42 protein-coding genes and 1 riboswitch are annotated in these 45,376 nt (G+C 35.8%); of the genes, 22 read left to right on the top strand and 20 right to left on the bottom strand.

Annotated elements, in window-relative coordinates; genetic code table 11:
- Positions 1-130: 130 nt before the first annotated feature.
- The gene (gene gpmA / locus ACFFIS_RS12475; RefSeq protein ID WP_320378760.1) at positions 131-820 is read right to left on the bottom strand and encodes a 2,3-diphosphoglycerate-dependent phosphoglycerate mutase; all 690 of its coding nucleotides are present in this window, start codon (positions 818-820) and stop codon (positions 131-133) included.
- A gap of 231 nt (positions 821-1,051) precedes the next feature.
- Here gpmA and ACFFIS_RS12470 point away from each other — a divergent pair, with 231 nt between their 5' ends.
- On the top strand, positions 1,052-3,820 hold the full coding sequence (locus tag ACFFIS_RS12470) for a UPF0182 family membrane protein (RefSeq protein WP_390187843.1): 2,769 nt from the start codon (positions 1,052-1,054) through the stop codon (positions 3,818-3,820).
- Between the two features lie 324 nt (positions 3,821-4,144).
- Positions 4,145-5,281 (top strand): MFS transporter, encoded by a 1,137-nt coding sequence (locus ACFFIS_RS12465; RefSeq protein ID WP_320379774.1) that lies wholly within the window; start codon positions 4,145-4,147, stop codon positions 5,279-5,281.
- 156 nt (positions 5,282-5,437) lie between these two features.
- On the opposite strand, the gene ACFFIS_RS12460 is transcribed toward ACFFIS_RS12465, so the two are convergent.
- The 3 genes from ACFFIS_RS12460 to ACFFIS_RS12450 form a co-directional block, all read right to left on the bottom strand.
- A complete protein-coding gene (locus ACFFIS_RS12460; RefSeq protein ID WP_320378761.1) occupies positions 5,438-5,584 on the bottom strand; it encodes a YjcZ family sporulation protein in 147 nt (48 codons plus the stop codon).
- Positions 5,585-5,706: 122 nt separating this feature from the next.
- Entirely contained in the window at positions 5,707-5,841 is a 135-nt protein-coding gene (locus ACFFIS_RS12455; RefSeq protein WP_320378762.1) for a YjcZ family sporulation protein, read from the bottom strand.
- A 39-nt stretch (positions 5,842-5,880) separates the two neighbouring features.
- On the bottom strand, positions 5,881-5,988 hold the full coding sequence (locus ACFFIS_RS12450; RefSeq protein ID WP_320378763.1) for a YjcZ family sporulation protein: 108 nt from the start codon (positions 5,986-5,988) through the stop codon (positions 5,881-5,883).
- Between the two features lie 253 nt (positions 5,989-6,241).
- Between ACFFIS_RS12450 and ACFFIS_RS12445 the strand changes: the two genes are divergently transcribed.
- The 3 genes from ACFFIS_RS12445 (at position 6,242) to ACFFIS_RS12435 (ending at position 7,676) form a co-directional block, all read left to right on the top strand.
- Positions 6,242-6,508, top strand: a complete 267-nt coding sequence (locus ACFFIS_RS12445) for a hypothetical protein (RefSeq protein WP_390187838.1) — start codon at positions 6,242-6,244, stop codon at positions 6,506-6,508.
- Between the two features lie 169 nt (positions 6,509-6,677).
- Positions 6,678-6,935 carry a YppG family protein gene (locus tag ACFFIS_RS12440; RefSeq protein WP_320378764.1) on the top strand — a complete coding sequence of 86 codons (258 nt, stop codon included), beginning with the start codon at positions 6,678-6,680 and terminating at the stop codon, positions 6,933-6,935.
- A gap of 24 nt (positions 6,936-6,959) precedes the next feature.
- Entirely contained in the window at positions 6,960-7,676 is a 717-nt protein-coding gene (locus tag ACFFIS_RS12435; RefSeq protein WP_320378765.1) for a class I SAM-dependent methyltransferase, read from the top strand.
- A gap of 161 nt (positions 7,677-7,837) precedes the next feature.
- Here the strand turns inward: ACFFIS_RS12435 and adhP are convergent, their stop codons facing one another.
- The 4 genes from adhP to ACFFIS_RS12415 all read right to left on the bottom strand — a co-directional run bounded on the left by adhP (position 7,838) and on the right by ACFFIS_RS12415 (position 11,121).
- Positions 7,838-8,863, bottom strand: a complete 1,026-nt coding sequence (gene adhP / locus ACFFIS_RS12430; RefSeq protein ID WP_390187835.1) for an alcohol dehydrogenase AdhP — start codon at positions 8,861-8,863, stop codon at positions 7,838-7,840.
- A 121-nt stretch (positions 8,864-8,984) separates the two neighbouring features.
- Positions 8,985-9,443: an Hsp20/alpha crystallin family protein gene (locus ACFFIS_RS12425; RefSeq protein ID WP_390187833.1), complete on the bottom strand. Its 459-nt coding sequence runs from the start codon at positions 9,441-9,443 to the stop codon at positions 8,985-8,987.
- Between the two features lie 194 nt (positions 9,444-9,637).
- Positions 9,638-10,399 (bottom strand): ABC transporter permease, encoded by a 762-nt coding sequence (locus tag ACFFIS_RS12420; protein WP_320378767.1) that lies wholly within the window; start codon positions 10,397-10,399, stop codon positions 9,638-9,640.
- Positions 10,396-11,121: an ABC transporter ATP-binding protein gene (locus ACFFIS_RS12415; protein WP_320378768.1), complete on the bottom strand. Its 726-nt coding sequence runs from the start codon at positions 11,119-11,121 to the stop codon at positions 10,396-10,398. Before ACFFIS_RS12415 ends, ACFFIS_RS12420 begins: the two co-directional genes overlap by 4 nt.
- A 223-nt stretch (positions 11,122-11,344) precedes the next feature.
- Here ACFFIS_RS12415 and ACFFIS_RS12410 point away from each other — a divergent pair, with 223 nt between their 5' ends.
- Entirely contained in the window at positions 11,345-11,959 is a 615-nt protein-coding gene (locus ACFFIS_RS12410; protein ID WP_390187830.1) for a YitT family protein, read from the top strand.
- Here ACFFIS_RS12410 and ACFFIS_RS12405 read toward each other — a convergent pair.
- Entirely contained in the window at positions 11,956-13,194 is a 1,239-nt protein-coding gene (locus ACFFIS_RS12405) for an MFS transporter (protein ID WP_390187829.1), read from the bottom strand. The genes ACFFIS_RS12410 and ACFFIS_RS12405 overlap by 4 nt on opposite strands.
- A gap of 28 nt (positions 13,195-13,222) precedes the next feature.
- Positions 13,223-13,720 (bottom strand): DUF3231 family protein, encoded by a 498-nt coding sequence (locus ACFFIS_RS12400; RefSeq protein WP_390187826.1) that lies wholly within the window; start codon positions 13,718-13,720, stop codon positions 13,223-13,225.
- A 150-nt stretch (positions 13,721-13,870) separates the two neighbouring features.
- Between ACFFIS_RS12400 and ACFFIS_RS12395 the strand changes: the two genes are divergently transcribed.
- From ACFFIS_RS12395 to ACFFIS_RS12385, 3 genes are read left to right on the top strand one after another with little or no spacing between them, the layout of a single operon-like run.
- On the top strand, positions 13,871-14,830 hold the full coding sequence (locus ACFFIS_RS12395) for a sulfonate ABC transporter substrate-binding protein (RefSeq protein WP_390187824.1): 960 nt from the start codon (positions 13,871-13,873) through the stop codon (positions 14,828-14,830).
- 36 nt (positions 14,831-14,866) lie between these two features.
- Positions 14,867-15,631, top strand: a complete 765-nt coding sequence (gene ssuC / locus ACFFIS_RS12390) for an aliphatic sulfonate ABC transporter permease SsuC (protein WP_320378772.1) — start codon at positions 14,867-14,869, stop codon at positions 15,629-15,631.
- Between the two features lie 11 nt (positions 15,632-15,642).
- Complete coding sequence (locus ACFFIS_RS12385) at positions 15,643-16,425, top strand: ATP-binding cassette domain-containing protein (protein WP_390187822.1); 783 nt, start codon at positions 15,643-15,645, stop codon at positions 16,423-16,425.
- Positions 16,426-16,632: 207 nt separating this feature from the next.
- Here ACFFIS_RS12385 and ACFFIS_RS12380 read toward each other — a convergent pair whose 3' ends face one another.
- Together ACFFIS_RS12380 and ACFFIS_RS12375 are read right to left on the bottom strand one after the other, a co-directional pair.
- Positions 16,633-16,908 (bottom strand): YqhV family protein, encoded by a 276-nt coding sequence (locus ACFFIS_RS12380; protein WP_320378773.1) that lies wholly within the window; start codon positions 16,906-16,908, stop codon positions 16,633-16,635.
- 200 nt (positions 16,909-17,108) lie between these two features.
- The gene (locus tag ACFFIS_RS12375) at positions 17,109-19,070 is read right to left on the bottom strand and encodes an acetate--CoA ligase (RefSeq protein WP_390187821.1); all 1,962 of its coding nucleotides are present in this window, start codon (positions 19,068-19,070) and stop codon (positions 17,109-17,111) included.
- 158 nt (positions 19,071-19,228) lie between these two features.
- On the opposite strand from ACFFIS_RS12375, the gene ACFFIS_RS12370 reads away from it, so the two are divergent.
- Genes ACFFIS_RS12370 through ACFFIS_RS12360 form a run of 3 tightly spaced genes read left to right on the top strand, consistent with a single transcriptional unit; the run spans position 19,229 to position 20,941 of the window.
- Positions 19,229-19,636, top strand: a complete 408-nt coding sequence (locus tag ACFFIS_RS12370) for a helix-turn-helix domain-containing protein (protein ID WP_390187820.1) — start codon at positions 19,229-19,231, stop codon at positions 19,634-19,636.
- Positions 19,596-20,003 (top strand): GyrI-like domain-containing protein, encoded by a 408-nt coding sequence (locus ACFFIS_RS12365; protein WP_390187817.1) that lies wholly within the window; start codon positions 19,596-19,598, stop codon positions 20,001-20,003. The genes ACFFIS_RS12370 and ACFFIS_RS12365 overlap by 41 nt, the downstream gene beginning before the upstream one ends.
- A complete protein-coding gene (locus ACFFIS_RS12360; RefSeq protein WP_320378778.1) occupies positions 19,997-20,941 on the top strand; it encodes a C45 family autoproteolytic acyltransferase/hydrolase in 945 nt (314 codons plus the stop codon). The genes ACFFIS_RS12365 and ACFFIS_RS12360 overlap by 7 nt, the downstream gene beginning before the upstream one ends.
- A gap of 83 nt (positions 20,942-21,024) precedes the next feature.
- Here ACFFIS_RS12360 and floT read toward each other — a convergent pair whose 3' ends face one another.
- Together floT and ACFFIS_RS12350 are read right to left on the bottom strand one after the other, a co-directional pair.
- Positions 21,025-22,581: a flotillin lipid rafts scaffold protein FloT gene (floT, locus tag ACFFIS_RS12355; protein ID WP_390187816.1), complete on the bottom strand. Its 1,557-nt coding sequence runs from the start codon at positions 22,579-22,581 to the stop codon at positions 21,025-21,027.
- Between the two features lie 64 nt (positions 22,582-22,645).
- Positions 22,646-23,194, bottom strand: a complete 549-nt coding sequence (locus ACFFIS_RS12350) for an NfeD family membrane protein (RefSeq protein ID WP_320378779.1) — start codon at positions 23,192-23,194, stop codon at positions 22,646-22,648.
- Positions 23,195-23,482: 288 nt separating this feature from the next.
- On the opposite strand from ACFFIS_RS12350, the gene ACFFIS_RS12345 reads away from it, so the two are divergent.
- The 4 genes from ACFFIS_RS12345 to ACFFIS_RS12330 all read left to right on the top strand — a co-directional run bounded on the left by ACFFIS_RS12345 (position 23,483) and on the right by ACFFIS_RS12330 (position 30,167).
- Positions 23,483-25,192 (top strand): methyl-accepting chemotaxis protein, encoded by a 1,710-nt coding sequence (locus ACFFIS_RS12345; RefSeq protein ID WP_390187814.1) that lies wholly within the window; start codon positions 23,483-23,485, stop codon positions 25,190-25,192.
- A 290-nt stretch (positions 25,193-25,482) separates the two neighbouring features.
- Positions 25,483-26,868 carry a D-alanyl-D-alanine carboxypeptidase/D-alanyl-D-alanine endopeptidase gene (gene dacB, locus ACFFIS_RS12340; RefSeq protein WP_320378782.1) on the top strand — a complete coding sequence of 462 codons (1,386 nt, stop codon included), beginning with the start codon at positions 25,483-25,485 and terminating at the stop codon, positions 26,866-26,868.
- Between the two features lie 106 nt (positions 26,869-26,974).
- The gene (locus ACFFIS_RS12335; RefSeq protein WP_320378783.1) at positions 26,975-27,547 is read left to right on the top strand and encodes a TetR/AcrR family transcriptional regulator; all 573 of its coding nucleotides are present in this window, start codon (positions 26,975-26,977) and stop codon (positions 27,545-27,547) included.
- A 151-nt stretch (positions 27,548-27,698) separates the two neighbouring features.
- Complete coding sequence (locus tag ACFFIS_RS12330; RefSeq protein WP_390187813.1) at positions 27,699-30,167, top strand: YhgE/Pip family protein; 2,469 nt, start codon at positions 27,699-27,701, stop codon at positions 30,165-30,167.
- A gap of 226 nt (positions 30,168-30,393) precedes the next feature.
- Here ACFFIS_RS12330 and uraA read toward each other — a convergent pair whose 3' ends face one another.
- A complete protein-coding gene (gene uraA / locus ACFFIS_RS12325) occupies positions 30,394-31,707 on the bottom strand; it encodes a uracil permease (protein WP_390187812.1) in 1,314 nt (437 codons plus the stop codon).
- A gap of 527 nt (positions 31,708-32,234) precedes the next feature.
- Between uraA and ACFFIS_RS12320 the strand changes: the two genes are divergently transcribed.
- The 6 genes from ACFFIS_RS12320 (at position 32,235) to ACFFIS_RS12295 (ending at position 39,604) form a co-directional block, all read left to right on the top strand.
- The gene (locus tag ACFFIS_RS12320; protein WP_390187810.1) at positions 32,235-33,443 is read left to right on the top strand and encodes an NAD(P)/FAD-dependent oxidoreductase; all 1,209 of its coding nucleotides are present in this window, start codon (positions 32,235-32,237) and stop codon (positions 33,441-33,443) included.
- A gap of 371 nt (positions 33,444-33,814) precedes the next feature.
- The gene (locus tag ACFFIS_RS12315) at positions 33,815-34,681 is read left to right on the top strand and encodes a VanW family protein (RefSeq protein ID WP_390187809.1); all 867 of its coding nucleotides are present in this window, start codon (positions 33,815-33,817) and stop codon (positions 34,679-34,681) included.
- Positions 34,682-34,746: 65 nt separating this feature from the next.
- Positions 34,747-35,862: a tetratricopeptide repeat protein gene (locus tag ACFFIS_RS12310; protein ID WP_390187808.1), complete on the top strand. Its 1,116-nt coding sequence runs from the start codon at positions 34,747-34,749 to the stop codon at positions 35,860-35,862.
- Between the two features lie 160 nt (positions 35,863-36,022).
- Positions 36,023-36,123, top strand: a riboswitch (TPP riboswitch).
- A 107-nt stretch (positions 36,124-36,230) separates the two neighbouring features.
- On the top strand, positions 36,231-36,806 hold the full coding sequence (gene thiT, locus ACFFIS_RS12305) for an energy-coupled thiamine transporter ThiT (RefSeq protein WP_390187806.1): 576 nt from the start codon (positions 36,231-36,233) through the stop codon (positions 36,804-36,806).
- Between the two features lie 178 nt (positions 36,807-36,984).
- Positions 36,985-38,403 carry a hypothetical protein gene (locus tag ACFFIS_RS12300; protein ID WP_390187805.1) on the top strand — a complete coding sequence of 473 codons (1,419 nt, stop codon included), beginning with the start codon at positions 36,985-36,987 and terminating at the stop codon, positions 38,401-38,403.
- 223 nt (positions 38,404-38,626) lie between these two features.
- Positions 38,627-39,604 (top strand): zinc-binding dehydrogenase, encoded by a 978-nt coding sequence (locus tag ACFFIS_RS12295; RefSeq protein WP_320378792.1) that lies wholly within the window; start codon positions 38,627-38,629, stop codon positions 39,602-39,604.
- A 92-nt stretch (positions 39,605-39,696) separates the two neighbouring features.
- On the opposite strand, the gene ACFFIS_RS12290 is transcribed toward ACFFIS_RS12295, so the two are convergent.
- From ACFFIS_RS12290 to ACFFIS_RS12270, 5 genes are all read right to left on the bottom strand, one after another.
- Complete coding sequence (locus ACFFIS_RS12290) at positions 39,697-39,855, bottom strand: hypothetical protein (protein WP_320378793.1); 159 nt, start codon at positions 39,853-39,855, stop codon at positions 39,697-39,699.
- A gap of 9 nt (positions 39,856-39,864) precedes the next feature.
- Entirely contained in the window at positions 39,865-41,112 is a 1,248-nt protein-coding gene (locus tag ACFFIS_RS12285; RefSeq protein WP_390187804.1) for a Ger(x)C family spore germination C-terminal domain-containing protein, read from the bottom strand.
- Positions 41,090-42,196 (bottom strand): GerAB/ArcD/ProY family transporter, encoded by a 1,107-nt coding sequence (locus ACFFIS_RS12280; RefSeq protein ID WP_390187802.1) that lies wholly within the window; start codon positions 42,194-42,196, stop codon positions 41,090-41,092. Before ACFFIS_RS12280 ends, ACFFIS_RS12285 begins: the two co-directional genes overlap by 23 nt.
- Before the next feature lie 3 nt (positions 42,197-42,199).
- Positions 42,200-43,735 carry a spore germination protein gene (locus ACFFIS_RS12275; RefSeq protein WP_390187800.1) on the bottom strand — a complete coding sequence of 512 codons (1,536 nt, stop codon included), beginning with the start codon at positions 43,733-43,735 and terminating at the stop codon, positions 42,200-42,202.
- A 269-nt stretch (positions 43,736-44,004) separates the two neighbouring features.
- On the bottom strand, positions 44,005-45,234 hold the full coding sequence (locus ACFFIS_RS12270) for a dicarboxylate/amino acid:cation symporter (RefSeq protein ID WP_390187799.1): 1,230 nt from the start codon (positions 45,232-45,234) through the stop codon (positions 44,005-44,007).
- Positions 45,235-45,376: the final 142 nt, after the last annotated feature.

Genomic DNA, 45,376 nt, shown 5'->3' with positions numbered 1-45,376 from the left:
CCTAATGAAAATATAAACTCGTGGAACAAGAGGGTTAGCTTGGTCCATTTCGCCAGCTACTAAAAGTGTCGATTACCCAAGAAGCCCCCACTTCAAGCGATCCGTAAGGGTGGTAAGTGGTGGGAGTAGTTCACTCTAAATAATAACTTCTTAGAGGGATTAAGTTTTCATCTAATTCATAAACGAATGGAACTGTGTTTGGTATATTAAAATTAGCAATTTCGTCATCCGTTTTTTTATCTAAATATTGAACAAGTGCTCGAATTGTGTTGCCGTGTGCCGCAACAATGATATGTTTGTTATGATTTAACTGTGGCACAATTTCGTGATGCCAGTACTGCAAAACTCGTTTTTCCGTATCGATTAAATTTTCAGTGTAAGGAAGTAATGTTTTGTCCATATTTTGGTATTTTGGGTCTTGAACAAGAGCTTCAAATGTAGACTCATCTAATTTTGGAGGACGGACATGTGCAGATCGACGCCATTCATGTACTTGTTTCTCCCCATATTTTGTTGTGATGTCGGCTTTACTTTTCCCTTGTAAGTCACCATAATGTCGTTCATTTAACCGCCATGTTTTGTATAGGGGAATCCACATCAAATCCATCTCATGTAAAATAATCCATAATGTACGTATAGCGCGTTTTAGTACTGATGTATAACCAATATCAAAAGTTAACCCGTGCTTACTTAATATTTTCCCAGCTTCCCTTGCTTGATTATAACCTTCATCTGTTAAATCAACGTCCAACCAACCAGTAAAACGGTTTTCGAGATTAAATTTACTTTGACCATGGCGTATAAAAACTATTTTCTTCATGCGGTACCTCCATTTTCAATTCTTACTGATATTATTTGCCTTAAGTGAATCCGCTAAAACATTTTCTATAATAGAATCTCCTATACAGAAGATAAGGAACTTTTACCAAGGTTATATATGGTATTAGGAAGAAACTTATTGCAATTTCTGTTATGATTAAAGATATGTAGAATGGCTCTGTTACACATTCGGTAACTGAACTTTTATTCGGCTATAAGAGGGGGAAAAATCGTGAATTTTGATTACAATCGCAAGACAATCGACATAAACAAACTAAAGCGTTGGAAGAAGATAGGGAATAAAATTGCTATTACATTTGGGATTTTATTCTTTCTACTTGTTGTTGGTTGGCCTGCATTACAATGGGCAACAGAATATATATGGATGGACTCACTAGGCTTTGGCAATGTCTATGTAACAATATTGCAAAGTAAAATCTTATTGGGAGTAATCGGATTTATTTTATTTTCGTTTACTACATACATCATGCTTTTTTGGATTAGACATGCGTATATACGACATTTTGAACCAAAGCAATTACCACCAGTTATTTTGAATAGAAAAATAAGTAACCTTATCATGGTAGCGGTTGCGATATTTTTAGGCTTTGTAGGAAGTATGATTATCCAAGGAATTGGTTGGGAACCCGCTTTAAAGTTGCTTAACTATGCGACGTTTGGAAAAACAGACCCGTATTTTAATATGGATATATCTTTTTATATGTTTATATTGCCATTTTTGCAATTTATTTTATATGTTCTATTGGGATTAAGTATCTTTTTCTTACTATTAGAAATCGGAGCTTATTCTGTGTTTCATATGTATAAAAAGAGCCGAACAGCACAATTGCATATGGGAATTACATTAGGTGTTATTGGACTTTTGTTAGCTGGTATTCATGTTTTAGCTCCATATGGCACATTACTAACAGATCAAGTTAATATTTTTCAAAAGAGTGTTGTTCATGGTCTTAGTTTTACAGATAAATTAATTAATATTCCAAAAGCGTATTTATTAGCTGCAGTTGCACTTATAGGTGCAATATGGATGATTGTTTCTTTGTATAGTGGAAAGCTAGAAGCGATGCTTTTACCTATCATTGCTTATGTTGGCCTCGTTATTCTAGGTCAAGGAGCTTCTGTAGTCGTACAAAACTTTGTCGTATCTCCAAACGAATTTACAAGAGAGAAGCCTTTTCTCGAGCAAAACTTAAAGTTTACAAGAGCTGCGTACAATTTAGATAAAATACAGGAAAAGGAACACCCTGGTAATGAATCACTTACTGGCGAAATGGTAGAAAGAAATAATTTGACCATTGATAATGTGAGATTAAATGATTCGCGACCGTTACTAGACATTTATAATCAAATTCAGACGTTCCGAACTTATTATCGTTTTAACGATATGGACATCGATCGTTACAAAATAAATGGAAATTATGAACAAGTGTTTATCGGTGCAAGGGAATTAAGTACAGATGACCTTCCAGCACAAGCAAAAACATGGGTAAATAAAAACCTGCGCTATACACATGGATACGGCGTTGCGATGAGTCATGTTAACAAAGTAACGAGTCAAGGACAACCAGAGTACATGATGAAAAACATTCCTTCAGAAGGGGAATTTGACATTACGCGTCCACAGATTTACTTTGGGGAAGAACCATATCCAAACGTTATTGTAAATTCAAAGGTAGACGAGTTTGATTATCCAACAGGTGGAGATAATGCAACGCATCGTTTTGAAGCAAAATCAGGCATACCTTTAAAAGGATTAAATAAATTACTCTTTGCAATTGATTCCGGATCTTTTCGTATGCTTGTCTCGGATCAATTAACAACGGATAGTCAATTATTAAAGACGAGAAATATAATGGATCGCGTCAAAAAAATTGCGCCATTCTTTGAATATGATGAGGATCCGTATATTGTGATTCGTGATGACGGAACACTCGTATGGATCATGGATGCTTATGTAAAAGCTGAAAATTATCCATACGCTGAACCATATGAACGTAATGAAAGTTATATCCGAAATTCTGTGAAGGCGGTTGTAGATGCATATACGGGTGAAGTGACTTTCTATGTAGCCGATCCGGATGATCCCTTGTTGCAAACATATGCAAATATATTTCCAGAACTTTTAACGTATGAAATACCTGAAGATATAAAAGATCATTTTAGGTATCCAGAAAAGTTATTTAAAACGCAAGCAAAAATGTATGGTACATACCATATGTCCAATTTAGAAGTGTTTTATAATCGTGAAGATTATTGGCAATTCCCGACTGAAAAATATTTTGATAAAGATATTGAAATGGAACCATATTATATTACGATGAAACTACCGGAATATGATGAAGAGGAATTTGTTTTAATGCTCCCATATACACCAAAGAAGAGACAAAATATGATATCGTGGATTGGTGTAAGAAATGATGGCGAGCATTATGGGGAAATGTTTGTATATCGCTTCCCTAAGCAAAAGAACATTTATGGTCCACAGCAAATTGAAAACCGAATCAACCAAGATAGTGTTATCTCCCAACAATTGAATTTGTGGGCACAAGGTGGTTCGGAAGTGATAAGAGGAAATTTATTGGCAATTCCAATTGAAGATACGGTATTATATGTTGAACCTGTGTATATCGAATCATCAAATGAAACATCATTACCAGAAGTAAAACAGGTCATTATGGCATATGGGGACCATATTGTCATGGAAGAAACATTTGAAAAATCACTAGATAAAATTTTAGAGGTCATTAACCCAGGTAAAAAGACAGAAGACAAGACAGAAAGTGATAAGCCAGATACGGAGGAAAAAGAAGATACTGGTAAAGATAAACCTTCCCAGCCACTATTAGATGCAGATGAATTATTGCAAGAAATTGGTGATAAATTTACTGCATATCGTGAGGCGTTAGCAAACGGAAACTGGGAAAAGGCTGGTAAAATTATGGAAGATATAGAAGCGATTTTAGAAGACACAAAAAAATAATGCATATAAGGGGCTGAACCCTCGTTTTATTACTATAATTAGTAAAATTAATACTAAATATAGTGGTTGGAGGGTCAGCCCTTTTTCTTAGCTTTTTCCTGCAGGTTTAATTTTAAAAGGCTAATTTAAAATAAATATTAATATGCAAACTTTATGAAATATATTGGATTGTGATATGAGTCTTATTTTGAGAAGTATGGTATGTTCATTGTTTTTTCACATATTATCAATTAAGGATGAAAGTTGATATTCACTTCATGTGATTTAAGACATAAAGATGATATAATGAAATGGTGGAAAGAGGGGTATGTAAACGTGACTAGAATGTTATATATTATCATTGTCGTTTCATTCTTAGATACATTTATCCAGTTGCCAATTATAACCCCATACGCAATGGAATTAGGAGCATCTCACGCTTTAACAGGTGCAATTGTTGCGATATATTCATTAACAAATATGATTGGAAACATAATTGGCGGACATTGGATTGACAGATTTGGAAGAAAACGGATGTTGTTAGTTGGTATGCTTTCAGTTGCAATAATTTTGCTGTTTTATCCAATTGCTCAGACTGGAAATCAATTATTAATTATTCGTTTCCTTCATGGGTTGGCAGGCGGCGTATTGATCCCAGCAGCTTTTGCTTATACAGGAGATAAATCGAAAAAAGGTACAAGAGGGAAAGCGATGGCATTCACTGGTGCTTCGATTGGGATTGCGGCAATTGCAGGTCCAGCGATTGGTGGTGCAATGGCAGCGCGTTCAAAAATTGAGTATGTATTTATTTTTGTATCTATTTTATTTCTTATTTCTACCATTTTACTTATAAAGTTTGTGAAGGAATCGTTTTATACAACAGAAAGAGGAAAATTTACACCGCAAGAATTTATTCCTTTATTAAAAAATCCAGCTATCGTTCAGGCATCTCTTGCCGCATTTGCCTTAATGGTAAGTAATGGTACTTTGGCATTTGCGCTACCATTAAAAATTAGCGAAATTGGTCTTACAACAGAATCAACTGGAATGTTATTAAGTACATTTGGAATTATGGCTTTAATTGTATTTTTGACTCCAATAAATAAGATTTATGATAAATATTCACCTATCACACTTGTTGTAACTGGTTTAACCTTAATTGGGCTCGCTATATTTTCATTAACGTTCATTCATACATTATGGATTGGATTTGTTTTAATGGTTATATATGGCTTGGGATTTGCATTTGTTTTTCCATCAATGAACCGGATGGTTGCGGATGTTTCTTCTCAAGAAGATAGAGGTAAAGCATATGGCGTGTTTTATGCATTCTTTTCGTTAGGTGTTGTGGCTGGTTCATCCATTTCAGGGGTTGTTTCACAAACGATTGGTTCACCATTTATCGTAAGTGCAATCATTATGATTAGTTGCGGAGTTGGATTAGTAGCAATATCGAGGAAGTTTCGTGTAGAAACCGAGTAGTTTTTATGTATGAAGAGAGGCCGGAACATTGGGGAAAACCTTTATGTCCCGGCCTCTTTTTATTTTTTAGCTTTTCTCCAAAGGATAAAAAGTGACTAGGCCGAAAAAAATCAGATCTTTTCGACCTAGCCCCAAACATTTATAGCATATCATGTTTTAGCACCATGCGGCGCCAACAATGATGAGTAAAATAAACAATACAACGATTAACGCAAAGCCACGACCAGCTCCATAACCAGCACCGGCTACTTGACCGCCGCCATATCCGTAACTAGGGCAACCGCAACCAAATCCAAATCCCATGAAATCCCTCCTTATTATGTCGCTTTAATGGGGAGAAAAATACACTACGTTCTATTGTCATGTTTGCATGACCATGTTTCGTAGGTTTCACCCACCAGTGAATGAAAAATCAGCGTTTGATATTAACAAAAATATGCTGCACCTACAATGATAAGCAGGATAAAGAGCACTACGATTAACGCAAATCCGCCACCTGAACCATATCCTCCTTGACCTGTTTCATAACCTGAACCATATCCGCAATAATTACCAAACATTTATAAAACCTCCCAATTCAAAATTCAAGAATGTTTGTTTTAATAGCCGTAGCCTACGTAAGCTGATCCTACAATAATTAGTAGGATAAAGAGCACTACAATAAGAGCAAATCCGAAACCGCCACCATATCCTGCTCCTTCACTCATCTAAACAACACCTCCATGCTCCTTTGTTATTACTATATGTGTAAAAGTCTTTATTGCTATGGTTATTTGTCACGGATTTTACGATTTATTAGGAAATCCCCCCTGATTGAATATTTCGATACAACGAAAAGGCTGTTCTTACTTGTCGAGTTAATGGGGTAAATTCCACGAATTACTTGGTGATATTATCCCTTACACCCCATTGTCAGCCATCATAAGATAAACTAGGGATATTTTGATTGGAGGGAAAAAGATGGGAGTCCAACAATATCAGCAAATGTGTATGAGATATAAGGGAAGGGCAGTTGAAATTAGAACAAAGGATGGAAAGGCTCACCGTGGAATTATTCAACATGTTGATCATCGAAGAGTATATATTCAGCCAATGGATAGGCGACGTGGTTTAGGTGGATTTGGTTATGGATTTTGGGGGCCCGGCTGGGGGGTAGCAGGTTTTGGAATAGGAATTGCCTTGGGATCCATTGCTACTTTAGCATTAATACCTTGGGGATTCTGGTAATTTTATTAGATAATAAACAGACGTTTTATGATATTCGTCTGTTTTTACATAACCATCAACGCTTGATTTGCAAAAATACGTCTAAATTGTGTAAATAGGGCAGGTACCTTTTCCATTTTATTATGATATGCATACATTACTATAAGGTAAATGATAAGGAGGTGTTTCTATGTTTCCTATGGGCCCACCTCGTCAACCGCGTCAAGTTCGGCGCGAGCACATGCCAAGCAGACAATCGCTATTTAGGCAAAGACAAATACCAAAGCAAAAAACACAAGGAATAGGAAATGTTGTTTCCATGTTTCAAGCGCCTGATGGGAATATTGATATGGAAAAAGTATCGACTACTATTTCGCATGTAAGTAAATTATACGGTCAAGTGAGTCCGATGATTAGTCCGCTCTTGTCGAGATTCATAAAAAAGTAGGGATATAAAAAGGCGGCGTATATATTGAAAAATAAATATCTTAACAGTCTTGCATATTTGGGAGTTGGTGGCGCACATCCTGGTGGATTTCAACTTACCAAGTATATTTTATCTAAGGAAGAAATTACAAATGAAAAAAAGATTTTAGATGTAGGTTGTGGTACAGGGAAAACAGCTGCATATATTGCAAAAAACTTTCGGTGTAATGTAACAGCGTTAGATGTGCATCCGGAAATGCTTAAGAAGGCACGGAGGCGTTTTACAAATCAAAGTTTACCGATAAACGTTGTAGAAGGCAGTGTAGAAAATGTACCGTTTGAGCAGGAAATGTTCGACATCGTATTAGTGGAATCTGTTATCGTATTTACAGATGTAACGAAGACATTGGCTGAATTAAAACGTATATTAAATCATGATGGTGTTCTTTATGCAATTGAAATGGTACTGGAAAGTAATTCAGAACAATTAAGTCTAAACGCTATAAAAGATTTTTATGGTGTTCCAGAAATTTTTACTGAGCAGGAGTGGGAACAAGCATTTCGAAATGCGGGTTTTACATCTATAAAAATAGAAAAATATGAAATAGATGAAGCTGATTTTAATTTAGAACAAGCACCGGAATTTGAACTATCAAATAATGAAAATATGGATGAATATTATGCGATGCTATTTGATCATCAAGTACTGTCTGAAACATTTAAACACAAACTAGGCTTTCGTATTTTTAAGTGTACTTTATAATGTAAAGAATGGCATGTCACATGATAAGTAAAGGGGCTGGGACAAAACAAAGTGTTAAACCCCTCAACTACTACACTTCGTTTAAACGCTGAACTTTTACTTGTTATAGTAGTTAAACGAGGGATTCAGATGCTTACGTCCCAACCTCTTCATTCCATGTATTACTTATTGTAATGCATGTCCAACACCATGCGGCCTTGAATTTTACCTTCTTCCATCTCTTGGAATATTTGATTAATATCCTCTAGAGGTCGAGTATGGACAACTGGTACAACTTTTCCTTCTGCTCCAAATTGAAAAGCTTCTTCTAAGTCTTTCCTTGTTCCAACGAGTGAACCTACCACTTCTATGCCATCAAGTACTGTTTTGACTATTTCAAGATCCATAGTTTCTGGAGGTAGCCCCACTGCTACTACTTTTGATGCTGCTCGAACGCAGTTTACTGCTTCATTAAAGGCTGTTTTTGATACAGCAGTTACAACTGCAGCATGTGCTCCACCAACCTGTTCTTGTATCCATTTGCCAGAATCACCAACTGTAACAGGATTACATAATAAATCAGCTCCAACCTCTTTTGCTAGTGCTAATTTATCGTCATTAATATCAATTGCAATTACTTTTGCATTAAATACATTTTTGGCGTATTGAATTGCTAAGTTACCTAGTCCGCCACAACCATAAATAGCAATCCATTGACCTGGTTTTATATTTGACACTTTAATAGCTTTGTAACATGTTACACCAGCACATGTAATACTACTTGCTTCCGCTGGATCCAATCCCTCGGGGACTTTCACAGCATAGTCTGCAGCAACAATACATTGCTCTGCCATCGCACCATGAACAGAAAAACCAGCGTTTTTTACTTCACGGCAAAATGTCTCACGACCAGTTACACAATATTCACATGTACCACAACCTTCATAGAACCAAGCTATACTGACACGGTCTCCGACTTTTAAACTTGTTACATCATCGGCAATTTCTCGAACAATACCTATCCCTTCGTGACCAGGTATTCTGCCAGGTACTGCACCGAAGTCTCCTTTTATAACATGTAAATCTGTATGGCATACTCCGCAATATTCTACATCGACAAGTGCTTGTCCATTTTGTAACTTTGGAAGAGTAACATCTTTAATTTCGACTTTTCCTACATGTGTTTCACTGACAACGGCTGCTTTCATCGTTCATTCCTCCTAAAAGAAAGTAATAGATTCATAGTATGTGAAATGTTTCACAATTAAATTATAAACCGGATTTTTAAAAAAAGCTAGCGATATCATAATCATTCGCTAGCTTTTACTTTTACTTTTCGTTGATATTTAAAAAAGTCCCAGATGATTTTGGTTTAGGCACAGTAATAGTGAGTAGTCCTTCATGAAAAGAGGCTTGAGTAGTTTTTTTGGGGATAATAAAAGGTAATGTTACGACTCGTTCAAGTCTTTCTGCTGCATGCTTGTGAAGGGAGTGGTTATTATGAATATCTTGTTGGAGTTCTTGTGTGTTGTTTTTTGCTCGGATAAAAACCTTACTCTCCACGATTTCAATTTCAATTTGCTTAAGACTAAATCCTGGTAATTCTGCTTCAATAATAAAATCAGTTTTCTCTTCCCGAACATGTACCCAAAATGATTTTGTGTTCATGATGTTATGAAAAGGTTTAAATGAATCCTGAAAAAAAGAGTCCATACGCTTCATCATATCATGTAAGGGAGACATATCGACTTGAAAGCCTCTTGGATTTTGATTCCGCTTATCGTCCATGATACTCCTCCTCGCATAATGTATTCATAATGGGGGCATTACTTGAATGATTTTCTATTATATAAAATATGCAGCGTACTTGAAGAGGTAGTGGGCTGTAGTAAAAATGTCTAAAGTTTTTATATATTTATTGTAGGTCAAGAATTTACCTCCCTCCTCATTGGCATATGAAGAGGGGAGGGAAATGAACAATATCATTCATTTTGAAACCGATAAATAAATTGCATCCGTTCATTAAATAAAGCGGGATAGGATAAGAAACCAAGCATGACACTCGTAATGACAGCAGTAGTTAATAGCAAAAAAAGGACGAGTAGTTGAAAAAGTACAGCTTGAATTGGATCGGCACCTGCAATGATTTGTCCACTCATCATACCGGGTAATTGAACGAGGCCAATTGTTTTTTGACTCTCAATTGTAGGTATAGTGCTCGCTTTAATCGATTGGATAAGCTGTCGATGAATAGCCTGTTTTGGTGTACCGCCAAGGGATAATATTAATTCGGATTCTTCTTGATGTGCCTCAATTTCTGCTGTAAAACGATTTAAAAATAAAATAGATAATACCATGGAGTTTCCAATGACCATACCACTTAATGGAATCACATATTGTGCGGTTGCTGGTGTGATGTTTAAGCCGATTAAGATACTCTGTGTTAATATTTCTACAAAGACAAATGTAGCAACAAGTTTCCATGTAATTCCTTTTATAAATGCTCCTTTTTTACGGGCATTTTGTGTTGCAGCAGCAATCATTAGCGTAATCATTAAGAAAATATATAAAAAGTTTTCTGTTGAAAATACAAAGTGTAATATGTATCCTACAGCTAATAATTGGATGATTGAACGAATTGTTGCGATGAATGTGTCTTTTTCTAATCCTAATTTTAGGGACTTCGATAATGTAATTGGGACAAGTACAAATATTAATGCAATAGATAAAGTAATATAATTCATGATTCATCCCCCCGAATAAATTGTTTCACTAGTTCAGATTTTGGATGATCAAGCAATGTGCTATCCCCTTGTTCGACGAGTTCGCCATTCATCATGACCCATGTATAATCTCCAATCGTACGCGCCTGATCTAAGTTATGTGTAATCCAAACAATTGTTGTATACAATTCTTTATTTATTTTTTGAATTAAATTTTCAATATCACGTTTTGACACACGATCTAAAGAAGAAGTAATTTCATCGAGCAATAATGTTTTGGGTTTGTTTACGAGTGTACGTGCGATAGAAAGCTTTTGGCGTTGTCCTCCGGATAAATCCTTTACCTGCCGTGATAAATAGCTCCCATCAAGGCCAACTAATTCAAGTAAGTGTTCTGCTTTTTCTTTAGGTAAACTTTTATTTTGAAGAACCATTGGAAGAGCTATATTCATTTCAACAGTTCCATTAATCATTGTAGCTTGTTGTAAAGCAAGTGCAATATTATGACGTAGTTGGACAGGCTGGTAATCGTTTATATGCTTACCGTCAACATATATATCTCCAGAGATTGGAGAGATAAGTCCATTCATTAGTTTGAAAAGGGTAGTTTTCCCTGCGCCAGAAGGGCCAACTAATGTTGTAATTTTTCCCGAGGGGATTTCACCATTAATATTTTTTAAAATATGTAGATCATTTCGCTTATAGTTTACGTTACTAAAAAAAATTGCAGGTTGCTTTTCCAATCCGAACACCCCTATACTTAAAATTTTAAAACTGCAAAATGTTTAATAGTTGCAAAGGGAAAAGATAAAAGAAAAATGTAAGATGTTTATGGCGCATGAACGTATAATGAAAGTTTTTACTCTTTTATTATCCATGTAATGATTCGTATCGTAAACGAATATGCATAGTTAGGAGGAGTTGTCCAATACAATTTAGTCAACTCCTCAAAATGGGGTGGATATGGTGCAACATGAAATAAAAAAAGGGTTGCTCGTTATATTAGGTGGTAGTTTACAAGGTCTAGGCATGGGGTTGTTTTTATTTCCGCAATCTATTCCTTCCGGTGGTGCTGGAGGAATTACGATTATCATTCATTATTTATTGAATATTCCAGTCGGTATTGCTTTATGGATTGTAAATTTTTCGCTTATTTTTTTGGGGATTACATATTTAGGGAAGCGGTTTGCTTTATGGACATTTATAGGAATAACAATAACTTCAATGACAGTTCACTTTATAGAAAATCTGATTTTATTACCAAATCGGAATTTAATAATCGACATTGTTTTTGGTTCCATTTTTTTAGGTACAGGAATTGGAATACTCATGCGTCAGGGTGTATCTAATGGCGGAATCGGTGTTATTGCAATTTTATTTGCATATCGAAAGGATATTTTACCGGGAAAACCGCTATTCTACATGAATTGTTTCATTTTTTTCGTAACGGCTGTCATTGTTAATTGGAAAATTATCTTTTTTGCCCTTATCAGCCAATGGATCTCGGCATATATGATTGATTACGTGTATACAATGCGAATATATAATAGTTATACGTTTGGCTGGCGGAAAAAGCCTTAAATATATTTATAGCGAAACCGTGTATTTTTATTTTCTTTGCCATCTAAGCCTTTCACTTTAATTAATAACAAAATTAATATGAACACAAGTATAGTCAATGCGCCAATCGATAGAAACATACCTGCTCGAGACCAATCCATTAGCCTTGCAAAAATTGGCGGACCTATTGCAACCCCGATAAAACGTACAGAACCATATAAAGATGTAACAAAACCACGACGTTCTTTTCCAACAGATCCAGTAATCATGCTATTAATACAAGGCAAGGAGAGGCCTGCGCCGACACTACTTAATGCGAGGACAGCTAAAAAAGGAACTAATTTTTCAACTAAAACGAGCGTACAATACGATATGGTCATAAGCGAAAAACCAATTAGCATGATTTTTTTCATACGGACAAGATTTTTGCCAATTTTTCCACCGGTAATGTATGCTGTTGTGACCATAAAGAGTAAAGGTATAGCCAAAACTAAACCCTTTATAAATCCTTCTAAATTGTGTTTTTCCTCAAGAATATCAGATAGGTAAAATAAGATACCAAATAGTGTAAACAAACACGTTCCTCCGGCAAGGTACATGACAAACAACCATCTGCCTTCCAGCTTAAAAACACTTAATAAGCCAAGTGCGTATTTGCGGAATGGTGGAGGTGCTTTGCGGTAACCTTTTTCTCTTATGAAAAACCAAACGAGAAATACGGTTAAAATACTAAGTATTGGAAAAGCAAATAAAACGGCGTACCAAACAATTAAACCAAATAGTGCCCCAAGTATAGGTGAGAGAACTTTTCCTAAACCATTGGACGCCTCCACAATCCCCAATACTCTACTTTGTTCACCGCCTTTAAATAAGTCTCCTGTTAATGCCATTGCAATTGGCGCTGTTCCGGCGGCACCGATTCCCTGTATAGTCCTTCCTATCATAATCCATATATATGGATTCGAAAAAAACGCAGCAGCGATGCCAGAAAAAATCCCACCTAAACTAAATAAAACGAGAGAAGGAATGATAATGATTTTTCTGGAAAATCGATCAGACAAGTAACCTAGGATCGGAATAAAAATTGCAGCAGCAATGGAATAGACTGTAATCGTTAAACTTACTTGCATTTGCGATATTTTCAGTGAAGATTTCATGGCTGGAAGGACTGGAATGAGCATGGAATTTCCCAATGTTGTAATTAAAGGGATTGCTCCAATTGCCATGATGGCCATTGTATTTTTCTTTGCTGCCATTTTTTGAACACTCCTACTTTGACTTTCGTTATTTGATATTAATTGGTGGCGCTGTATACCAGCCCTTTTCTTTTGCAATTTGAATCAGTTTAAATTCAAATTCACTTAATTGCGTCTGGAAATCTTGAAATAACGTACGGATGTCCTGAAATATAGAAATTCCGACCAAATAACTACAGGCTAGTTTACTATTTAATAGTTCTTTGAGAACAAGTTGGACAATTTCAGAGTCATTAAACCTTGCTCCGGCTGGAATATCTTGTACTTCAACATTTGGGCGATCAGGTGGAGAAGGTGGAAGTCGAATACCAGTTTCCTTTAATATCGCCTCGACTTGTTCTTGTTCTTCTTTAAAAAGATTTTCCAACATGTCATTTAAGATTTCATTTAATTGTTGGTCATCTGTGTGATTGATAAACACTTGCAATGTCACCATGTAACATTGGGTGTTATATAAGTACGACCAAAGATGGAATACTTCTCCTGAATGAAAAGGCTCCATTTGTTTTCCATTAAAAACGGCCATAAAAAAACCTCCTAAAAAGATTGTTCATGTTATGTTTTCCTATTTGTTAATAAAATATGTTCTCTATATGTGTTTGGACAGGAACTAACATTTTTTATTTCACATAGGCTAACATGGAGTCATTTCAACGTATAAAGGATGGGGAGGAATATGAGAACGTGGAAGTTCTTACTTTTAAGCATAATAAGTTTTTGTTTGATATTGGTTGGCTGTCAAAACTCGCAGGATTCTGATAAGGCCCGTGCAAAAGATGAAGAAAAGATTGTACGAATAGGCTTTCAGAAAAATTGCCCTTTTGTTATTTTAAAAGGATTAGGAACACTTGAAGAACGTCTTGCATCATTAGGATATAAAGTGGAATGGAAGGAGTTTCAAGCAGGGCCCGCATTAGTTGAGGCCTTAAATGCTGGTAGTATAGATGTTGGCAGAACAGGAAATTCCCCTGTTATTTTTGCACAAGCAGCTGGTACAACATTTGTAACATTGGCGGCGGGGTTACCTAAATTTCATGGTAGTGGTATTTTAGTACCGAAGGATTCGGATATTCAATCGCTACATGATTTGGAAGGAAAAAAGATAGGATTTGCGAAAGGATCAAGCTCACATTATTTACTTGTAAAGGCTTTGGAAAAAGCAGGTGTAGCGTATACAGACATTATACCAGCCTATCTCCAACCAGGTGATGCGCGCGTTGCTTTTGAACAAGGAAATATTGACGCGATGGTCGTTTGGGATCCTTTTACAGCTTCTACACAATTGGATTCAGATGGCATTTTATTAGTAAGTGGGGAGGGTCTATCAACAGATCGGGATTTTTTTATTGCAACTGAATCATTTGCAAATAAACACGCTGACATTGCTTCGATCATTATAGAAGAGGTTGAGAAATCATCCGAATGGGCAAATGAACATCATCATGAACTGGTAGAAATGTTAGTGCCAATTTTAAATTTAGATGAAGCAGCCATTAGTATGGCGGTGGAAAGAAGAATTTACGGTGTTGAAGAAATCAATGATGAGATTATTGCTGAACAACAAGACATTGCTAAGATGTTTTATGAATTGGAGATTATTCCGCATGAAATTGATGTGAAAGAAGTCATGAAATAAGTATCAATTGATAGTAGTAGGGAGAGGGGGCTAATGATGCGACAACTGTTGAAATCTTCGTGGTTTAAAGTAATGCCGTGGATTGTGCCACTAATCATCCTTACGCTGTGGCAAATCTTTTCATGGAGTGGCTTTTTACCTGAAAGAATTTTACCTGCACCTATTGATGTTGTGAAGTCAGCGATTGCGCTATTAGCAACAGGTGAGTTGTATACACATATATCAACGAGTCTTTGGCGAGCCCTAACTGGCTTTTTAATTGGTGGAACCATTGGCTTTTTTCTTGGACTTTTCAATGGAGTTTCAAGATATTCGGAAATATTGTTTGATACTTCCATCCAAATGTTACGAAACATCCCACATTTGGCGCTAATTCCACTCGTTATTTTATGGTTTGGAATTGATGAAACGTCTAAAATATTTTTAGTCGCACTTGGAGTAATGTTTCCTGTTTATATTAATACGTATCATGGTATCAAATCTGTAGATAAATCGCTCATAGAAATGGGAAGGGCTTACGGTTTAAAAGGGAGAACATTATTTTTTACAGTCGTATTACCTGGTGCGATGTCATCTATTCTTGTTGGTATTCGTTTTTCCCTTGGTGTGATGTGGTTAACTCTGATTGTGGCAGAAACGATATCAACTCATGCTGGAATTGGATATATGGCAATGAATGCACGGGAGTTTATGCAAATGGATGTCATTGTGTTAAGTATTGTTTTATATGCATTACTCGGTAAACTTTCTGATGTGATAGCTAAATATTTCGAAGGGAAATTATTGCGTTGGAATCGTTAGGGGGTTAAAAAATGAACCAGCTTCAAAGCATTCAGAATAACCATGTTGTGTTAGAAAACATTGAAAAGCAGTTCTCGAAACGCGAAGTTTTAAAAGGGATTAATTTAAAAGTAAAACAAGGAGAATTTGTTTCTATTGTAGGAAAAAGTGGTTGCGGAAAAAGTACATTACTTCGTCTTATTGCGGGATTAGATAAATTAACAAAAGGGAATATTTTTATTACAGAACAGCAGCTAATAGGTTTGAATAAGGAAGCAAGAATAATGTTTCAAGATGGTCGCTTATTACCTTGGAAACGTGTGATTGACAATGTATGCGTTGGATTAGAAAAAGCCGATAGAAAAAAAGGATTGAGGGCATTACAACAAGTTGGATTGTCGGATCGGGAAAGTGATTGGCCTAACAACTTATCAGGTGGACAAAAACAGCGTGTTGCATTAGCACGTGCATTAGTACACAACCCCAAATTATTATTACTTGATGAGCCATTAGGTGCTTTAGATGCCTTAACAAGAATTGAAATGCAACAATTGATTGAAGGACTATGGAGAGAAAAACGGTTTACGGCTCTTTTAGTCACCCATGATGTGGAAGAGGCAGTGGCCATGAGTGATCGCGTGTTGCTACTTGAAAATGGTATTGTGACATTAAATACACAAATAGACCTACCAAGGCCACGCCAACGGTCAAATCACACTTTCTCCATGTATGTGGAAACCATTGTGAATCAGCTACTTGGTACAAATCCGTATAAGGGAAAACCAAATGATATTGTTCAGTCCATTGGCATCTAATTGTATATCGTAATGTAATTGACTGTAAGACCGCCATTTCAAGGATTCAAGGGGATTTATGAATGAAACGTGGGGGAGTAACAGAAACCCGTTCGGTCCTAAAAGACGTAGGTCACAAAGGCGTTGCAACAGCACGTTGCGATTTTAGCCTTTGTTCCCCTGCAAATCAGTAGGGGGGGCGAAAATCCCACTGATAAAAACTTGACTTTATCTACTTTTAATACCGTAAATGATACAGCCTACTCCTATAACAATCCAAATGAATTTACCGAAAGATACCTTACCAGCAATACCGTAAAGTCCAATTGCGGTCGTAAATATTAAAATCAATGGACCGACTATGGCCAGGGAACTATTAATGATTAATGCCTTTTCAACTTCATTAAATCTGATCATGAGGTAAGCGGCAAATATTTCGATTGTTCCGGATAATAACCGTAATAGGGCCATCCCAATAATCGCTCTCTCTAAAATAGCAAACATGTCTATCCCCCTGTTAAATATTCTTTTATTAGTATATGCATGTCCCCTTATCATAAAGAACGCATATTTAATGTGAATAAGAGGGATGTCCAAAGTTTATAACGAAATATAAAAATGTTCCTACTTTAAATATTGACGGAAAATAAAAGAAGGACCTATCCCGTGTAAAGTGGAGTGGTCCTATTTTTATACACAATAAATTATTTAGCTTTGGTTTGGATGATTTCTTTAATATGTTCAACAATTTCAGGGTTTTCTAAGCCTGTAATATCACCTTTTATGTTGCCACGCAAGACAACTTCTTTTAATAAACGGCGCATGATTTTACCACTTACTGTTTTTGGGAGAGCTTCAACAAATACAATTTCCTTTGGTTGTGCAATCTTGCCGATTTGATGGATAATACTATTTGAAATCATTGCTTTTAATTGTTCTTGATCTTTGTTAGGATTTGTTATGCGAACAAAAATTAAAGGTACCTCTCCTTTAATTTTATCTGGAATACCGATTACTGCTACTTCAGCAACACCGTTTACTTCAAGAACTGCACTTTCCATTTCCATTGTGCTGATGCGATGACCTGCAACATTAAAAGCATCATCAGAGCGGCCAACAACCCAAAAATGTCCATCGTCATCAATTAATGCTAAATCACTTGCATAATAAGCACCATCAACTTGGCTGTAATATGAACTATAAAATCTTTCGGGTTCTTTCCACAATGTACGGCAAAGCATAGGGAAAGGTGTTTTAATAATTAAATTACCTAATGTGCCGGGTGGTACTTCATTTCCGTCATGGTCCACAACGGCGAGATCTACACCTAAAAATTCTATGCCAGCGGAACCGGGTTTCATTGGTGTAAGCCAGGCAGCATGAGCCAGTGGAGTTCCAGCAGTTTCCGTTTGTCCCCACGTATTATTAATATATATCTTTTTCTTACCAAGCACGTCATAAGTCCAATGCCAAGTTTCTGGATCAAAAGGTTCGCCAACAAGTGAAATAACATCGAGACATGTTAAATCATGTTTCTCTAATGAATCTTCCCCTAGGCTCTTTAGCATGCGCAAAGCGGTAGGAGCTGTAAATAATTTATTCACACGATACTTTTCAATAATTTGATAAAATCGATCTTGGTTTGGATAATCAGGTGCCCCTTCATAAAATATTGTTGTTACACCATTTGCAAGTGCTCCAGCAATACCCCAAATGTGCATCGTTAACCAACCGATATCGGCTGAACACCAAAAAACATCATCATCATGATGATCCATATGATATTTAGCATAAATATAGTTTTGAATAACAAATGCCATTCCCGAATGGACAACACCTTTTGGCTTTCCTGTTGTGCCACTTGTATAAAAGACAATCCCTGGTTCATTTGCTTCGATTCTTTCTGGCTTACAATGAATACTAGCATTTTTAGTTAATTCATCCCAGTAATAATCTCTATTATCTTGCATGGTAATCTTTTCCTGGAGGCGATTGACAACAATTACTGCCTGAACAGATAAAACACTATCAATCACCCGATCTACCTTTTCCTTTAAAAAGATAGGACGTCCTCGGCGTTCAGTTGCATCTGCTGTAATAACAATTTTTGGTTTAAATTGAATGAGTCGATCTTTTAATGAGTTCTCTGAGAAACCCGAAAAAATAGCGTTGTATACGGCACCAATCCGAAAACAAGCTAAGACGGCAATCACTGCTTCCGCTAAGTTCGGTAAATAAATTGCTACTCCGTCACCCTTTTTTACACCAAAAGATTTTAATACGTTAGCAAAACGATTCACTTCAGCAAGAAGCATATTGTATGTATAAAAGGATGAATCGCCATTTTCACCTTCCCAAATAAGCGCTGTTCGATTACCTGCACCATTTTCTACATGTCGATCAAGTAAATTTACACAAGGATTACTGATACCATCTACAAAAAAACGAAAGTCTGGTAGGGAACCACGAATTGTTTCAGTCCAAGGCTCAAACCATATTAGTTCGTTCGCAATATCACTCCAAAAGGATGCGGGATCTTGTCTAGATTGTGTGAGTAAAGCTGTGAAAGCTTTTTGGCTCCCAATAGCTGTTTTACGCACTTTTTCTTCATTTGGATAGATGAGTTTACTATTATTTATAACTTGTGAAATACCTGTAGTATCCATCCATGTCCTCCTTTGGCCATATATTTTAGTGCAAGATGATAGTACTTGGCATTATAATAACAAATATTCAGAAGATAGTAAATAGACAGGCGGGAAGTAGCAAAAAAAGTCAAACATAGCGTGATGAATTTATATATAATGAGGTGGAGGTGATAATTGTGGAGAAAATTATTAAAAGTTTATTGGGAGAAATTCAAAAAAATCCTTATGAGAGAATAAACTTACAACATTTTTCGCATAAAATCGGTTATTCTCCATATCATTTTCATCGATTGTTTAAAAAGGAGACGAATAGTACGTTTCAGAAGTTTGTCGAAAAGAATCGTTTGTTTTTTTCGATTAGAGATTTGCTGTATTCAAATAAAAGGATTATTGATATTGCTTTTCAATATGGATTTACATCGCATGAAGCTTATACAAGAGCAATTATGAAGAACTTTCAGCATTTACCTACACAAATTAGAAGTTATCAAGAATTCCTTCCCTATTTTAATAAAAACTTAACGTCTGAAACGAATGAGTTGGATGAAGCCATACTTAGAGTATATGCAGCCTTTTACATTTAGATCTTTTGCTCATAAACAACTAGGCTATCATTTGTTTTACGATATATGGATGGACGCATTAAAATATATGGATCTTATACATAACTCTATTTTAATGGCAGTTATAGATGAAGCATCTACGTATATGGTGGGAATAAAGTTACAGCCACAATGTAACGGGGAGTTCTATTCTGGAAACATGTATTATTCCGTTTATCATTATGGTCAGATTGAATCAATTAAAGACACATACATAAAGATGTATCAACATTGGATACCTCAAAATGGACTGAAAGTGAAACAAGGCGCGGTTTTAGAAATATACGAGAAGCATAGACCGGTTAAAATTAGTATTCCGATTGAGAGGAGTAGTAATGTCGTATGTTAACATGTGTGCATTATAAAGGAGATGCCTACGAGTATGGGCGTTATATTGGGAGCAAGCATGCGCATTTGAAGAAGATGATGACATTATTTAAAAGAAACTATACATTCTCGCAAAATATCATCGAGATTAAATCGGTTTTGCAAAAATATTGTCCACAGCTATTGGAAGAAATAGTTGGAATACAAGAAGGTTTAGAAATAAGTGAAGTAGATGTGTTTCAGCTTTTTGCAGGATATGATATGCCCAAACTACAGACATTTGGCTGTACGAGTGTTGCAACAAAAGATTTTTATGTACGGAACTATGATTTCAGTCCAGAAATATATGATGGGTCATTTTTAGTCTATGAAAACCTTGAAGGTGATCAGGTGTGTGGAAATTCTCAAATGCTTGTGGGACGATTAGATGGCATGAATCATCACGGTCTAGTCGTTGGCTTACATTATGTACATCAAGAGCCTTATAGAAAGGGATTTTTATGTAGTACGATTGTACGAATCGTACTAGAAATATGCTGTAACGTAGAAGAAGCAATTGATCTATTAAAGGAGTTGCCACATGCAAGCAGCTATAACTATTCATTAATGGATAAAGAAGGAAATATTGCAGTTTTTGAATCTAGTACAGACCATTATCAAGTTGATAGAGGAGCGGATAAGGTAGTCTGTGTCAACATGTTTCAGACGAAAGCGATGAAGCAATATAATCCACATCATGTTGTGAGATCAACAAATAGACTGAATGAGCTGGGCAAAATATTCATAGAGGATTGGTCTGTAGAAGATGCACACGAATGGTTCAACTCGCGCCAATCTCCTGTATTTTTCACAGATTACAAAGACTATTTTGGAACATTGTATACAGTATCTTATGTGCCACAAACGAAACAAATTCAACTAACCCCTTTTGATGGGGAAATGAAACAAATATACCTTTAATGGAGATTCCTTTTGAACAATATACAATATCATAAAAGGCAGGGACAAAAGGGTCTGACCCCTATCCCTGCCTTTCTTAAATTCTATTCTTTTTCCTTTTCAGCTGCTAATTGATTATCTGTTTCTTTTAGTTCATAACTGAGAGAATCGCGATCAATATTTTGTAATTGACTTTTCCCGGAAATGTTTTCCAAAAGTTCTTTTACATCAATTCCAGCAGATGCTTTTAATGATTCTTGTAAAGTTGACATTAAATTTGTCGCATAACCGGAAACTTTGTTCGCACCGCCATTTTCTCCACTACTACCTGTATCCACAACCGTAATTTGGTCGATATTAGCCAATGGACTTGCGACCTGTTTTGCGTATTCTGGTAGCATTTTCATCATCATATCAAGAACTGCAGCTTGCCCGTATTGTTCAAATGCTTCAGCAATCTTTCGTTTTGCTTCTGCTTCGGCCAATCCTTTAAGGCGAATAATATCAGCCTCAGATTCCCCTTCAGCGCGTCTAGCTTCTGCTTTTGCCAGACCATCGAGACGAATCTTTTCTGCATCTGCTTTTGCATGTGCTTCAATTCGATATTTATTTGCATCAGCTTCTGCTAATTGTTTTGCTTTGTCCGCAATAGCTGCTTGTTCAACTGCATAACGATCAGCATCAGCTTTTTTCTTCACTTCTGAATCATATTGTCTTTCACGACGCTGAATTTCCTTTTCTTCGAGTTCGATTTGCTTTTGACGTTCGATAATTCTAATTTGCATTTGCTGTTCGGTTACTTCTTGGTTAGCTCGAGCAGTTTCTAAGTCATATGCTTGGTCAGCACGGGCTTTCGCAATATCTTGCTCACGGCGATATTCCGCAGTTTTTAACTGGTTCTCCTTTTCAGCTTCTGCAATTTCAGTAGCGCGTTCAAGTTCAGCTTTTTTCGCTTCTTTTGCGGCTTCAGCTTGTTTAATACGTGTTTCCTTTTCTGCATCAGCTGTAGCAATATCAGCATCGCGTTTTACTTGGGCGATACGAGGTTTACCTAAAGAATCTAAGTAACCGTTTTTATCCTGTACGTCTTTAATAGTAAAAGAAACGATAACGAGTCCCATTTTTGCTAAGTCTTGTGTCGCAACTCGCTGTACTTCTTGAGAAAACTTGTCACGGTTTTTATAAATTTCTTCGACTGTCATTGAACCGAGAATGGAACGAAGGTGTCCTTCTAGCACTTCTTTCGCTTCAGTTTCACGATCTTCTTTAGATTTCCCAAGAAATTGTTCGGCAGCAGTTGCAATTTCTTCGATTGAACCACCAATCTTTATAATTGCGGTACCGTCAGCCATCACTGGAACCCCTTGTTCAGTATAAACTTCGGGTGTTGTCACATCTAGTTTACTAGATAGTAAACTAATCGGTTGGGCTCTTTGAAATACTGGTAAGACAAAAGTACCTCCACCTCGAATAATTTTAATCTTATTTCCAGATTCATCTCGGTGAACGTTTTTACCCCCAAGATAACTACCGGTTACGATAAGCGCTTCATCTGGACCAGCAGTTTTATATTTAGATATGAATACACTAATGAGTGCAATCAATAAAATAATAACTAGTCCTATGACGATACCTATCCCATCGAATAATAAATCTAACATTTTTATTCCTCCCTCTATATATTTTATGTATTAAACTATATATCTATTAACTAGAAATATAGATTTAATCAATGGATACATTCTTTAAGCTATCTTGATACGGAACAACAAATAATACGCCATTTTTTACTTCTAAAACTAAAACTTGCTCATCTTGTTGAATTGGAATGTTATCATAGCTTGCGGCTGGTTTTGAAATCATTCCACTTTTACTTTCAATGAAAATCTCTCCATAACCATCTTGTGGAACAGATAGGATTATTTTTCCTACTCTACCGACAAGAGAATCTTCAGTATAACTTAGCGACTGTTCTGCATTTGCCATGGGTACTAAAATAAATACATTTAAGATGGCATCAAGTATAAAGGCAATTGCAAGAGCAATCACTGCAATGAGTCCACTATGTATGGATGTTGTTTTTTCGAATATGAATCCTGTTGCCGAGAAAAAAATAATGAATGCAAGAACTAAAACCGGATTTAGAAACACGGATACTTCACCAACTGCTTCCAACAGGTCACCAAATAACATGTAAAAGACAATAATCATACCAGCTATTATGAACGTATAAAAATAAATTTGTTCAATTGGATAACCAAATAATGTCATCATTTTTCACAACCTTTCTGTATGAAATTATGATTCTTTATTTTATATACGAAATCACCTAATCAAAAGTTTCAAAATCATTTCGCGATTATGGTGGTGAATATAAAAATAAAGTAGTACAATGGTAATGGGTAAATAGACCTACTCGCGTTCGTTTCTTATGGCTTGTAAAATATTCGTGAATTTCCATTAGAATATTCATTTAATTATATCATTAAATGAACGATAAGATTACAGGTTATATGAATTCTTACGGTATTTTTAATGAAGATAAAGAAAAGGGGGAAGACCATGCTAAAAAAAGTAAAATATAACAATTTGCCGATTGGATGGAAATATACGCTTGTATTTATGCTTATTATTATCCTTTTTGGTGGTTCTGCTGGTACCGTATCATACTTAATTAAAAATATAGGAAATGGCATTCATGTAGTGAATACGAAGAGTGATGAGGCGATAGGCATTACCGAAATGGGTTCTTTAGTAGGTGCAAAATCTATTTATCTGCTTAACTATTATTACACAGGTGAAGAAGAAAATGTAGAAAACTTTAAAGCCGAAAATCAAAAGTTTAATGATATAAAAAATGAAGTTGAAATATTGCTTACGACAAAAGAACAAAGAGAATTACTTCATGAGATTGTAACTAGTGATTTGGAGATAAATCGGATTCTTAATTTTTATATTGTCCCCGCTATTAAAAATGGTAATCAGACATCAGCAGCTACTTACCTTAAAAACGCCGATCAACTACGTTTAGAGGCAATTAGTAAGATAGATGCACTTAAGGAAATTGTAAACAAGGAACGTGCTCAAGCTATTCAGCATGCTAATAATCGACAGTTTTATACATTTGTAATTCAAATTGCATTTGCAGTTGCTTCATTAATTTTAGGTGGTATTTTGTTATTCTTTATAAGTAGAAATATATCTAAAGGATTACAACATGTTGTGAAGATGAATGATGAAATTGCAAAAGGCAATTTAAGTGTCATTAAAATAGCGGATGAGAGAAATGATGAGATAGGTTTTCTTGCTCGGGCTGCTAATCAAATGCGTGATACGTTAAAGACAATGTTTGAGCAAGTAGAAAGAGTGTCTGTCTCTGTTAGTAAACGGAGTGAAATGCTAAACGGTACCGCACGTGAAGTAAAAACAGGCACAGAGCAAATTGCTATCACAATGGAAGAACTTGCTTCAGGAACGGAAGTGCAGGCAACGCAAGCAGGGGAAATATCCAGTTCCATGCAATCTTTTACAAATATGGCACAAGAGTCAAATGAAAATGGTAAAGTAATACATATGGCATCCCATGAAATTCTGAACATGACAGAAGAAGGTATGACATTAATTACACAGTCAACTGAACAGATGAAAAAGGTGTTTCAAATTGTACAAGATGCAGTACAAAAGGTAAAAGGTTTGGATGATCAGTCCAAACAAATTTCTCAATTAGTTAATATTATTCAAGATATTGCGGACCAAACCAACTTACTAGCTTTAAATGCAGCAATTGAAGCGGCAAGAGCGGGTGAACATGGTAGAGGATTTGCTGTTGTGGCAAATGAAGTGAAAAATCTTGCAGAACAAGTATCACAATCAGTTACGAGTATTACGGATATTGTGAACAACATTCAAACGGAGTCTAATGCTGTTGCGACATCCTTACAAGCTGGGTACAAGGAAGTTACTTTAGGTACAGAACAAATCAAAACAACAAATGATACATTTAATGGTATATCAATGTTTGTAAATGAAATGACAACTTATATTGAAACAGTTACAAAGAACTTAGAAGAAATGGCAGCGAAAAGTAGTGAAATGAATAGCTCTATTCAAGATATAGCTGCAATATCTGAAGAAACTTCTGCTGGTGTCGAACAAACAACAGCTTCCATTCAGCAAACAAACGGAGCGATGGAGGAGTTTTCAAATAGTGCAAATGAGTTAGCTAAAATGGCAACAGAATTAAATGGATTGCTTGATCAATTTAAAATGTAAGTTGGAGTAAGCAGGGCAGTAAATAGCTGTTCTGCTTTTTTGCTTGGCATTTTAAATAAAAGTAACACGTTAACTAATTTTTTAAAAGGTACGGAAGAGTGTGAATAAACATCAAAGCTATGGTATGATACGTTAAGAAAGATGTATGAATGTTGAATTTAAATGAAAGCGGATTCAACACCGGGTTTTTAGTCTATTTCTAAAAAAGTTCTATTTTGATTTAGATTTTGAACCAAAATATAGGAAATGACTTGCAGCTGTTTGATCGAGGGTCGGGAAAGGATGATAAAATGAGTACGAAGTATCAACTAGATACGTTTAAATCGAAACTTACAAACTATTTGGAGCGTGAGAATGCGTTAAAAGGTTCATGGGTTGGGTTAAGTATACGCTCTGCTGGAACGGGAGAACTGCTATATAGTCAATTAGGGGACCATCGGTTTAAGCCTGCATCGAATATGAAATTACTAACTGCTGCGACGGCTTTATCGGTACTTGGAGAAACTTATACGTTTTCAACGGAGATATGGTATGATGGGACAATTGAACAAGGAACTTTACATGGGAGCCTATATATAAAAGGTAAAGGTGATCCTACATTACTTCCAGAGGATTATGATCAATTTGTAAAACAGATCAAGAAAGCTGGGATAAATAAAATTACTGGAAATATATTTGCTGATGATTCTTGGTATGACGCGGTTCGTTTGTCAGCTGATATGATATGGAGTGATGAACAATGGTATTATGGTTCGCAGGTATCAGCACTGACGCTTGCACCAAATGGTGATTATGATACGGGAACAGTGATATTAACAATAACTCCAAATAAACGATTAGGTGAAAAACCGTCAATTTCTGTATATCCGAAAACAGATTATGTACAAATCTTTAATGAGGCTGTCACTTTACAAGAAGCTGAAGAAGAAGATTTAATAATCGATAGAAAGCATGGTAAAAATGATATTACGATTTCTGGTCATATCGGAATACATGATGAACCCCGAAAAGAATGGCTTGCTGTATGGGAACCAACTTTATATGCGATAGCATATTTAAAAGCAGCATTAAATGAGAAGGGAGTAAAGTTAGATGGCATATTGACTAGGGGAACTGTTGGACAAACAGCTAAGAAGATATATACCCATCATGCAATTCCACTTGCAGAAATCATCGTACCATTCATGAAATTAAGCAACAATGGAATTGGTGAAATACTTGTAAAAGAAATGGGGAAATATGTACATAACGAAGGTAGTTGGGAAAAAGGCTTGCAGGTTTTACAGTACACATTACAAAAAGAATTTGGACTTGATATTCGTAACCTGCAAATAAGGGATGGATCTGGAATTTCTCATATTAATTTGATACCCCCCAATGAAATTACAAATTTACTTTATCGTGTAAAAGAGAAAAAGTGGTTTTCCACATTTCTTCAATCACTTCCAATTAGTGGTGAGGAAAATCGCTTAGTTGGAGGAACGTTACGAAATCGTCTGCAAGGTTTCCACGTGCAAGCTAAAACAGGGACAATTTACGGCGTTAGCACTTTAGCCGGATATGTGGATGAAATCATATTTTCAATTATGTTAAATCACATGCTCGACGAGGAAGAGGGACCACTAATCGAAGACCATATTATAAAATTAATCACAACATATTTAAAAAGACAATGAAAATAGTTTTAATATGTTGCAAGTCTTTTTTCATTATGTTATGATACGTTTTGTACAAATGACCAAAACGACCATTTAGTCACAAGAGGAATGAAGGTGAACGTCATTGGCAATTGACCGTAAACAACAAATTGTAAATGCAGCGACAAACTCATTTTCTTTGTTTGGTTATAAAGCGACGACAATTGATCAAATTGCGAAGCTTGCTAACGTTGGGAAGGGAACCATATATACATTTTATAAAAACAAAGAAGAGCTTTTCGGTGAAATCATTTCCTACTTAATTCATGAAATGAAAACTGCAACAGAAGAAGTTTTAGATGAAAGCCTGCCTTTTTATGAAAAAGCAGATCGTGCTCTATTTAAATTATTAGAGTTTCGAACAAAGCATCAACTAATGATAAAACTTCTTCAAGAAGAAAAAGAAATGGGAACACCATTGGTAGCGGAAGAGATTCAACGAATTGAAAATACCATTGTAAATTATATAAAAGGTATCGTTCAAAGAGGAATTGAGCGCGATGAAATAAAGGAATGCAACCCAGAAATTACAGCCTTTGTCATGTTGAAACTTTATATTGCACTTATTTTTGATTGGGAACAATCAAGGCAACCTTTAGAACAATCGGAGATCTCCAAGTTATTTAAATTGTACTTGTTGGAAGGATTATCGAAATGATAATCCATTGTTTTCTTTTTTTAATGACCGCCTGAACAAAGTAGTCATAAATATTGTTGGGGGACAATATTATATTGATATATATTTTTTTTTAACCACCAATGACTAAATGGTTAAAATGGTCATAAGTTTGAAGGGAGTCTATAATTGTATGGAAAAGTCGATGTTTTTAGCGGAACTGAAGCGCATTTTTACAAATAAAAAAGTGCTCATTCCAATTATTGCTGTTATATTTGTTCCGATACTTTATGCAGGGATGTTTCTTTGGTCTTTCTGGGATCCGTATGATCACTTAGATGATATGCCAGTTGCTATCGTTAATGAGGATACAGGTGCAACATATGAAGGGGAACAGTTAGATTTAGGTAATGAACTTGTTGATAAGTTAAAAGAAAATGATGAATTTCAATTTCATTTTGTTTCAAAAGAAGAAGGTTATCGGGACTTAGAAGATCGTGAATATTATATTTTAGTTGAGATACCAAAAGACTTTTCCAAAAATGCAACAACATTAATGGATCATAACCCTAAGAAGTTACAGCTAAAATATGTTCCGAATGAAAGTCATAACTTTCTTTCCTCCCAAATCGGAGAAACAGCTGTAGACCAAATAAAGTCTGCAATTGCTAGTGAAGTATCTGCAACATATGCTGAAAATATGTTTGATCAAATTTACGATGTTGCAGATGGACTGCAAACAGCAAGTGATGGCAGTAAGGAACTAAATGATGGCGCAGTAAAACTAGATGATGGTGCAAAGGAAATAAAAGATAATTTAGAAGTATTAGCAAGTAGTTCAATCGAATTTGAAAATGGTGTTACAAAAGCACATGAAGGTGTTCATGAACTCGAGACCGGTTCGAAAACATTAGCGGATGGAATTGGACAATTATCTGATGCCGGTGATCAGCTATACGGAGCTTCTAAAGATGTTCAAAAAGGTTCAGAAACGTTAAAACAAGGCGTTTCACAGGCACATGCGGGCATTCAAGAAATGAATGAGAAAGTTCCCGAATTGGTTAGTGGCACAAATCAAGTGCAACAAGGGTTAAAACAATTCCAACAGCAACTACCTATACAAATGGCAGGGCAAATTGGAAATGAATTACAAGCTAGTGCTGGGAAAATGAATGAAGGTATAAACGAATTAAATAAAGGAATTAATAAAGGTTTAAATGAACAATTTGCACCTTCATTGGCTGGCGGTTTAGCTAAAAATATGAGTGAATCAATAGCAAAAAGTACGATTACATCTCAAACTGAACAAATTGAAAATATTGTTACTTTATTAAAAATGAATCAAGTAGATGAACAAGTAATACAGACAGTCGTACAGCAGTTAAAAGAAGCTTCCCCTAGTGAAGAACAATTACAAAAGGGGCTACAAGCGGAACTACAACCTAAAATTGAAGCTGGAGTAAAACAAGGGCTATCCCAGTTTACACCACAAGTAGATAAAGGTTTTGCTCAATATAGCGCAGAAGTAAATAAACAATTAACTGGAGCAACAACTGGTCTTGAAAGTCAAATTAAAAAGGCTGTTGATCCAACATTCAACCAACTAAGTGGCGGCCTAAATACAATCAATGCTGGACAAAAAGCTTTAAAAGCTGGCATAACTGAACTAGCTCAAGGTGCATCCCAACTTGATGAAGGAACAAATGCTTTAGCTTCAGGTCAGCAAGAATATGTTCGTAATATGCAGATGTTTACCGAAAAGCTACAAGAGGCGAAACAAGGTGGAAATGAACTTGCTGCTGGAACCCATGAGTTAAATAATGGAATGGTTGAGTTAGCAGATGGATCTGAAAAGATAGCAGAGGGTTCTGGCCAATTAGCAGATGGTTCAAAAGAGCTTGCGTCTGGTAGTTCCGAGTTACAAGATGGTACGGAGGAGCTACACAGTAAGTTAGATGAAGCCGCGAATGAGGCGAGCGACGTAAATGCAACTGATGAAACATATGATATGTTTGGTAATCCAGTAGAGATGGAGAAACATGAAATCAATACAGTACCGAATTATGGAACAGGGTTTGCTCCATATTTCATCTCATTAGGTTTGTTTGTCGGGGCGCTACTCATTACAATCGTGTTTAATTTGAGTGAGCCAGCTATTCAACCGCAAAATGGCATATCATGGTTCTTAAGTAAATTTGGTGTGTTATTATTAGTAGGTGTTGTGCAGGCAATTTTAGTAGATTTAATTTTATTACTTGGATTAGGACTTGAAGTGGAAAATATTCCATTATTTATGATGACAACCATTATAACAAGTCTGGTATTTATGACGTTAATTCAAGTACTAGTGACATGGTTGGGAGACCCAGGTCGATTTATCGCCATCGTCATTCTTATCCTACAATTAACGACGAGTGCGGGAACATTCCCATTAGAATTAATTCCGAAAGCAATCCAACCGATTAATGCCGCTTTACCGATGACATATACAGTTCAAGCATTTAAAGCTGTTATTTCAAGTGGTGATTATTCCTTTATGTGGCATAATATCGGAATACTGTTTATCTATATCGTAGTATGTACTGCTTTAACTGCTACTTATTTTATCGTGAAAAGCAAGAAAAATGGTCATGCATATGACGAGGATAAGGTTACAGCATAGATCTTTAAAAGCTGATAGAAAAGTCTTTTAGAATGAATAAACCGCATGGAACCATTTGGTTTCATGTGGTTTTATTATTATTATGTCTGAACGTCAGTTAATTCTATCTTAAATTATATCGATTATGCATTCATAAAAATGGTTCTGATTATCAATTTGAAAGATAATCAGAACCTTTATTTTGTTATTCCTGGATAGTTATGTTCCAGTTACGCTATTTATTAAATTACGCTTCATCATTAGATAAGTTTAGTACCTCAAGAATTTTAAAAAATAAACTTAGTCCAATTCCAACAACTGTTGCTAAACCCATTCCAGTTAATTCAACATTCCCCCATAGTTTAATGGACGCACCACTAATACCAATAACAAGGACAACACAAGTTAAAATTAGATTTTGTGCCTTACTGTAATCAATTTTTGCTTCAACTAGCATACGTATTCCACTTGCGGCAATAATTCCAAATAAGAGCAAGGAAATACCACCCATTACTGGAGTAGGAATGGAAGAAATTAAGGCAGCCAACTTACCAACGAATGAAAGAATAATTGCACATACTGCGGCACCGCCGATTATCCATGTAGAGTATACTCTAGTAATCGCAAGAACACCGATATTTTCTCCATACGTCGTATTCGGTGTCGAGCCAAACAAGCTTGATAGCATCGTAGAAACACCATTTCCAATAAAGGAACGGTCTAGTCCTGGATCTTTCATTAAGTCCTTTTTTACAATATTACTTGTTACAAGTAAATGTCCGATATGTTCTGGTATTAAAACTACTGCAGCAGGTAAAATGATGACGATAGCCGACCAGTCAAATTTCATTGTGTAAATTTCAGGAAGCGAAAACCAGGATGCTTCCTTTACTAAGCTCCAATCAACTAATCCAAATCCCCAAGCAATTAAATAGCCAGCAATAATTCCAATTAATATTGGTATTATTTTCAAAAATCCGCGCAATGTAACCCAACAAACGATTGTTATAAGTAATGTCAAAAATGAAACGAGCGCGACTTTGGAATCCATGACCCATACAGATGGATTGATGTCTTCTGGAGCAATCCAACCAGCCATTTCGGTAGCAACCGGAACAAGCTCTAGCCCAATTACAGCTACAATTGCCCCCATTGCTGCCGGAGGAAAAACAATATCAATCCATGATGTTCCCGCTACTTTAATAAGTAGACCAACAACTGCTAATATCAACCCAACAACTAAAAAACCTGCTAATGCATATTGGTATCCTTCAACCCCAGAATAATGCCCTAGAACGACTAACACTGGGGAAATAAATGCAAAACTTGATCCTAGATAAGCGGGAATCTTTCCTTTCGTAATAAAAAGGTAGAGTAGCGTTCCAATCCCATTCATGAGAAGAATGGTTCCGGGATTTACCCCAAATAAGATAGGAACTAAAACAGTTGAACCGAACATTGCAAATAAGTGCTGTATGCTTAAAGGTAAACTTTTAAGAAGCGGTAACCGTTCATCAACTTGTATTTCTTTGTAATTTGCCAAACCTATCACCTTTTTCATTTATTTGTTCATCAGTTACCGTTTAAGCAATAGAAAAAGCACTTCACCACAAATGGCAAAGTGCGAAATAAACAGATTCATAGGATGAGAGAAAAGAGTCATACTACTCATTGCTTTGAATCCGTAACACCTTGCCAGTCTCACAGGACTGATTTAAAGGTAACCGTATGAACTTAATATATACTATACCACAAGTCTGAGATATTGAAAGTAAAATTATCGATAACATTTGTCTTATATTAGAAGAAAACGAAAACTCTACATATAAAAATGAACGAAGAGATAAATTTATGATAAAAAAAGTAAAAATGATTATAATATATTTAACAAAAATTATCATTAGCAGACATAATATTCTTAATATGTGTCAAACTAGTTAACATCATTAGCGTATTTAAAAGAACTTTGTTATGATAAATATGTACTTTTTGAAGTATAAAAGGCGAATTTATTTCGATGTAAAAAAGCGAATTAATATATATTACTTTAAAAGGTAGTTCGCTTTAAAAAAGGAAGGTGGATTTATTATGAGTAAGCCAAAAATTGTCGTGCTTGGTGCAGGATATGCTGGATTAATGACGACAAAAAAACTAGCCAAACAATTGGCGCCAGAAGAAGCTGAACTCGTACTAGTTAATAAACATAATTACCATTATGAAACAACTTGGTTACACGAAGTTGCAGCTGGAACGATTAATCACAATCAAGCAAGATTTATGATTAGTGATGTAGTTAATCCAAATCGAGTTCGCTTAATTTACGATTCAGTAGTAAAAGTAAATAAAGAGGAAAATAAAGTTGTACTTGAAAATAGTGAACTTACATACGATTATCTTGTAATTGCACTAGGCTTTGTTACGAATACATTCGGAATAAAAGGAATGGAAGAAAATGCATTCTTTATTCAGGATATTGATGGTTGTCAACTAATTCGTGACCACATTGAGTACAAGTTTGCACAATATAAAAATAGTGAAGAGAAAAATGATGATGATCTAACCATTTTAGTTGGTGGCGGTGGTTTCACAGGCATTGAACTTGTTGGAGAATTAGTTGAAAAAGTGCCACAACTATGTAAAAAATATGATATTGATCGTAGAAAAGCACGTATCATTAATGTTGAGGCAGCACCATCTATTTTGCCTGTTTTCGAAAAAGACCTTGTTGCTTATGCTAAGGAATCTTTAGAACGTCGTGGTGTTGAATTTATGATTGGGACTAAAATTACCGAATGTACTGAAGAAGGTTTCGTTGTTGGTGATGATAGCGAACTTGTTAAAGCCGGTACGATTGTTTGGACAGGCGGTGTAACTGGTAGTCCGGTACTTTCTGAATCAGGCTTTGAATTAAATAGAGGCAAAGTTACAGTGAACGGTGATCTACGTGCCCCAGGTGAAGATAATATCTTTATTTTAGGAGATTGTGCTTGGGTGATGAATGAAGCAGAAGGACGCCCATTCCCACCAACAGCACAAGCCGCTATGCAACATGCTACAACATGTGCGCATAATATTGCCGCATTACTTCACAACGAGCCTTTACAAAACTTTATTTTTGATGATAAAGGAACGGTAGCTTCATTAGGTATTACTGACGGTGTTGGAACAGTATTTGGTGGCACTAAATTAACTGGTAAACCTGCTGCAACGATGAAGAAAGTAGTCGACAACCGCTCAATATTCTTGTTCGGTGGTGTCAATTTACTTCTTAAAAAGGGGAAAGTTCGTCCATTTTAATTCGTAATTTAGCTCCAAAAAAAGGGAGGAAATGTATATGAAACGAGGTTCATTTTATTTTCTACTAAGCATAGCATCATTAATTGGCTATATGTTTGTAAGTAGAAAAATGGAAGACACGCGAGATTTTCGCTAATGATATGAAAACCACTTTAGGTAAAGCTAAGGTGGTTTTTATTTTAGCTTTTTTTACTCTAGTAATGGAATAATTAATAAAAAATATTCATTTTAAACGTTTTACCTCAAAAGGCACTTCCTTTCCATTAATACCATACCGAACCCTCTATTTACTATTCATATGACGATTAGAATTAGTTGTGATACATGAAATTGTATGATTTATATCATACTAAGTGTAGAGGAGGCAAGCAATGCGTAAAATTAACATACTTCTGTTTTCAATTTCTATCGTTTTATTTATTCACCCAAGAGGAATTAGTGCGGAACAACTTATTATTAAAGATGATAACATTAGTGAAACAGTTTTGTTAGACCATTTTACAATGCCATTTCCTACAGATTTGTTTTTGGATTTACATAAAGTAAATTTGCTTATGGACCGACTAGAAGAACAAGTATATAAACAACCAAAGAACGCAAGGTTCGATCAAGACAACAAGATGATATCAGCAAAAACGGGTAAAAAGTTAGATCGTAATCAATTTATTGATGATTTTTATAGTCAATTTTATCTACGGCAAGAAGAATTTCTACACATTCCTAAAAGGGAAGTAGCCCCACGGGTAGATGATGAATTACTTGAAAGTATTAGCAAAAATAAAATACATACCTATACAACTATGTACCAAGAAACAAATAAAGAACGTTCACAAAATATAAAAATTGCAACAGCAGCAATTGACAGCTATGTTCTATTTCCTGGTGAATCATTTTCGTTTAATAAAGTCGTTGGACAACGAACGGAAGAAAAAGGATATAAACGTGCCCCAGTAATCGTTAAAGGTGAATTAGCAGAAGATATCGGTGGAGGTATTTGCCAAGTTTCATCGACATTATTTAATGCTGTTAATTTGAAAGGTATCCAAATGATCGAACGGTACTCTCATAGTCGAGAGGTTCCATACGTTCCACCTGGTAAAGATGCGACAGTAAGTTGGTGGGGACCAGACTTTGTTTTTAAAAATGAATATAACCAAGCTTTATTAATTCGTGCCTCAGCAAAAAATGGCAGAATGACGGTGGATATTTATTCATCGGAAAATATGAAAATCAAATAAATTTAGTCCCTCGTTTAAAACTAGCTAAATATAGTAACAATGGTGAATAGAATGGAGGGAGTTTCATGCTAGAAATTATAAATATAGATAAAGCGCTAACTAAGGTATTGGAAAAGCATAATTTTGAAGGATTATCTATCCTACGAGAGGAATTTAAACGAGGGCATTACCCGAATGTTGTTGCCAAAATAGGGGATTTTAGAAAACAAAATAAAGTTGGATTAGATGTAGAACATTTACTCTGCTATATGGAAGCAATTTCTTATGCAGAGATGAAAGAATATATTTCCTCTAAAGAAATAATTCAAAAGCAATATGAACAAAGGACCAATGCTACAAGCGATGAACTGATTATATTAGGCCAAATCGCTTTTTTAAGCGATCATAAATTATGTCGACGAATTATGTCGAAAGTCGTCATGATGTGTGAAAGAGAAGGAGCAAATGAAATAAAACTTGCACGTTGTTATATGATTCTTGGGGAAGCAGAGGAGAATTTGGATAAATTTATTAGGGCGAATAAATATTACAAAAAGGCCTTAAAACATTTTGATAATCTTGCCGAAGATAAATATCAACTCATTTTGCACTTCAAGATTGGCCAAAATTATGCGAAAGTTAACGAAGTAGAAGAGGCAATTGCTTATTTGACTAAAGCTCGTGCAATTGCTGAACAAAAGAAAGAACATAATGTGTTGCTTCATAGTACGATTAGTCTTGCGAAATTATACACATTGGAAGAAAATAAACAGCTTGTTTACAACTTGTTAAAAGAAGCTTTAACAATATTGAGTGAAGGAAACAATCGTAACACAGTCTTATTTGCTGAGGTTTTAACAGACATTGGTTATTATCATTTTTATGATGAAAACTATGAGTTGGCGATACCGTTCTATGATCAGGCAACACGTCTATATGAACAGCAAGTTCTACGCCCATCTACTAAATTAGGGATGATATATATGCAGTTTGCATACTGTTTTGAAAAACAAAATAAACCAAATCATCTAGTCGCCACAGAATACTATGAAAAGGCGATAACATACTTTAAACAAGGTAATAATCAGCAACTACTCGAAGAAGCATTGGCAGATGTTATTACATACTTTGAACGAGTTAACAATAAGAAGAAGAAACGGCAATACGAGGATAAAATGGTCCAAATGTTGAAAGCTCAATAATAACATGAAATCTATTATCGTTGATTTAAGTAAAGTTGAGTTTCGGGAGCAAGCAATTGATTTATGCATGCTTGGGGTAGAAGCATACCTAAGTCGTCAATGAACCTTGCATAAAGATAAAAGGTACGATATGATTAATAGTGACAAAAAAAGCGAATAGTAGAGCCTCAGGGGGAGCCTATCGGCTGAGAGTGAACGTGAAGTTCAGACCCTTTGAACCTGTTAGTTAGAACTAGCGTAGGGATGGTGGCTTTTTTGATGGTTCATAAGCAATGTTGTGAGCGGAATTTTTCCCATCAGGAAGCTTCCCCTTGGCATTGCTTTTTTTGCGTTGTTTTAACAACACTATGAGGGGGAGGAAGTTTGACGTGGATAGACAGCGCACATTATTTTTAATAGAAGTTGCTTTGTTTACAGCTTTAGCATTTATTCTAGACAATGTACCGTTCTTAAAATTTAAAATCTGGGGGAATGGCGGTTCTATATCACTCGTGATGATACCGATTTTTCTTATCGCTTTTAGATGGGGATTAAAGGGTGGTCTGTTAGCTGGATTTTTATTAGGCTGTTTAAAGTTACTTTTTGGTGGGTATATTTTAAACCCGTTTCAAGTTCTTATAGAATATGGTCTCGCCTTTACAGTATTAGGATTTGCTGGTATCTTTGCGCGCAAAATTAGTGAGGCAGTAAAAGATAGACAAATAAAAACATACTTATCTTATATAACGGCAGGTATCATATTAGGATCTGTCTTACGTTTCTTATGTCACTTATTTGCAGGTGTTATTTTTTGGGCGGAATCAACTCCAGATGGTTGGAATTACTGGGCATGGTCATTTATGTATAATATTTCATACATGTTACCGTCCACAATTATTTGTGTATTAGGTACATTTTTGTTATTTAATCAGCAACCAAAAGCATTACTTAAAAAGGCAGTGTAACAAACATGCTCCGCTCACAAGTAAGGGATAATCCTAAGAAAATGGGTTATCCCTTTTTTCATCATTATGATCGGATTTTTGAATGAAATAATTATAAAAATATAATTGTCTATCCTTCACTATGTTCATATGCGGTGCATAGGTTATAGCACAGTCCATGCTGGAAGGATGGGGTCATGTGGATTTAACTTTAACGCACTTGTTATACGGATTGTTTACATTGGCGATTATCGTTACGATGATTTTTCGTAAAGGTGTTGTATTACCGACGCTTTTAGGTACATTTATTATTGCGTGGGTATATAAAGGAAATGTTATTGATGGTTTTACAGCAATTTTCAATGCTAATCTAGTGGCTGCACAAGAGTTATTTAATATCTTTTTAATTATCACGTTTATGTTGGCCTTGCTCCATTCTTTGCGAGATTTACGCGCAGATGAACGGATGATTCAACCAATTCAAAAGTGGATGGTTAATGGTCACATTTCCTTCTTTGTTTTGGTCGTTGTGACGTATGTCATATCTCTATTCTTTTGGCCAACACCAGCTGTTCCGCTTATTTGTGCTCTGTTAGTACCAGCTGCAGTTCGCTCTGGTTTACCGGCAATGACTGCTGCTGTCGCGATTGCGATTGCAGGGCAGGGTATGGCACTTTCTTCTGACTACATTGTGCAAGTAGCTCCTAGTTTATCAGCAAAATCTGCTGGAACTGATATAGGCGCAGTTGCCGATAAAGGCCTTGTGCTCTCGCTTATTTCAGGTGGAGTAGCACTATTATTAGCTTATTTATTTTATCGTAAGTCAATACGAAAACCGAATGATCCAAAAAATGAGACTGATTTACAATCATTGCAATCATCCTCACGTACCAAGAATGAAGCAAATACGTCCTACGTAACATTATGGAGTCGAATCTTTGCGATAATTGTTCCGCTATCTCTTTTATGTGTTGTTATATATATGTTGTATACAAAATTAGGTTCAGGGCGCATGAGCGGCTTAGAGGGAGGAGATGGTGCAGCGTTTGTAGGTGGGGTGGCTGTCATCTTACTTCTTTTATCAACGATTGCTTATGGAAAACAAAAGGCTTTGGATTATATTAGTAATCATATTACGGATGGATTTGTATTTGCATTTAAAGCGATGGGACCAGTTATTCCAATCGCAGGATTTTTCTTTCTGGGAAGCCCCGATTTTTCTGGTAACATTTTAGGAATTGAAGAAGGACCGGCATTTTTATTTGAATTAGTAGAAGCAACGCAAAACTATTTACCTAATAGTGCGTTATTAGCTGCATTAAGTGTACTGATTATCGGGATTATTACTGGATTAGATGGATCAGGTTTTTCTGGCTTACCGTTAACAGGTGCACTAGCAGCAACATTAGAGACAAATGCAATTGACTCAGAGACACTAGCTGCTATTGGGCAAATGGGTGCAATTTGGACAGGTGGGGGAACACTTGTAGCTTGGTCCTCGCTTATTGCGATTGCAGGTTTTTGTGGAGTTTCTGTGTTAGATTTAGTAAGAAAGAACTTTTTACCAGTTATCATCGGTTTAGTAGTTGCCACAGTAGCAGCCGTATTCTTTTTATAAAAGTCAAGTATCAAAAAGGGAAGCATCCTTCTATAACTATCAGCATGGACTTTCGTAAATGAAATGACATGCTGATTTTCTGTTTTCATACTGATTCGCTTAAATTATACATACTGCATGAAACTAACTGTAATACACATAGAAAAGAAGTCATATTATTTGCTGTTGTTATCAGAACTATGGAAAAATAGTGGTGATGAAGAAAATAAGTGGAGGGATGATGATGAAAGCTTATGTTCATGAATATGGAAAATTACTTATAAAAGATATGCCAGAACCAGTTGCAGAAAAAGGAGAAGTAGTTGTAGCAATACGCGCGGCTGGCTTAAATCGACGTGATTTATACATACCAAATCGACGCGGTAATGAAGTTGGGGCATTAATTTTAGGGTCAGATGGAGCAGGCATCATTGCATCGGTTGGAGAAGGAGTAACGAATGTAAAAGAAGGAGATGCAGTCATCATTAATCCGAGTTTGCGTTGGTTTAAGGAAAGTGTAGCACCACCAAAGGAATTTGATATTTTGGGAATGCCCGATAATGGCACTTTCGCTGAAAAAATAGTTATTGATGCTCATCAAGTAGAGAAAAAACCTTCCTTTCTAACGTGGGAAGAGGCAGGGGTTTTAGGTTTAGCTGGATTAACAGGCTACCGCGCTCTCGTCACAAGAGGCCAGATTAAAGCAGGAGAAACGGTGTTTATTCCCGGAGCGGGAAGTGGGGTTGCCACTTATTTAATTCAGTTTGCTAAAAACCTTGGAGCTACTGTTATCGTTTCATCTCGAAGCAAGGAGAAGTTAGCTGCAGCTAAAAAACTTGGTGCAGATGTAGCGGTTGATACAAACGCAGATTGGGAGAAGGAATTGGCAAATTATACGATAGATTTAGTAATTGAAAGCGTAGGACGTGCTACGTTTCATCGTTCATTAAAAGTATTAAAACCGGGTGGTAGAATTGTTGTCTTTGGTGCGACAACAGAAGATACGATAACGTTTGATTTACGAGAGTTCTTCTATGGGCAATATACATTATTAGGATCGACAATGGGAAGTCGTGAGGAATTTCGCAATATGACAAAACATGTTGAAACACATCAAATACATCCTGTAATCGATGAGTTTTTCCCATTGGAGCGGGCGCAAGAAGCGTTTCATAAGTTAGAAGTAAATAAACAATTCGGTAAGATTGGACTAAGTTTTTAATTCGCTAAAATAAGTATGATGAGGCCGGCACAAAAGGATCCGCCCTGAGGGGAGGCAGATCCTTTTTGTTTTTTCTCAACCTCATTGGTTTTTTACTTTAATACGGAAAGAAAAGGCGTAGTGATAATCGTTAATGCTAATATACCTACGACAATTGCGCCGACTTTGCTTTTGCTTTTCCATAGCTCAGTTGTAAAGTGTACCGCATAGAAAAACATGAGAATCATACTAATCCAAATAAATATCTTCATATTTATCTCTTACTCCTTCATTTTTGGTAGCTCTACCTGACGTCCTACATTTTCTACCCTTATATCAACGGAAACTTTTACATCCATATCGGGGTATTTTTCCATCCAATTATAAGCTTTATATTTTGGTATAGTTAAAAACTGTTTTCGAGCGGCAAGTGACCAAGCAAATGGATTACCTTTTAATTCTTCTTTCGTCTTCTTTATCAATTTTTCTATTTTATTATGTAATTGGCTTCTAATGGATTCTTTAAGTTCATGTTGTCTTGTCGTACTATCCGCAAAATCTACCATACTGTGGTTCGTTAGTACATCGACTGCTAGTGGAAGATCAACTGTAATCGTATCATTCTTAATATCAACTTGGACATCCGCCTTCTCACGTTGTTCCACTTTTATTGTCATTTCATATGCGTCGTTAAATGGATCTTCTAATATAAACAACATATCCTCCGCGCTTAATGTTCTTTTTAATAGGATGGAGAGTTTTGTTTCTTCTGTTGTAAGCGTACCAATCATTTTACCTTTCTTAAAAACAGCGGAACCTCCATAATTAATGAAGTTTGTTCTTCCTTCATAAGGGAATTCACCAGCTTTATAATTGGCAGGATTTGAAAGTGGCTGATCTGATTGTTCGGCTGTTGCATAAATCGCTAAAAATAAATCTCCGTCGGCTGCAGTAATTCTAAATAAATCATTTACAACTGAATTAGGAATTTGGCCTGTTTTTGTGTCTTGCTCAAAAACAAATTTAAAGTATTTATGCATTCTTGATTCCAGTACTGGTTGGTTTTTTTCGAAAAATGTTAATGGATCTTCTTTTGTAACCAAAAAGTTTATATCTCTTCTTAATGCGATACCTTTTGTAATATCGTACATCCAACGCATAAAGTTATCTGTTTTGGCAAATTCCTCTGATACAACAAATGCACGTAATATATTGTAAGTAACATCTTTAGCTATGACGGCATTTGCTATATTTTCGGCAGAAATAATATCGCTTGCTTCAAAGGAAATAATTTCGGCAGGTGCGGCATTGGGAGGAGCACCGCCGCCTTGCTGTTCGGTACCATACTCTGGGTTTGCGATAAGATAGGTGACTTGGATGTTATCACTATTATCATTAGGTGATTTATCTAAACCAACAGCTAAAATATAGGCACTTGTTTCAACCTCTGTTCGATCTGCACAACTAGATAATAATAGGCAAAGTAAAAGTAGGGACAATATTTTGTTAAGATTTTGGTTGTATATCATGGTTCTTCTTCTCCTTTAATTTTGCTGCTGTCCATAATAGAAATGGAAAAATATAAACAAAAGGAGTCATATAAATCATCAGTTTATCGCGGATGTGGTACAACGTAAGTGTAGGATAATCTGGAATTAAACCAATAAATATAATAATATAGGCAAAAATCGGGATGAGATACTCAAAGTGTTTAATGTTGAATATTTGTCCAAATATATAAGCAGAAATAAATAAATACACACTTATTCTAATAAACGGGACGACAAGCCAGAAAGGGAAAAAGATTGTTTCAATATTTTCTAGGCTACCAAAGTGAATGAATCGTAATAATTCATGATAAGGATAACTAATTAATTTTGCTGTTTCAAAATCAAATATGACAATAAAGGCGATAAATGCAAAGGTAATCTCTACAATTAGTATAGAGACAGCTATCAATGTTCCTTTTTTGAAACTCTTTAAACTTGACACAAAGGGAATGACGACAAAGAGCAGTAATAAGTCAAATTGTACGGAACCACGTAAAAAAGATTCCTTGATGATTTCTATTTCGCCGGATCCGAAAATGGGAAATAGGAATTCAGATGTACCTTGCATGATACCTAGCACCAATGCGATTAAAAATGCTGCATTAATAATCGGGAATAAAACCCAGGAAATGGAGCCGATATTCTCTATCCCTTTCTTTCCTACATAGGCACAAACCCCCATGAGGACAACGTAAATCCATAGAGGGGCAGTTTCAGGAAAGTACATCGTGGAAATAATATCTGTATATTTTGCTGAATCAAGTACAATCGTATATGAAAAGACAACCCAAATGAAAAGCAATATAATAACTGTTAAAACCTTCCCGAAAAGCTGATTCATATATTCGGCAAAACTTGTCGTGTCAAATTTACTTTGTACCTTAAACATCATCAAAGTTGGCAAGCCAATAAACAAACTTAGAAAAAAGGGTGACATCCAAGCAGCGGTATCTAATCCGGTTATAAATATGACTGGGGTATCATCAGTAATCTTTGCACCTGTCATAATAACTGCAAGTGCAACAAATTCACGAATACCAACTTTACCTTCTGGTTCCAACATGAATTAATCACCTGTCTTTTTTTGTGTATCCTTTGGCTTTATGAAACCTGGGCGAAAACGATCTTTACTCAATATTGTTCGAAAAATTGTATTTTTTGATGGGATGTATGATGGTGTTAATGGTGATAAATATGGTACACCAAATGATTTTAATGAAGATAAGTATGTTAATCCCATGACGAATACTGCCATAATTCCATAAAATCCAAAAAGATAAGCTGCACATATGCAAGCAAAACGCGATATACGAAAGGCGTAGTTAAGGCTATAATCTCCAATGACAAATGAGCATAATCCACCTAAAGCAACTACAATGACGACTACTGGACTGACAACGTTCGCCTGTACTGCTGCTTGACCTAAAATAAGGGCACCCACGATTCCAATCGTTGGACCGATAGGGGTAGGTACACGTAATCCAGCTTCCCTAATTAATTCAAAAGCTATCTCCATCAGAATAATTTCCGCAAATACTGTTAAAGGGACTTTAAAGCGTGCCGATACAATGGCAAAAAGCAAATCGGGCGGAATCATTCCGGCGTGAAAGGTTGTTAACGCAATATAAATAGCAGAGGTAAGCAGGGTAATTAGTAATGCAAGGCCCCGCAAAAAACGCGTGAAATTTCCATAAGGTAAACGTAAATAGTAATCTTCCGCGTTATGGTAAAATGACCAAAAAGTTGCAGGTAAAATTAAGCAATCTGGTGAATTATCCATAATTAACACAATAAAGCCATCTGCAATAAAGGAAGCTGCGCGATCGGGTCGTTCTGTATATAGTATCGTAGGAAAAACGGAATAACTTCTTTCATCTATGTATTGCTCTAATAACGATAGATTTTGTATCATATCAACATCTAGGGAATCAAGTCGTTTTTTTATATTATCAACTAGTTTATCATTAGCTAAATCGTTTACATATAACATAAATACTTCGTTATTCGCACGTTTTGAAATGGACATCGATTCTACAATGAGGTTTTCATTTTTAATTTTTTTACGAATGAGTGAAATATTTGATGAAGCTTTTTCGATGAAAGCTTCTTTTGGCCCTTTGACAACATGTTCATTTTCTGGTTGTTCAATATTTCTAGACTCAAAGTTACCTGCATTAAAAATATATGCAACTTGAAAACCTTCGATAAATAATATGGCATCTCCACCGTTCACATGTTTTATCAAAGACGAGATAGTAGAGGTGGTAGTGATGGTATTTCCGGCTACAATATTTTCAATCTTACTTTCATCTTGATTGCTAATTAAAGGAGAAATGATACTATTTTCAATTTCTTGGATGTCCGTAATTGTTTTAATAAATAGTAATGTAGCTTGTTTTTGTAGTCCGCTTATTTTTAAATTTCTAAACGTAATATCAGAGTTCTTAGGATATGAATATAGCTTTTTAAACGTCTGAATATTATCTTGTAAATTGTCTTGAATTTGTTTAGGTGTTAAAGGATTACCATTACCCGAATTATTTGGATTCTCCTTCTTTTTATCTGGCTGATTCATTAGTTGTTTCACAAACTTAGCTAACATAAAGGACACTCCAATGTAACATCATATAATTAGAATGCCTCGAATGACAGTGTTTATTCATTTACATCACAAAAAGCAAAAAAAAGCTGAGACAAAACCAAATTGTCAGACTCCCTCAACTACTACAATCAGCATGAAACACTGAACTTTTTATTATTTATAGTAGTTGAACGAGGGAGTTAGACTGTCCCAACCTCTTTTTCAAATGTAAAGTAATGAATTTAATTACGAAGATAGTATTGCTTTATCTTGAACGAAGAAGCTTATTTTTACGTATGCTGGACTTGAACCATCCAGTCTTTTCCTTCTAGTTTTCTTGTGACAAGCATGCTTGAAACGGTATCGCCTGTTACGTTTACCATTGTCGCTGGAGGATCGACAACGACACCGATTGCTGAGATAATTGGTAGAGCTTCGATTGGTAGGCCGTATAATGTGACAATCATCATTTCGCCCATGAACCCACCTCCGGGGATACCGCTCATTACAATTCCTGATAATAAACAGATACCAATCGCTGTCAGAAATGTTTGCCACCCGCTAAAGTCCATATGAAAAACTCCAAAGACGAATGCAATTTTTAACATAGCAGACAGACAGGAGCCGTCCATGTGTATTGTTGCACCAAGCGGTAATACAGTTTCTCTGATGTCTTTTGGAACGCCAATGTTTTTGGCAGCTTGTAGGTTAACTGGTAATGAAGCAATACTACTCCCAGTACCTAATGATGTAACAGCAGGAGAAAGGATATTTTTCCAAAAATGTCCGACGCCTTTTTTTCCACCAGCAATAAATGCGTATAATGTAAAGCCAATAAAAAAGTATAATATAGCCACTGGATAATAAATGATAACAGCCTTTGCATAGTCACCAATTAAATCAGCACCAAATTGACCGATTAAGGTAGCGAAGTATGCCCCCAATCCAATTGGAGCTACATACATAATGAGTTGTACAAGTCTCATAAAAACTTCCGACCCACTCACAAGGAATTTAGCAAATGGTTTACCTTTTTCCCCGACTAAACCAGTGGAAATCCCGATTAATACTGAAAATACAATAAGTGCAAGCATGTTTTTTCTGGAAAATAAATCTATGAAATCTGATACCGTGAAAGTTTGTACTAATTGCTCTGACAAAGTTAACTGATCTACTGCTTCAGGTGTTTCCTGTGGAATAGCAGCATGACTTCCAGGTGAAAAGATTACGGTTGCAATTAACATAAATACGGAGGCGATAATTCCTGTTAGAATAAATACGGTCATCATCGTACCCATAATTTTACCTAAACGTTTCATGCTATTCATATTGGCAATAGCCGAAGAAATAGAAAAAAATACAAGCGGTATTACAACCATAAATAATAAATTAATAAATATGTCACCAAGTGGTTTTATGATACTTGCCCGGTCTCCAAAAATGAGACCAATAATGGATCCGATAATAATTGATACAAGTAAAATAATTGGAAAACGGTAGGCTATTAACTTTTCTTTCATACATTTCTTCTCCCTTAAAGAAGTGGTTCAAAAAGTACGTTAAACGTAAATAACGAGTCATTGGCTAATTTTTACACAAATCTATATAGAAGGCTTATTTTCTTCCAAGAATGCAGTGGAGAAATGTATAGCGTAGAATTGT

The organism is Paracerasibacillus soli (genome assembly GCF_042432965.1).
GTDB classification, from domain to species: domain Bacteria; phylum Bacillota; class Bacilli; order Bacillales; family Amphibacillaceae; genus Paracerasibacillus; species Paracerasibacillus soli.
The sequence above is the reverse complement of the archived record's forward strand: the minus strand, read 5'-3'. Positions and strand labels throughout refer to the sequence as shown.

Excerpts from the sequence above, each read along its gene's own strand:
- gpmA (WP_320378760.1), bottom strand. The coding sequence starts at position 820 with ATGAAGAAAATAGTTTTTATACGCCATGGTCAAAGTAAATTTAATCTC.
- ACFFIS_RS12465 (WP_320379774.1), top strand. The coding sequence starts at position 4,145 with ATGTTATATATTATCATTGTCGTTTCATTCTTAGATACATTTATCCAG.
- ACFFIS_RS12460 (WP_320378761.1), bottom strand. The coding sequence starts at position 5,584 with ATGGGATTTGGATTTGGTTGCGGTTGCCCTAGTTACGGATATGGCGGC.
- ACFFIS_RS12455 (WP_320378762.1), bottom strand. The coding sequence starts at position 5,841 with ATGTTTGGTAATTATTGCGGATATGGTTCAGGTTATGAAACAGGTCAA.
- ACFFIS_RS12450 (WP_320378763.1), bottom strand. The coding sequence starts at position 5,988 with ATGAGTGAAGGAGCAGGATATGGTGGCGGTTTCGGATTTGCTCTTATT.
- ACFFIS_RS12445 (WP_390187838.1), top strand. The coding sequence starts at position 6,242 with ATGGGAGTCCAACAATATCAGCAAATGTGTATGAGATATAAGGGAAGG.
- ACFFIS_RS12440 (WP_320378764.1), top strand. The coding sequence starts at position 6,678 with ATGTTTCCTATGGGCCCACCTCGTCAACCGCGTCAAGTTCGGCGCGAG.
- adhP (WP_390187835.1), bottom strand. The coding sequence starts at position 8,863 with ATGAAAGCAGCCGTTGTCAGTGAAACACATGTAGGAAAAGTCGAAATT.
- ACFFIS_RS12425 (WP_390187833.1), bottom strand. The coding sequence starts at position 9,443 with ATGGACGATAAGCGGAATCAAAATCCAAGAGGCTTTCAAGTCGATATG.
- ACFFIS_RS12420 (WP_320378767.1), bottom strand. The coding sequence starts at position 10,399 with ATGAATTATATTACTTTATCTATTGCATTAATATTTGTACTTGTCCCA.
- ACFFIS_RS12405 (WP_390187829.1), bottom strand. The coding sequence starts at position 13,194 with ATGGCAGCAAAGAAAAATACAATGGCCATCATGGCAATTGGAGCAATC.
- ACFFIS_RS12400 (WP_390187826.1), bottom strand. The coding sequence starts at position 13,720 with ATGGCCGTTTTTAATGGAAAACAAATGGAGCCTTTTCATTCAGGAGAA.
- ACFFIS_RS12395 (WP_390187824.1), top strand. The coding sequence starts at position 13,871 with ATGAGAACGTGGAAGTTCTTACTTTTAAGCATAATAAGTTTTTGTTTG.
- ssuC (WP_320378772.1), top strand. The coding sequence starts at position 14,867 with ATGCGACAACTGTTGAAATCTTCGTGGTTTAAAGTAATGCCGTGGATT.
- ACFFIS_RS12385 (WP_390187822.1), top strand. The coding sequence starts at position 15,643 with ATGAACCAGCTTCAAAGCATTCAGAATAACCATGTTGTGTTAGAAAAC.
- ACFFIS_RS12380 (WP_320378773.1), bottom strand. The coding sequence starts at position 16,908 with ATGTTTGCTATTTTAGAGAGAGCGATTATTGGGATGGCCCTATTACGG.
- ACFFIS_RS12375 (WP_390187821.1), bottom strand. The coding sequence starts at position 19,070 with ATGGATACTACAGGTATTTCACAAGTTATAAATAATAGTAAACTCATC.
- ACFFIS_RS12365 (WP_390187817.1), top strand. The coding sequence starts at position 19,596 with ATGAAGCCATACTTAGAGTATATGCAGCCTTTTACATTTAGATCTTTT.
- ACFFIS_RS12360 (WP_320378778.1), top strand. The coding sequence starts at position 19,997 with ATGTTAACATGTGTGCATTATAAAGGAGATGCCTACGAGTATGGGCGT.
- floT (WP_390187816.1), bottom strand. The coding sequence starts at position 22,581 with ATGTTAGATTTATTATTCGATGGGATAGGTATCGTCATAGGACTAGTT.
- ACFFIS_RS12350 (WP_320378779.1), bottom strand. The coding sequence starts at position 23,194 with ATGATGACATTATTTGGTTATCCAATTGAACAAATTTATTTTTATACG.
- ACFFIS_RS12345 (WP_390187814.1), top strand. The coding sequence starts at position 23,483 with ATGCTAAAAAAAGTAAAATATAACAATTTGCCGATTGGATGGAAATAT.
- dacB (WP_320378782.1), top strand. The coding sequence starts at position 25,483 with ATGAGTACGAAGTATCAACTAGATACGTTTAAATCGAAACTTACAAAC.
- ACFFIS_RS12330 (WP_390187813.1), top strand. The coding sequence starts at position 27,699 with ATGGAAAAGTCGATGTTTTTAGCGGAACTGAAGCGCATTTTTACAAAT.
- uraA (WP_390187812.1), bottom strand. The coding sequence starts at position 31,707 with ATGAAAAAGGTGATAGGTTTGGCAAATTACAAAGAAATACAAGTTGAT.
- ACFFIS_RS12320 (WP_390187810.1), top strand. The coding sequence starts at position 32,235 with ATGAGTAAGCCAAAAATTGTCGTGCTTGGTGCAGGATATGCTGGATTA.
- ACFFIS_RS12315 (WP_390187809.1), top strand. The coding sequence starts at position 33,815 with ATGCGTAAAATTAACATACTTCTGTTTTCAATTTCTATCGTTTTATTT.
- ACFFIS_RS12310 (WP_390187808.1), top strand. The coding sequence starts at position 34,747 with ATGCTAGAAATTATAAATATAGATAAAGCGCTAACTAAGGTATTGGAA.
- ACFFIS_RS12295 (WP_320378792.1), top strand. The coding sequence starts at position 38,627 with ATGAAAGCTTATGTTCATGAATATGGAAAATTACTTATAAAAGATATG.
- ACFFIS_RS12290 (WP_320378793.1), bottom strand. The coding sequence starts at position 39,855 with ATGAAGATATTTATTTGGATTAGTATGATTCTCATGTTTTTCTATGCG.
- ACFFIS_RS12285 (WP_390187804.1), bottom strand. The coding sequence starts at position 41,112 with ATGATATACAACCAAAATCTTAACAAAATATTGTCCCTACTTTTACTT.
- ACFFIS_RS12280 (WP_390187802.1), bottom strand. The coding sequence starts at position 42,196 with ATGTTGGAACCAGAAGGTAAAGTTGGTATTCGTGAATTTGTTGCACTT.
- ACFFIS_RS12275 (WP_390187800.1), bottom strand. The coding sequence starts at position 43,735 with ATGTTAGCTAAGTTTGTGAAACAACTAATGAATCAGCCAGATAAAAAG.
- ACFFIS_RS12270 (WP_390187799.1), bottom strand. The coding sequence starts at position 45,234 with ATGAAAGAAAAGTTAATAGCCTACCGTTTTCCAATTATTTTACTTGTA.